Annotated in this window: 44 protein-coding genes and 1 rRNA gene (1 of these 45 running past the window's edge); 31 read left to right on the top strand and 14 right to left on the bottom strand. The window is 38.3% G+C overall.

Annotated elements, in window-relative coordinates:
• Positions 1 to 32: 32 nt before the first annotated feature.
• Positions 33 to 326 (bottom strand): antibiotic biosynthesis monooxygenase family protein, encoded by a 294-nt coding sequence (locus PYW34_RS11180; RefSeq protein WP_002285944.1) that lies wholly within the window; start codon positions 324 to 326, stop codon positions 33 to 35.
• A 167-nt stretch (positions 327 to 493) separates the two neighbouring features.
• Between PYW34_RS11180 and PYW34_RS11175 the strand changes: the two genes are divergently transcribed.
• The 5 genes from PYW34_RS11175 to celB are packed head-to-tail and all read left to right on the top strand — an operon-like array spanning position 494 to position 5,033.
• Positions 494 to 808: a PTS cellobiose transporter subunit IIB gene (locus PYW34_RS11175; RefSeq protein WP_002285948.1), complete on the top strand. Its 315-nt coding sequence runs from the start codon at positions 494 to 496 to the stop codon at positions 806 to 808.
• 20 nt (positions 809 to 828) lie between these two features.
• Complete coding sequence (locus PYW34_RS11170; protein WP_002334566.1) at positions 829 to 2,808, top strand: BglG family transcription antiterminator; 1,980 nt, start codon at positions 829 to 831, stop codon at positions 2,806 to 2,808.
• A gap of 12 nt (positions 2,809 to 2,820) precedes the next feature.
• Positions 2,821 to 3,147 (top strand): PTS cellobiose transporter subunit IIA, encoded by a 327-nt coding sequence (locus tag PYW34_RS11165; RefSeq protein ID WP_002285954.1) that lies wholly within the window; start codon positions 2,821 to 2,823, stop codon positions 3,145 to 3,147.
• Between the two features lie 15 nt (positions 3,148 to 3,162).
• Entirely contained in the window at positions 3,163 to 3,681 is a 519-nt protein-coding gene (locus PYW34_RS11160) for a hypothetical protein (protein WP_002285960.1), read from the top strand.
• Positions 3,681 to 5,033, top strand: a complete 1,353-nt coding sequence (gene celB, locus PYW34_RS11155; RefSeq protein WP_002285961.1) for a PTS cellobiose transporter subunit IIC — start codon at positions 3,681 to 3,683, stop codon at positions 5,031 to 5,033. Before PYW34_RS11160 ends, celB begins: the two co-directional genes overlap by 1 nt.
• Positions 5,034 to 5,116: 83 nt before the next feature.
• Here the strand turns inward: celB and PYW34_RS11150 are convergent, their stop codons facing one another.
• Positions 5,117 to 6,622, bottom strand: coding sequence for a UDP-N-acetylmuramoyl-L-alanyl-D-glutamate--L-lysine ligase (locus tag PYW34_RS11150; RefSeq protein WP_002294486.1), 1,506 nt, complete (start codon positions 6,620 to 6,622; stop codon positions 5,117 to 5,119).
• Between the two features lie 91 nt (positions 6,623 to 6,713).
• Positions 6,714 to 7,304 (bottom strand): YitT family protein, encoded by a 591-nt coding sequence (locus tag PYW34_RS11145; protein ID WP_002285964.1) that lies wholly within the window; start codon positions 7,302 to 7,304, stop codon positions 6,714 to 6,716.
• Positions 7,305 to 7,482: 178 nt separating this feature from the next.
• Here PYW34_RS11145 and PYW34_RS11140 point away from each other — a divergent pair, with 178 nt between their 5' ends.
• The 8 genes from PYW34_RS11140 to PYW34_RS11105 all read left to right on the top strand — a co-directional run bounded on the left by PYW34_RS11140 (position 7,483) and on the right by PYW34_RS11105 (position 17,877).
• Entirely contained in the window at positions 7,483 to 9,129 is a 1,647-nt protein-coding gene (locus tag PYW34_RS11140; protein WP_002285966.1) for a putative polysaccharide biosynthesis protein, read from the top strand.
• Between the two features lie 48 nt (positions 9,130 to 9,177).
• Positions 9,178 to 9,897 carry a pseudouridine synthase gene (locus PYW34_RS11135; RefSeq protein WP_002285969.1) on the top strand — a complete coding sequence of 240 codons (720 nt, stop codon included), beginning with the start codon at positions 9,178 to 9,180 and terminating at the stop codon, positions 9,895 to 9,897.
• Between the two features lie 478 nt (positions 9,898 to 10,375).
• Complete coding sequence (locus tag PYW34_RS11130) at positions 10,376 to 11,323, top strand: ABC transporter permease (RefSeq protein ID WP_002285971.1); 948 nt, start codon at positions 10,376 to 10,378, stop codon at positions 11,321 to 11,323.
• A gap of 11 nt (positions 11,324 to 11,334) precedes the next feature.
• On the top strand, positions 11,335 to 12,255 hold the full coding sequence (locus PYW34_RS11125; RefSeq protein ID WP_002285972.1) for a carbohydrate ABC transporter permease: 921 nt from the start codon (positions 11,335 to 11,337) through the stop codon (positions 12,253 to 12,255).
• Between the two features lie 40 nt (positions 12,256 to 12,295).
• Positions 12,296 to 13,753: an ABC transporter substrate-binding protein gene (locus tag PYW34_RS11120; RefSeq protein WP_002285974.1), complete on the top strand. Its 1,458-nt coding sequence runs from the start codon at positions 12,296 to 12,298 to the stop codon at positions 13,751 to 13,753.
• 344 nt (positions 13,754 to 14,097) lie between these two features.
• On the top strand, positions 14,098 to 14,712 hold the full coding sequence (locus PYW34_RS11115; protein ID WP_002285975.1) for a DUF624 domain-containing protein: 615 nt from the start codon (positions 14,098 to 14,100) through the stop codon (positions 14,710 to 14,712).
• A complete protein-coding gene (locus PYW34_RS11110) occupies positions 14,705 to 16,429 on the top strand; it encodes a sensor histidine kinase (protein WP_002285976.1) in 1,725 nt (574 codons plus the stop codon). The genes PYW34_RS11115 and PYW34_RS11110 overlap by 8 nt, the downstream gene beginning before the upstream one ends.
• Positions 16,426 to 17,877, top strand: a complete 1,452-nt coding sequence (locus tag PYW34_RS11105; RefSeq protein ID WP_002304851.1) for a response regulator transcription factor — start codon at positions 16,426 to 16,428, stop codon at positions 17,875 to 17,877. The genes PYW34_RS11110 and PYW34_RS11105 overlap by 4 nt, the downstream gene beginning before the upstream one ends.
• Before the next feature lie 472 nt (positions 17,878 to 18,349).
• Here PYW34_RS11105 and PYW34_RS11100 read toward each other — a convergent pair whose 3' ends face one another.
• A complete protein-coding gene (locus tag PYW34_RS11100) occupies positions 18,350 to 20,503 on the bottom strand; it encodes a GH92 family glycosyl hydrolase (protein WP_002285980.1) in 2,154 nt (717 codons plus the stop codon).
• A gap of 1 nt (position 20,504) precedes the next feature.
• Positions 20,505 to 21,551, bottom strand: coding sequence for a GntR family transcriptional regulator (locus PYW34_RS11095; protein ID WP_002302559.1), 1,047 nt, complete (start codon positions 21,549 to 21,551; stop codon positions 20,505 to 20,507).
• A gap of 149 nt (positions 21,552 to 21,700) precedes the next feature.
• Here PYW34_RS11095 and PYW34_RS11090 point away from each other — a divergent pair, with 149 nt between their 5' ends.
• Genes PYW34_RS11090 through PYW34_RS11080 form a run of 3 tightly spaced genes read left to right on the top strand, consistent with a single transcriptional unit; the run spans position 21,701 to position 26,547 of the window.
• Entirely contained in the window at positions 21,701 to 22,990 is a 1,290-nt protein-coding gene (locus PYW34_RS11090; protein ID WP_002294491.1) for a glycoside hydrolase family 125 protein, read from the top strand.
• Positions 22,991 to 23,002: 12 nt separating this feature from the next.
• Positions 23,003 to 25,705 carry an alpha-mannosidase gene (locus tag PYW34_RS11085; protein ID WP_002285985.1) on the top strand — a complete coding sequence of 901 codons (2,703 nt, stop codon included), beginning with the start codon at positions 23,003 to 23,005 and terminating at the stop codon, positions 25,703 to 25,705.
• Positions 25,690 to 26,547, top strand: coding sequence for an ROK family protein (locus PYW34_RS11080; protein WP_002285988.1), 858 nt, complete (start codon positions 25,690 to 25,692; stop codon positions 26,545 to 26,547). The genes PYW34_RS11085 and PYW34_RS11080 overlap by 16 nt, the downstream gene beginning before the upstream one ends.
• A gap of 70 nt (positions 26,548 to 26,617) precedes the next feature.
• Here PYW34_RS11080 and PYW34_RS11075 read toward each other — a convergent pair whose 3' ends face one another.
• A complete protein-coding gene (locus PYW34_RS11075) occupies positions 26,618 to 27,475 on the bottom strand; it encodes an RluA family pseudouridine synthase (protein WP_002285989.1) in 858 nt (285 codons plus the stop codon).
• A gap of 210 nt (positions 27,476 to 27,685) precedes the next feature.
• Between PYW34_RS11075 and PYW34_RS11070 the strand changes: the two genes are divergently transcribed.
• Positions 27,686 to 29,857 (top strand): PBP1A family penicillin-binding protein, encoded by a 2,172-nt coding sequence (locus tag PYW34_RS11070; RefSeq protein ID WP_002294492.1) that lies wholly within the window; start codon positions 27,686 to 27,688, stop codon positions 29,855 to 29,857.
• A 67-nt stretch (positions 29,858 to 29,924) separates the two neighbouring features.
• Entirely contained in the window at positions 29,925 to 30,266 is a 342-nt protein-coding gene (locus PYW34_RS11065) for a YlbF family regulator (protein ID WP_002285994.1), read from the top strand.
• Positions 30,267 to 30,541: 275 nt separating this feature from the next.
• Here PYW34_RS11065 and PYW34_RS11060 read toward each other — a convergent pair whose 3' ends face one another.
• The 7 genes from PYW34_RS11060 to PYW34_RS11030 form a co-directional block, all read right to left on the bottom strand.
• Entirely contained in the window at positions 30,542 to 32,296 is a 1,755-nt protein-coding gene (locus PYW34_RS11060; RefSeq protein WP_002285995.1) for an ABC transporter ATP-binding protein, read from the bottom strand.
• Positions 32,297 to 32,306: 10 nt separating this feature from the next.
• Entirely contained in the window at positions 32,307 to 33,143 is an 837-nt protein-coding gene (locus PYW34_RS11055) for a sugar phosphate isomerase/epimerase family protein (protein WP_002285996.1), read from the bottom strand.
• Position 33,144: 1 nt separating this feature from the next.
• Positions 33,145 to 33,828, bottom strand: a complete 684-nt coding sequence (locus tag PYW34_RS11050) for a rhamnogalacturonan acetylesterase (RefSeq protein WP_002294493.1) — start codon at positions 33,826 to 33,828, stop codon at positions 33,145 to 33,147.
• Positions 33,829 to 33,986: 158 nt separating this feature from the next.
• Complete coding sequence (uxaC, locus tag PYW34_RS11045; protein WP_002286000.1) at positions 33,987 to 35,381, bottom strand: glucuronate isomerase; 1,395 nt, start codon at positions 35,379 to 35,381, stop codon at positions 33,987 to 33,989.
• A 38-nt stretch (positions 35,382 to 35,419) separates the two neighbouring features.
• Positions 35,420 to 36,919, bottom strand: a complete 1,500-nt coding sequence (locus PYW34_RS11040; RefSeq protein ID WP_002286002.1) for a UxaA family hydrolase — start codon at positions 36,917 to 36,919, stop codon at positions 35,420 to 35,422.
• Positions 36,912 to 38,333 carry a tagaturonate reductase gene (locus PYW34_RS11035; RefSeq protein ID WP_002286004.1) on the bottom strand — a complete coding sequence of 474 codons (1,422 nt, stop codon included), beginning with the start codon at positions 38,331 to 38,333 and terminating at the stop codon, positions 36,912 to 36,914. The genes PYW34_RS11040 and PYW34_RS11035 overlap by 8 nt, the downstream gene beginning before the upstream one ends.
• Before the next feature lie 59 nt (positions 38,334 to 38,392).
• Positions 38,393 to 39,385: a LacI family DNA-binding transcriptional regulator gene (locus PYW34_RS11030; RefSeq protein WP_002303178.1), complete on the bottom strand. Its 993-nt coding sequence runs from the start codon at positions 39,383 to 39,385 to the stop codon at positions 38,393 to 38,395.
• A 231-nt stretch (positions 39,386 to 39,616) separates the two neighbouring features.
• Between PYW34_RS11030 and PYW34_RS11025 the strand changes: the two genes are divergently transcribed.
• Positions 39,617 to 41,815: a helix-turn-helix domain-containing protein gene (locus PYW34_RS11025; protein ID WP_002286007.1), complete on the top strand. Its 2,199-nt coding sequence runs from the start codon at positions 39,617 to 39,619 to the stop codon at positions 41,813 to 41,815.
• 581 nt (positions 41,816 to 42,396) lie between these two features.
• Here the strand turns inward: PYW34_RS11025 and PYW34_RS11020 are convergent.
• Positions 42,397 to 43,269, bottom strand: a complete 873-nt coding sequence (locus PYW34_RS11020; protein WP_002286008.1) for a carbohydrate ABC transporter permease — start codon at positions 43,267 to 43,269, stop codon at positions 42,397 to 42,399.
• 299 nt (positions 43,270 to 43,568) lie between these two features.
• Between PYW34_RS11020 and PYW34_RS11015 the strand changes: the two genes are divergently transcribed.
• From PYW34_RS11015 to PYW34_RS10960, 12 genes are all read left to right on the top strand, one after another.
• Positions 43,569 to 44,543 carry an ABC transporter permease gene (locus tag PYW34_RS11015; protein ID WP_002286009.1) on the top strand — a complete coding sequence of 325 codons (975 nt, stop codon included), beginning with the start codon at positions 43,569 to 43,571 and terminating at the stop codon, positions 44,541 to 44,543.
• A 21-nt stretch (positions 44,544 to 44,564) separates the two neighbouring features.
• Positions 44,565 to 45,257, top strand: a complete 693-nt coding sequence (locus tag PYW34_RS11010; RefSeq protein WP_002286012.1) for a YesL family protein — start codon at positions 44,565 to 44,567, stop codon at positions 45,255 to 45,257.
• Positions 45,223 to 46,731 carry an extracellular solute-binding protein gene (locus PYW34_RS11005; protein ID WP_002286015.1) on the top strand — a complete coding sequence of 503 codons (1,509 nt, stop codon included), beginning with the start codon at positions 45,223 to 45,225 and terminating at the stop codon, positions 46,729 to 46,731. The genes PYW34_RS11010 and PYW34_RS11005 overlap by 35 nt, the downstream gene beginning before the upstream one ends.
• Positions 46,732 to 46,804: 73 nt before the next feature.
• On the top strand, positions 46,805 to 47,908 hold the full coding sequence (locus PYW34_RS11000; protein ID WP_002286016.1) for a glycoside hydrolase family 88/105 protein: 1,104 nt from the start codon (positions 46,805 to 46,807) through the stop codon (positions 47,906 to 47,908).
• Positions 47,909 to 47,910: 2 nt separating this feature from the next.
• A complete protein-coding gene (locus PYW34_RS10995; RefSeq protein WP_002286021.1) occupies positions 47,911 to 49,248 on the top strand; it encodes a glycoside hydrolase family 28 protein in 1,338 nt (445 codons plus the stop codon).
• Positions 49,235 to 50,113, top strand: a complete 879-nt coding sequence (locus tag PYW34_RS10990; protein WP_002294494.1) for a dienelactone hydrolase family protein — start codon at positions 49,235 to 49,237, stop codon at positions 50,111 to 50,113. Before PYW34_RS10995 ends, PYW34_RS10990 begins: the two co-directional genes overlap by 14 nt.
• The gene (locus tag PYW34_RS10985; RefSeq protein ID WP_002286024.1) at positions 50,110 to 51,033 is read left to right on the top strand and encodes a pectinesterase family protein; all 924 of its coding nucleotides are present in this window, start codon (positions 50,110 to 50,112) and stop codon (positions 51,031 to 51,033) included. Before PYW34_RS10990 ends, PYW34_RS10985 begins: the two co-directional genes overlap by 4 nt.
• Positions 51,030 to 51,311, top strand: coding sequence for a DUF4064 domain-containing protein (locus PYW34_RS10980; protein ID WP_002303181.1), 282 nt, complete (start codon positions 51,030 to 51,032; stop codon positions 51,309 to 51,311). The genes PYW34_RS10985 and PYW34_RS10980 overlap by 4 nt, the downstream gene beginning before the upstream one ends.
• Positions 51,312 to 51,314: 3 nt before the next feature.
• Positions 51,315 to 52,883: a glycoside hydrolase family 43 protein gene (locus PYW34_RS10975; RefSeq protein WP_002286026.1), complete on the top strand. Its 1,569-nt coding sequence runs from the start codon at positions 51,315 to 51,317 to the stop codon at positions 52,881 to 52,883.
• Between the two features lie 239 nt (positions 52,884 to 53,122).
• Positions 53,123 to 54,541, top strand: coding sequence for an MFS transporter (locus PYW34_RS10970; protein ID WP_002303182.1), 1,419 nt, complete (start codon positions 53,123 to 53,125; stop codon positions 54,539 to 54,541).
• 11 nt (positions 54,542 to 54,552) lie between these two features.
• A complete protein-coding gene (locus PYW34_RS10965) occupies positions 54,553 to 55,863 on the top strand; it encodes a glycoside hydrolase family 28 protein (protein WP_002303183.1) in 1,311 nt (436 codons plus the stop codon).
• Between the two features lie 523 nt (positions 55,864 to 56,386).
• A 16S ribosomal RNA gene (locus PYW34_RS10960) occupies positions 56,387 to 57,671 on the top strand; it runs 275 nt beyond the window's last position.

Raw genomic sequence — 57,671 nt, 5'->3', positions numbered from 1 at the left:
TGATAAATTGCTATCATTCCATGTGTATCTTTTTACGGTAAATCAGTGAAACGTTCGACTTTCATTTTTAATTTATACTTTTTACGGAGTTCGTTTATTTGAGCCATCATTTCGGATTTGTGATGCTTTTCGATTGCTTCTTCATCTTTCCAACGGTCGATCAGTAAAAGAGATTCTGGATCTTCTAGTGGAAAGTAATAGTCATATTTCTCGTTTCCTTCTTCTGCACGAATCGCTTTGACAATGTTTCTTTCGACCATTTCTTCTGCAAATTTTCTGGCTTGTCCATTTGTACTTGTATACAAAATATTCACTGTGATACTCACTAAATCCCCTCCTGAAAAAATTCTATCACTAGTATATCACGGTGCCAGAAATTATTATTCAAGATATGATACACATTTTTTCCGCAATGCTACGGAAATATATATTTTGAATAGAAAACGCTTACAAGATATGCTTGGTTTATAAAAATAAAAGGAGTGATTGATTTATGAAAAAAGCATTGATTATTTGTGCGGCAGGAATGTCATCCTCGATGATGGCCTCAAAGACAACGGATTTCTTTAAGCAAAAAAGAGAAGAGGTACTCGTAGATGCAGTTTCAGCTACAGAAGGCGATAATATGATTAAGAATAGTGATTTTGATTTATTTCTGATCAGCCCGCAAACGACGATGTTTTTGGATAAATTCAAAAAATTAGGAGAATCTGTTGGAAAGCCTGTTGTTAGTATCCCTTTCCAAGCGTATGTCCCAATCCCTACAGGCATCCAGAAGTTAGCAGAGGTGATCGAAGAGAACATATGATGGAATAGGAGTGGATGATAATGAAACAGAAGGAAAAATTGCTGTTGAGATATTTGATTGATCACAAGAAGGAGTATGTCACCAGTCAACGTTTAGCTTCTGAATTGTTATTATCTGATCGGACAATCCGTAATTACTTGCAGCGGATCAAAGAGTTAGTAGAAAAAAACGGAGGTAAGATCATTGCTAAACCAGGTTATGGCTACCAACTGCATATTTTACAAAGACTGACATTTGACTTGTTTTTGAGTCGGCAAGAAATAGTACCTGGATATGCTAGAGAACCGCAAGGATTTTATGAGTCCGAAGATCGACAAAAGTATATATTGAACCAATTGCTTTTGGAAGATGCCATTCTTTTTATGGATGATTTGGCAGAAGAGCTTTATATCAGTCGTTCCAGTTTGACAAAGGACATGCAAGAAATCAAGGAGCGATTGATTCCATATTCACTAAAAATCGTTTCTAAGCATGGTCAAGGGACATGGATCGAAGGGGAAGAAAGAAATCGACGGCATTTTATCATGGATACTTTTTTTGGAAACCATTATGGAAATTCATTGAAAGAATATTTAGGGCAAAGCCGTTTTTTCCCAGACATCAGTTTTGAAGAGCTAGTCATTATCATTCTCGATGAAACAAGAGAAGCTAAGTTAAAAGTTTCGGATTTTATCATACAGAATCTGACTTTACACTTGGCTTTGGGGATCAAACGGCTCCGAGAAGGGTTTGAAATCAAGGAATTAGGCATCGAACAAGAAGTTTCTAAGCGAGTAGAGTATCAAGTGGCGCAGCGGATCGTTCAACGTATTGAGGTAATCGCAGGTGTATCGTTTCCCGAAGAAGAAATTGCTTATTTGACATTACATCTCATGGCTAAGTCGAATCACAAAGAAAATCAAAATGATCAGGAACTATCAAAGGAATTAGCGAAAGTTCTGAAAAGATTGTCTCAGGAATTTCATTTTTCATTAGTAGAGGATCTCCAGCTTTTCAATGGACTACTCGATCATTTGTCACCGATGATGATTCGATTGAGCCGAGGTATTCGCATTGAGAACCCATTGACTGAGGAGATAAAGAAAGAAAATCCCAAAGTCTTTGACGCAGTAAAAAGGCATTTCAGCAACATGCCGGCTTTGAAAAACTATACCATCAATGAAGATGAATGGGCCTATTTGGCTTTGCATCTCATGGCGGCATTGGAAAAAGAAAGAGCTGCGCATAAACTACATGCATTGATTATCTGTGCAACGGGTTACGGCAGTGCCCAACTATTAAAGAATCGCGTAGTCAGTGAATTCGGTAAAAATATTACAGTGGTAAGTGTAAAAGGCTATTATGAGATCAATGAAACAACTTTAAAAGGAATCGACCTGATTATTTCTTCTATTGATCTTTCGACAATGTTTTTCAAAATTCCAGTTTTACATGTCAGTATTTTTTTGAATGAAGATGATGTTCGTAAAATACGAAAGGTAGTTGGAGAATCTATACCCTATCATTCCTCAGATAGACCGATACCAGCATTTTCTCTACAGCAAAAAAAGCAGATTTACACCGAACAGTTGTCTGAAAAATTTTTCAAGACTTATACGTACGAACCGAAAAAGGAAGAAATTCTTCATGATTTGCTGCAAAAGCTGAGCATAAATGAAGAAGAAGGATATATAAGAGAAATGCGAAAGCAGATCCAGCAACGTGAAAATATGGGACAAATCATATTCAGTGATACAGTGGCAGTCCCACATCCCGCTGTTCCAGTTGGAATCGAAACAAAGGTAGCCGTTGCATTGATTCCTTCTGGGATGCAGTGGGATCAATATCAAGAAATTCATTTTGTTTTTTTAGTTTCGCCTTCTTATGTCGAAAATGAAGGAATTACGGTCGTGACTAAAGCAATCATTAGGTTAGTTGACCAGCTAAAAGTACAGCAGGAAATCTTAGCTGAACCTATTTTTGAGAATTTCAGCAGTAAATTTATCAAACTGATCGAATAAGGAGGAAAACAGATGGCTGAAAAAATAAACAGTGAAACACTACAAGTGACTTCTTTTGATATCATTTTCCATAGCGGAAATGCACGGACACTGATACATGAAGCATTTCGCTCGATGCGTAAAGAGATGTTTGAAGAAGTAGAAGAGAAGTTGCGACAAGCAAATGAAGAGATTCTTCATGCGCATCAGTCACAAACTCAACTTCTGAAAGAATATGCCAGCGGGACAAAAATAGAAATGGAAATTATCATGGTCCATGCACAAGATCATCTGATGACGACGATGACATTATTGGAAGTTGCACAGGAAATGAATTATTTGTATCAAAAAAATAAATAGAAAGGAAGGATCATTGTGCAGGATACAGTAAAAAGGAAAATCGAATTAGAAAAAAAGCAACTTAGTTTGAAAAACATGTATTTCAATCGTTATCTAATCGTACGTTACCTGACTGCCTTTTTCTTTTTCATGAACATGCAATGGATGATTCTGCTTCTATCAGCTAAAAGTTTAGGAAGTAGTTTACCGATGATTCTGATTTTAGCTATTTTGCCTGCAGTAGGAGAACAAGTAAAGCTTTATCGAAAACACCAAACGAACGTTCCATGGACAAAGTGGTATTTTTTGTTCCAGAGTGTCTTTAATTTATTAGTGATTCCAGTGTTGTTTACCTCAGGATTTACATTCTTGTATCCTTTTATGGCAAATAACAATGGAGGACAGTTATTTGTTTTCATTCTTGTTGTAAGCGGTATTTTTGCCAGTGCATTTATACAGTATCGTTTAAAGAAAATTTCACTCAACCAAGACCAACAGTATATCCGTATTAAACAATATGAAAAAGCGTTATATTTAGGAAAGGAGAATAACTAATGTTTGATTTTTTGCAGAAATACCTGATGGGACCTATGGGGAAAATTGCGCAACTTAAAATCGTTCGGGCTGTCATGGCAGCGGGGATGGCTTCTATTCCTTTCACGATTGTAGGCTCGATGTTTTTGGTTTTAAATATTTTGCCATTACCGTTCCCATTTTTAGAAGGATTTTTTAATGCAACTTTTTTCAAAGTTAGTGACTTGTACATGATCGTCAATACAATGACGATGGGGATTTTATCTATTTACTTTGCCATTGTGTTTGCTTATGAATTAACGTCAATTGAACGAGATGAACAAAAATTAAATGTTAATCCGCTCACGGGGGCATTACTATCTGTTTTTGCATTCTTTATGTGTATCCCTGAATTGATCATGACTGATGGTAAAATCAGCTTGATTGCTTCTATCAATGAGACAGAAACTGTAGTAAATGGTATTAGGATGGGCTCTTTTGTCGAACGTTTAGGAACTTCAGGAATCTTTACAGCTATTATTATGTCGATTATTGCGGTCGAATTGTATTGTATGTGTGTCAAGAGAAATTGGGTCATAAAAATGCCAGATGTTGTTCCGCCAGGAGTTTCTCGTTCTTTCACTGCTCTGATCCCAACATTTGTCATTGCGTTTGTGGTGATGATCATCAATGGATTATTAGTTGCACTAGGAACGGATATCTTCAAAATGATTGCTATCCCATTTGGGTTTGTTACGCAGTTGACGAATACATGGCTTGGTGTCATGGTGATTTATTTCTTGATCCATGCATTGTGGATCGTAGGGATCCATGGAGCGAATATCATCACTTCTTTCTTGACCCCGATCGTATTAGCTAATATGGCAGCTAACGCACAAGGCGCAAATTATCCGTTGGCAGGAGAATTCAACAATTCTTATGTAACCGTTGGTGGATCAGGTGCGACTTTAGGATTGATCATCTTTATTGCATTCCTCGCGAAATCTGATCAGCTGAAAGTGTTAGGAAAAGCCTCACTTGTACCAGGATTATTCAATATCAATGAACCAATCATTTTCGGGATGCCAATCGTCTACAATCCCTATTTAGCGGTTCCGTTTTTCTTAGCTCCGATGGCTTCTGCTACACTCGCTTATTTTGCCATTCGGCTGGAAATCGTCAAACCGATGCTTGCACAGATGCCGTGGCCTTCACCAGTCGGGATCGGAGCATTTGTTGGTAGTGGTGGTGATTGGAAAGCTGCTGTGTTAGCAGTCATTTGTGCAATCATCGCATTCATTATCTGGTTCCCATTTATCAAATTCTATGATAATAAATTATTAAATGAAGAAAGAGAAAAGGCAGCAGAATTAGCTAGTGAAAAGTTAAAATGATTTCTAAGAAAAAAGGAACTGTGACAAAAAATCACAGTCCCTTTTTTTCTTAGAAATGGGAAACCACTAGTATATAAATACCATTATTCTTCAATCAACCGCTTCACGATTGCATAATCCCCTTCATAAGGTTCATCTACACCATTGATTTTTTGATAGGGATCCACGCCTTTTCCCGCAATAACGACTGAATCTTGCGGAGCGCTTTCTGCTAAAGCGCGTCGAATCGCTTCAGGACGATCCATTTCATAATGAACGATCAAATCTGGATTAGTAATTGCTTCATTGATTTCTTCCGCGATTTTTTTCGGATCTTCAAATGCTGGGTCATCTGCCGTCAAAAAGGCGATGTCAGCTGTTTCTGATAGCACTTTTCCAAAATCATGTCGACGGGAGATTGCTTTGTTTCCTGGGCTGCCTAATACAACAATTACACGGCCATCTGGATGTTCATTTTTGGCAAATTCCAGCAATGTTTTCAAGCTTAGATAATTATGTGCATAGTCCACATAGACATGCGCTCCATTGGATTGGATCAATTGATCCATTCGGCCTGGTACACGAGCTTCTTTTAATCCGTCTTGTGCATCTTGACTGGAGGCACCTGTTAGTGCTGCGGCAATGATCGCACTGGCTGCATTTTCTTGGTTGAATCCTCCAGCCAGCAAAATATCATAAGCAGTATCGCAGATAGCTAAGCGATCTTCATGAGAAGATAAAGTAAAACCGTGAGTACCTTTATCTGAACGGATCACTTGATAATTGCTTTCTTCCGAACGACCATAAGTGATCGTTGGAATCTGGAATAGATCGGCTGTTTCCCTAAGTAAATCAAAATAGTCACTTTCATGATTTAAAACAACTGTTTTTGAATTCAAGATCAATTGTCGCTTGCAATAGAAATAGTCATCAAATGTCGGATGTTCGATCGGACTGATATGGTCAGGCGAGATATTCAAGAAGATTCCGACATCTAAAGTCAAGCCGTATACGCGTTGTGTTTTGTAAGCTTGTGAAGAAACTTCCATCACTAGATGAGTCATACCATTTTCAACTGCTTCTGACATCATACGATATAAATCTAATGACTCAGGCGTTGTCAAATGGGATTTGAAATATGTTTTGCCATCTAACGTTGTATTCATAGTAGAAAGCAATGCTGTTTTTTTATTTGTTGTGTGATCCAAGATTGCTTTTGTAAAGTACGCAGCAGTTGTTTTACCTTTTGTTCCAGTGAATCCGATCACTTTCAATTTATTTTGCGGATAGTCGTAAAAAGCCATAGCAAGAAGCGCCATTGCTTTACGGATATCCGTTACGATGATTCCTACTGCTGAATTTTCGTATGGTTGTTCTGATACATAATATTGAATACCCTGTTCGATTGCTGAATCCAAATATTCTTCTTTGAAATTCATTCCTTTACAGAAAAACAAAGTAGAAGCATCAGCTTTTCTTGAATCATAACTTAACTGAAGAAATTCAGCTTTTTCTGGTACATCAAGATGCCAGCCTCTTGTTGAAACAAATTCTTTTAATAGATTTTCTTTTAATAGTAAATGACGGATGTCTTCTAAAGAGAAGCTCATTGATTGATCCCTCGCTTTATTCAATTTCTTGGTTTATTATAGCACACTCTTTTTAATATATCGTTTGTTTCCGCTATGACAAAATCCAGCTTTATTCAAATTTTCTTGACACAGGGGACAAGCGGATGAGTATTTTCATAAACAATGAACTGACTGTAATAGATAGGAGAACGAATAGTGTCTCCAACAATCCAAAAACATAATAATTCAAAAAGACGATAAGACTATTGGTAAGTAAAAGTCCTTGCGGCATTGGAAGCCGAAAAAATTTGTGGAAAATAATCGGCGGTATCGTTATACCGCCATTTGAGGCCCCGACTGTGTACAATGTGTAAACCCCAAGACTGAACAAAAGACTTCCTGAAATCAGTGAAAAGAAATGTGAGGAGATCATTTCCACTTTTGGAACAATCTCTAAAACAACAGGAAAAAGCAGACTTCCCGCTACAGTCTTAAAAAATACTGATTTTCCTAATAGGACAGCGGCTAGAAGCAGCATCATAAGATTGATGCTCCAAACAGTAACTGAGCGTTGGATAGAAAAGGCCGTTTCAACTAAATGTCCGATGGCGCCCACTCCGGCGGAAGCTATATCGTGAGGGAGCAAGAACCAATTCAATCCAACTGTGATAAAGAAAAGACCTAAAAATATAACGGGTAGTTTTTTTATTTCTTGTGTCATTGATATCTCCTATAAATGTTAGCCATAAAAGGCTGTATATTTCTTTACTTTACCAAAAAAACGAAACCGAATTCAAAAAAACAATTGTTCTTATAAAAGTTATATAAAATCGATTGCCAGTTTCTGTTTTACCAATTAAAATGATAGTAATGTTTTGTAGAAAGTTGGAATCTGACCGATGGATAATCAAAGAAAACCAGCATTAGATCAATTAACACCGCAAGAAAAAATGGCACGAGGCTCTGCTTGGATGACCGCCAGTAATATCATTTCAAGATTGCTAGGCGCTGTCTATATCATTCCCTGGTATGCTTGGATGGGCGAAAATGCTAAGGCTGCCAATGGATTATTCAATATGGGATACAATATATATGCATTGTTTCTACTGATCTCTACAGCAGGAATACCTGCTGCGATTGCAAAACAAACTGCACGCTATAATTCATTGAATGAATATGGCACTTCACGACGATTATTTATCCGTGCATTACAGATGATGGGCGGGTTAGGCCTGTTGTTTGCTTTGTTCATGTACATCGCCTCTCCTTGGCTAGCTCATGCTTCTGGTGGCGGAGAAGAACTGATTCCAACGATGCGTTCTTTGAGTATCGCTGTATTGGTTTTTCCTTGTATGAGTGTGATACGAGGGTATTTTCAAGGCAATCAAGAAATGATGCCTTATGCGCTGTCGCAGATTGTAGAACAGGTGGCACGTATTTTTTATATGCTATTGGCTACATTCATCATCATGAAAGTCATGGATGGTGACTATGTGACGGCGGTCACGCAATCAACTTTCGCGGCATTTATCGGTATGCTAGCAAGTATTCTTGTCCTTTTGTATTTTTTGAAGAAACATCAAGCGTATACATCGGCGTTTATTCACTACAGCGAAAACAAAATAAATATTGCAACGAAGGAATTGTTGTTAGATACCGTTAAAGAAGCGATTCCGTTTATTATTGTGGGTTCAGGGGTAACGATCTTCAAATTAGTCGATCAGTTCACTTTTATGAAGATCATGTCTGCATCCACCGAGTATTCCAATGCACAGTTACTGGATCTTTTTTCGATTTTTAGTGCCAATCCAGATAAGTTGACGATGGTAGTTATTGCATTGGCAACATCGATCGCGTCTACTGGGTTACCGTTGATTACAGAAGCTGTTACGTTGAAAGATCGAGTAGGTCTGGCAAAATTGACAAGCGGAAATTTACAGTTGTTTTCATTTTTTATGTTTCCGGCGACATTTGGTGTTATGTTACTTGCCTATCCGCTAAATACATTATTTTATACACCGGATTCTCTAGGAAGTAATGTACTGATCCAAGCAAGTTTTGTAGGACTCTTCCTAGGACTATATATGCTAGTTTCCAACATGCTGCAAGGAATGTTTGAAAACAAGGCGGCAATTAATTATTTGGTTATTGGGTTTCTAGTGAAACTCCTTCTTCAATACCCAGCCATTCGTTTATTTGAAGTATACGGCCCTTTATTGGCGACAATGATCGGATTTGCTGTGTCTTGTACCTTGATCTTAAAGAGAATCCATGAAGTAGCCCGCTTTAAACCAAGTTTTGTCTGGCGCAGGACATTGCTGATCTTTATTCTTACCTTGATTATGCTTTTGGCTTCGTGGATCACAAAGATGATTTTTGGTGCTTTTTTAAACGAAGATAGCAAATTCCAGTCTCTATTGTTGATTCTTGTAGTAGCAGGTATAGGGGCTTTAGTGTATGGTTATTTAGCTTTGAAAATCCGCTTGGCAGAAAGACTACTAGGACCAGGAATAGCGCGTTTACGACATAAATTAAAAATAAAATAAGTGAATCAGAAGAGCTAGATTGATGCTCTTTTGAAATGGGGGAAACGCATGCGTTTAGATAAGTTTTTAGCAGATATGGGACTTGGCAGCCGCAAAGAAGTCAAAGGATTGATCAAAAAAGGAACGATCGAAGTCAATGGACAAGTGGTGAAAAGCGATAAAGCGCAAGTAAATGAATTCGAAGATGCGGTTACTTATTTAGGAGAAATCATTACGTATCAAAAAGATTTTTACTACATTTTGCATAAACCTGCAGGAGTCATTTCTGCTACTCAGGATAATCATGATCAAACCGTAATCGATTTATTGGAAGACCAGGATTATCGGGAAGATCTTTTTCCAGTCGGCCGATTAGATAAAGACACAGAGGGCCTCTTGATTTTAACGAATGACGGGGTGTTTGCCCATCAGTTACTATCACCTAAAAAACATGTGGAGAAAGAATATCTAGCTGAGGTTAGCGGTATAATGACAGAAGAAGATATCCGTTTATTTGCAGAAGGACTGATTATTGATGGCGATGAGCAGACATTGCCGGCAAAACTCCAAATTGATCAAGTAGATCAAGAGACAGAAACTTCAATTATCCGTCTGATTTTGCATGAAGGAAAGTTTCACCAAGTTAAGCGAATGGTCAAAGCAGTAGGAAAAGAAGTCTTATATTTAAAAAGAATCCGTATGGGAAAATTTTGGCTGCCTAAAGATTTGAATAAAGGGCAATATCGACCCATGACCAAAGAAGAGCTAGAACAAGTGAGAGAAAAATAATTGAATGGATAGCTAAAAGAATAAGCAGAGTAGTTGTAGCGCCATCTGAAAAGCAGACTTGTCCGTCTGACTTTCGGATGGCTTTTTTGTGAAATTTCGGCTTATTTCCGTAGAAGCTACTTCTGGAACACCGTTTGTTCGGAATAAGGGACTGTGACAAGACTTTTGTTACAGTCCCCATTGTTCCTTGTGACTCAGAGTTAGATAGTAAGGACACGATCTCCCTAATACTCAGGCCAAAACGCTGAATTCACAACCTCTGATAAACGGTGTTCAATCAGCTGACCCTCGGTATTAGCTCAAAAAACGGCAAAATATGAGGAACTATTTTCCCGTTTTTTTCTCTAATACTCAGGCCAAAACGCTGATTTCACAACCTCTCCTATACTTTGTTTCATTTTCCCTATACTTTGTTTATTTATTCTCATTATTGAAAGCGCTATAATTACGTTGCGAATGAATCGAAAGGGGTTTTTAGATGAAAAAACGAAAGGGGTTCAATCATTTTTTTATGAATCTATGGCGTTATAAAGCACTTGTCCTGATGGCTGTACCGGGTATGCTTTGGATGATTTTTTTCTTTTACATACCTGTAATGGCGAATGTCGTAGCATTCAAAAATTTTCATATTTCAGCAGATGGGTTCTTGGCTAGCTTGAGGGAAAGTCCTTGGGTGGGTTGGGAAAATTTCAAATTTTTATTTTCTTCGGATCAAGCATTTCTCATCACTAAAAATACAATTTTATATAATGTAGCATTTATCCTTTTGAATCTGCTGATCTCAGTCGTATTTGCAATCATTATGAGCGAGTTGAGAAATAAACGACTCGTTAAAGTTTATCAAACGATGTCCTTACTACCTTATTTTCTATCTTGGGTCATTATCAGTTACTTTGTTTACGCTTTTTTAAGTCCTGACAAAGGAATATTCAATCAGTGGATCACTGGACATGGAGGAGAAGCTGTCAATTGGTATAATGAACCGAAATATTGGCCGTTTATCTTGGTGTTCATTGGTACATGGAAAGGGATTGGTTATAACAGCATTATTTACTTTGCATCTGTTATGGGAATCGATCCGACTTATTATGAAGCTGCTATGGTTGATGGAGCTAGCAAATGGCAGCAGATCAAACATGTGACGATACCACAACTTATTCCACTAATGACGATTTTAACGATTTTAGCCGTAGGAAACATTTTCCGAGCTGATTTTGGCCTGTTTTATAACATTCCTAGGAATTCCGGTGCATTATATGATGTGACTCAAGTTTTGGATACGTATATCTACAATGGCCTGACATCCACAGGAGATTTTGGTATGACGGCTGCTGCAGGACTTTACCAATCAGTTGTCGGCTTTGTCTTGTTGATGATCACAAATACGATCGCCCGACGTTTTGATAGCGATTCTGCATTATTCTAAGGAGGAAAAAAATGAAAAAAAAGAAAGTGGAGAGAGTCCAAGTCCGCTCTTTCAATAAGACGGCTAATTTTTTCTCTAATATAATGATTGCACTCTTTGCTATTTCCTGTATTTTGCCATTTATATTTGTTATCGCCATCTCTTTTACCGATGAGTCCATATTGTCGACTCACGGGTACAGTTTTTGGCCAGAAAAGTTCAGTATATTTGGTTATACGTACTTGTTCGACCAGATGCAGGATAAAATTTTCCAAGCGCTTTTCGTCACTGTACTTGTTACTGTTTTAGGTACACTGATCAATAGCACGGCTACTTCTTTATATGCTTATGCGATTTCACGGTCAAACTTTCCATTCCGTCGTTTTTTTACCGTTTTTTGTTTGATTACGATGTTGTTCTCACCAGGGATGGTGGCCAATTATCTTGTTATGACAAATCTTCTTCAGTTAAAAGATACGATTTGGGCATTGATCTTGCCAATGGCTGTCAGTCCCTTCAATATTATTGTGATGCGCACATTCTTTAAACGTTCGGTCTCTGATTCGATTATTGAATCGGCACGGATCGATGGAGCTAGCGAACTGCGAATATTTGTTCAGATCGTTTTACCGTTAGCTGTTCCAGGTATTGCGACAATCAGTTTATTTGCCGCATTGGGTTACTGGAATGACTGGTTCAATGCTTTACTATACATCCAAGATGATAAGCTAGTTCCACTACAGTATCTTTTGATGAAAATCCAAAGTAATATTCAATATCTGACACAAAATTCAGGAGCAGGAAGCCAATTGACAGGCGGATTAGCCTCAGTTCCAGGAGAATCTGCCAGAATGGCGATCGTAGTCATCTCGACGTTGCCTATTGCGATCAGCTATCCATTTTTCCAGAAGCATTTTGTCAAAGGTCTAACAATCGGCGGAGTAAAAGAATAAAGAAACAAAAATATAAATCATAAAATTAGGAGGAAGAAAAATGAAGTTATGGAAGAAACTAGCCTTTACAGGTGTTTCAGCGTTGTTGTTGGGAACATTAGCAGCATGCGGAGGTTCTGGTTCTAAAGACCAGGCAGAAGCTAGCAATTCGGACACTTTGCAGATGTATCAAATCGGAGATAAACCAGATAATTTCGATCAATTGATGGAAGTAGCAAACAAACGAATCGAAAAAGAGATCGGTGTAAAAGTCAATATCAATTACATTGGCTGGGGCGATTACGAAAAGAAAATGAACGTCATCATTTCTTCCGGGGAAAATTATGATATCGCCTTTGCGAACAACTATGTTTCCAATGCCCAAAAAGGAGCCTTTGCTGATTTGACTGAATTAGCGCCTAAGTACGCTGAAAAAGCTTATAATGATTTAGATGAAGCATATATTAAAGGAAATCTGGTCAATGGAAAATTATATGCTTTCCCAGTCAATGGAAATGTCTTTGCTCAACAAGTACTTACTTTTAACAAAGCTTTACTAGATAAATACGATCTTTCAATTGATGGAATCCAATCTTACGCTGATGCAGAAAAAGTCTTGAAGGAATTCCATGAAAAAGAACCAAACACGGCAGCTTTTGCCATTGGACAAGGCTTCAAAGTCCAAGGGAACTTTGATTATCCTTTAGGGAATACGTTACCATTTGCTATTGATCTGGATGGAGATGATTCGAAAATCATCAACCAATACGATAATGAAACGTATATCGGACTGTTACGTACAATGCATAGCTGGTACAAACAAGGACTCATTCCAAGTGACGCTGCAACGAGCAATAAGGATTATCCACTAGAAGGAAATACTTGGCTAATGCGTGGAGAAACACAAGGACCGTATGATTATGGCGATACAATTTTGACAAATGCAGCAAAACAAGAACTTGTCTCAAAAGCAATTACTGTTCCACTAAAATCTACAGCTCAAGCACAAATGGCAAATTTTGTCGTATCAAATACTTCAAAAAATAAAGAAAAATCAGTAGAACTTCTAGGGCTGCTTAACAGTGATCCAGAATTATTGAATGGGCTTGTTTGGGGGATCGAGGGAGAAGCATGGGAAAAAGTCGATGGTTCAGATGATAAAATCAAATTGCTAGATGGTTATCAGCCAAATACACATATGTCTGCTTGGAATACAGGAAACAACAAGATTCTATATACACAAGAGTCTATTACGGATGACATGATTGCCAAACGTGATCAATCGATTGCTGATGCAGAAACTTCACCGATTTTAGGATTCAGCTTCAACACTGACAGTGTCAAAACAGAATTAAGTAATATTTCTAATGTCATGAATCAATATTTAGATGGATTGAATACAGGGACTGTTGATCCAGATGAAACATTACCGAAATTGAAAGACGCTTTGGACAAGGCTGGCTATGATAAGGTATTGAAAGAAATGCAAAAACAATATGATGAGTTCCGACAAGAATAATAATGAATAAAGACAAAGGGGTTGTGACAAAAGACGTGTCACAACCTCTTGTTCCGAATAAACGGTGTTCAAAAGCCAGTTTCTCGGTATTAAGCTAAATATATGTAAAAATGTGGAAAGCCATATTCACAAAATTTTTCTTACTACTCGAAACTAAGCGGCTATTTCACAAACTCTTGGTAAACGGTGTTCAATCAGCTGACCCTCGGTATTCGCTCACAAAACGACAAAATATGAGGAACTATTTTTCCGTTTGTTTCTCTAATAATCAGGTCAAGGTGCTGATTGCCCAACCTTTTTTTGTATAATGAGAAAGTATAAACTTAATGTTTGGAGGAGAAGATATGTTAGGGAAGGTTTTGGAAGAGTTATTTATCCGGATCTGGGTCATTATAAAACTAACCTTGTATTTCTGGATATATACATTTGCCGGCGGGATCATCTTTGGATTAGGTGCGGCATGGAAAACAGTCAATGAACTATTTTATTTGTACGGATTCGAGTATAAAGAAATCACAATAAAAAGAGGCTGGAATATATATAAAAGAAATTTTTTAAGAGGCAATCTGCTATTTAGTTTATTTTTATCTGGTACTGCTTTATTGAGTTACAATTTATATTTATCTGTTCAAATCAAAGGGCTCATTTTTTTAGCTATTGATTTTATTTTACTTTTTGCCTTGCTCTGCCTATTTGCTACTTATCAATACAGTATGATTTTAGATAGTGAATATACGATCTCTGTTCCTAATCTGCTAAAGCTAAGTTTTATTTCGGTTTTTTCCAGCTTTTCGTCTTTTCTAAAAATAATTATTGGTAGCGGTATAATTTTAGGCGTGACTTGGCAATTCAAAGGATTGATCCTGTTTGGTGTCATTGGTCTTTTGACGGTTTGGAATGGTACGATGACAACACATTGGCGTGAAGAATTAGATAAACAGTTGGAAAGTTATGAATAAGTTTCGGATTCTATTTTCAAAAGGAACCTTACTAAATCGTCTGTTGCGGAAATACGCGGTTATCATGATCGGTGTAACGATGACTGCTACCGTTATTTTTAGTATCCATACTTGGGAACAAAATCAAAAACAGGCAGAAAACATGACAAGTGATGCCGTTCAAAGCACAAGCAGAATGCTGAATGATAAAACAACCTTGAGTAGGATCATCAAAAACCAGCTTGTAGGGAATTCCGAAAAGATCGAAAATGTGACGACCTACTTAACAAAACCCATAGATCAGTATCTGATGTATGTATACGAACAGCAAAACAGTACCGATGAATTAGTTTCTTTCCCAAATCAAATCAAAGATCTCTACGCAAATTATGAAGAACTAAGTGCGATATATATCGTGTTGAATCAACTACCGGAGTATTATGAATCTTCTAGAGAAAACAAAGGTGGGGAAATAAAAAAGGGGACACCAAAATTACTAGACGCCTTTTATATCAAGTTGCCTATCACACAAGGAGGAGCTGAGTCAGGAAGTATTTTTATTGGTTTTCAAAAGAAAGAACTAGATATGATTTTAGAAAATCTAACGTCATTCAATGGACTCTCTTTATACATGATTTCTGGAACGACAAATCGACTATACACATTCCATGATAATAAAATAGCTAAAGAAACGTTTGAAAGACAAGAAATGATCATCACAGAGAGTCTGAAGAAAAATTCACAATTGCCGATTGACGATCTGGAAAAAAACAATTTTGTTCAACACCAAGAACTGTCTGATGATTATCGTATATTAGCTGTACTAGATAAAAAAAGTGTAAAAATCGAAACGGGAAAAAATCTTGCCCCGCTGATCATTGGTATCATTATTTTAGACAATATACTGCTTATCTTTCTTTATAAAACATTCAAACGATATTCACAGCAAGTATCTATCGTCATGCAGGCCATGGATCAAACAGCAGCAGGGAATTTAGAGACGCGGATCGACATAACAAACACGGAATATGAACTGAAGGAACTTTCAATCGGTATCAACGAAATGTTGGATAGCATCAATCAGTTTGTAGAAGACATCTACAAATTAGAAATCAAACAGCAAGACGCACATATGCGGGCGCTTCAAGCACAGATCAATCCACACTTTTTATATAATACATTAGAATATATCCGAATGTATGCAATCAGCGAAGGAAGTGAAGAATTAGCAGATGTTGTGTATGCGTTTTCCGCTTTGCTTCGAAACAATACGAATCAAGAGAAAACGATCACTTTAAAAGAAGAACTGGACTTTTGCGAAAAATATGTCTATTTGTATCAAATGCGTTATCCTAATCGAGTAGCCTATCATTTTATGATCGATCCTGATTTGGAAAAGATCGAAGTACCTAAATTTGTGATCCAGCCATTAGTTGAAAATTATTTTAAACACGGTATTGATTTTACTCGATTCGATAATGCGCTAAGTGTCAAAGTCTTGCAGGAAGGCAAACGGGTAAGGATCATCATCAAAGATAATGGAAAAGGGATGACTGAAAAACGGCTAAAACAGATTGAAGAAAAACTGTCTCATCCTAAAGTGGAACTTCACGGTTCTATCGGTCTGCAAAACGTGAATGAACGTTTACGTGCCAGCTTCGGCAGCAGTTATTATATGTCGCTTGAGAATAATGAGACAGGTGGACTGACCGTTTCTATTACATTCAAGGAGGGATGAGCGTGTATCAAGTGTTATTGGTAGATGATGAATACATGATTTTGAATGGGTTAAAAAAGATAATTGATTGGCAAAGTTTAGGCTTTCAAATAGTAGCAACAGCAGAGAATGCCAAAGAAGGACTAGCTGTACTTGAACAGCGACAGATTGATTTAGTAGTAACGGATGTGACAATGCCAGAAATAAATGGACTGGAATTTATTGAAGCGGCTCAAAAAGAACGTCATAATTTTGAATTTATGATTTTATCAGGATACCAAGAATTCGATTATTTGAAAGGAGGTATGCAATTAGGCGCCGTGAATTATTTGATGAAACCCGTGAATAAGTTCGAATTGGTTGAAAGCCTCAAGAAAATCAAAACACGGTTAGATCAGCAAAATGAACAAAAAAATCAACAAGAAATCTATCAAGAACTGTTATTCAGTCAATGGTTGAATGAAGAATTGGATGAAATAAGTGAAGAAGAAATAATAGGACAAATAAGTGAGAAGCAGCATAGGATAGTATTGATTCAACTGGCAAGAACTCATGATACTCTTATCAATAGATGGTTGCAAGAACGGCAACAAATCTTTTACTATCAACGAAATTACGGAGACCGTGTATTGATCACGTTGTTGTTGGAGGCAGATGAAGTTGATGGCTTCTGTTGTTTTGTTCAAGAAAACTTTCCTGATCAGGAATGGCTGATCAGTATCGGGGAAGAGACAGATTCTTTGGACAAAATCCCTGAAACATTCCAACAAGCGAAAGACAATCTACAGTTGCATCAATTTTATGGAGATAAAGACGAGCATGTTTTTTACGCAGTACAAGCAGAAACAAAAGATCAAACCATCGATTTTTCAAGTTTCAGACGCGTGCTGCAAAATAAACAATTGGAAGTCGCTCAAAAAATGATCACTGATTTTTTTGAACAGTTTCAGTTAGCAGCCATGATGCCGGAAGATATACGATATTCCAGTTTTTTACTGTTTATGGAGATTCAACGGGAATTGATTGATCTGGAAGATGAGGAATATTTACAAGGAATCGAAAAAATCCATCAGGCAAAAACGGTGCAAGAACTTCAGCAGCTACTTCTGTCATTCATCAAAAAGCATCAGAGACAGAAAAAGTACAGTGACAATGTGGAAAAAGTAATCGTAATCCTGCACCAGCATTATCAAGAACCACTTACACTCAAAGAAGTGTCAGAAAACCTGCATTTAAATGTCATGTATCTAGGACAGCTGTTCAAAAAAGAAACGAAAAAAAGTTTTTCAGCTTATTTGAACCATTTACGTATGGAAAAAGCGAAACAACTGCTTTTGCACAGTAATCAAAACATCAATGAGATAGCAAGTGAGATTGGCTACAACAACACCACGTATTTCTCTAAATTATTCAAGAAAATCGTCGGCAGATCCCCTAAAGAGTACCGAGAAAACAGTGGAGAATCATAAAAAAAAAAGCCAATGTAATGAAATAACTTATAAAAAATTGTCTAGAAATCTAATTTTGGGCTGTTCTTATTACTTGAGGCAAGGCAGCTTTTTCATGACCTCTCGATAAACGGAGTTCAAAAGCCAGTTTCTCGGTATTAAGCCAAATTTATGCAAAAATGTGGAAAGCCATTTTCACAAAATTTTTCTTAATACTCGAAACTAAACAGCTTTTTCACGACCTCTCCACTAAATGGTGTTCAATCAGCTGACCCTCGGTATTAGCTCAAAAAATGGCAAAATATGAGGAACTATTTTGCCATTTGTCTCTCTAATACTCAGGTCAGAACGCTGATTTCACAACCTCTCAATAAACGGTGTTCAAAAGCTTGCATCTGCGGTAATAAGACCAACCAAACGAAAAATATGAGGATCTATTTTTGCTTGGCTGTTCTTATTACTTGATGCAGGACAGCTTTTTCACAACCTCTTGTTAATTATAGTTTGATAAGGAAAAAGGCAAATCTTTTGCTTGATATTTCTTAGGGTGAGGGATGATCCCTAATTGGTAAGAGATCGTGCCGCCTTTCAGCAAATCTTGATGGGTAAAATATAATTTCGTATATTCTTTGTCCATCCGTTTGATTTTATGGATAAATTGTTGCTGCGGCCGATTAGGCGTTGCTTCAATCGTCAATTCCTTTCCATTTGACAAAAGCAAAACAGCCTTGTCAATTAATGGCATACCGATAACATATTCACCGGTTCCAGGCGTGACAGGATAAAATCCCAGACTATTGAAGATATACCAAGCGGCCATACTTCCATTGTCCTCATCTCCAGGGTAACCCATTGGAGAATCGTCGAAGGTCTGAGTCATCAACTGTTTAAGCAGTGGCTGTGCCATTTCAGGTTGTCCTATATAACTGAACAAGTAAGGATAGTGAAAACTTGGCTGGTTTGAAATAGCTAATTGTCCAAATTCTATCGCGGCCATCTCACTCATTTCGTGGATCTCAAAACCATATCCTCCTGGGTCAAACGTTGGGGGCTGATTGCACAGCTCAATGAGTTTTTCTTTATATCTCTCACTGCCACCATATTTTCCGATCAGTCCTGAAAAATCGTGATAAACAGCAAAGCTGCTTTGCCAAGCACTTCCTTCTGCATAATCTTGTCCCCAACGATTAGCTGAAAATGGTTCTCTGAACTTGCCATCTTTATCTTTTGAACGCATAAATCCTGACTCATAGTCAAAGATATTTTGATAGTTCAATGATTGCTGCTGATATTTCTTCGTCATTTCCTCTTCTTCTAGTACCTTGGCAACTTGGCTAATACAAAAATCGCTATAAGCATAGTCTAATGTGTGATTGACTGATTCGTGGTAGTGATTAGGAACATAGCCATATGTCAAGTAATCTTCTGTTCCTTGGCGTCCATAATTTGGATGTTTGCTTTGAACCGTAGCACCTTTTTCCATTGCCGTTAGAAATTCAGGCATCAAGTCTCGTCGGATATCTTTTACAGCAGCATCTGCAATGACCGCATCGATCAATGTCCCAGGCATAAGTCCACGTTCATCAGGAGACAGCCATTTTGGCAAATAGCCACTTTCTCTATAGCTGTTCAAAAAACCTTCCAGCATTTCTTCGTATTTTTCTACAGCAATCAAAGAATAAAGAGGATAAACCGTTTTATACGTATCCCAAAACCCATTATTTGTATAGAGAACACCAGGTTTTATAGATCGACTAGTCGTATCATAGTGGATTTTTTGCCCACTAGGATCAATTTCATAAAATGTTTGTGGAAATAAAAACACCCGATATAAATTATGATAAAACGTCCGCAATTGTTGTTGATCATGGTGTGTGAGCTGTATACGATCAAAATAGGACTGCCATTGTTCTTGACTGTGAGCAAGGTAAGTCTCTTTGCTTTGGTTTTGTTCTAGTTCCAGGTTATAAGCTGCTTGTTCCGAGCTGATAAAAGATGTCCCAAATCGGATAGTTTGTTTTTTTGTCTGTTCAAAATACAACGGGATCGAGTCGCTATTTTTGTTGGAAACAGCTAACTCATCAATTGTTAAAGGATATTCAAATCTCAATATAAAATAAAAAGAAAAATCAGGATCTTCTGAACCAGCAAAATGTGTGATTTTTCCTTCCACTGTGTAAGGATCTATAACAAAGAGCTGATGGCGTCCCGGAAAGGATAAAAGTAAACCGCTGTCATTTTTGCTGTAATCAATAGATAAGATTCCGCCATACATGCTAGGTATCAATGTAGAACAGATGCCATAACGTAATTGACAGATCGACAGATGAGTCGGGCAAAATATACTTTCTTCTGGGCGGTAAGAACTTTGAGCATGGAAAAGGGTGTTCTCCTGTAGTTTTCCATTGATCGGCGTAAACAGCATATGACTGAAATCACCCATCCAAGGACTTGGTTGATGGGTAAGACGGTAGCCTTGAAAAACGCGGTCATCAGGATGAAACCACCAGCTGCCGTTTTGATCCGTAGTTTGCGGTGCAAAATAATTCATCCCAAAAGGAACGCCAGTATAAGGCTGGCAGTTCCCATTAGAGAAATTTGGCTGATTCGCTGTTGCATGTCTAGTATCTATTTGACCGATATTCATTTTATTTCTCCTTTGTTGATTGTCTTTTGATGAATGAAACTGGAAATTTACTATCGGATGGTCGATCTTTTGTCTCTAACCAAGTGACCAAAGCATCTCCCGCAAGCTTACCTAACTGTTCAAAATCTTGTGCGATGGTTGTCAGTGGCGGGTCAACAAGAGCTGCTGCTTGGATATCATCAAATCCGATAATTGAAAAATCTTCAGGGATATGATAACCATGCTGTCTCAAGAGATTCATGGTCTGGATAGCGACAACATCGTTTTCACAAACAAAAGCAGTTACTTCATACTTAGTGATATAAGAAAGCAATTCATCTAATGTCGCGCTTTTGTCATCCAGTGAAGTGTGGAAAGTCAAACCAGCTTTGTCCAATGCTTCAAGGTAACCAAGGTAACGCTGTCGAACGGATTGTGGATGAGTCTGCGTACCAAACAAATAAGCGATTTTTGAATGTCCCTGTTCGATCAAATAAGAGGCAGCAAGCGCACCGCCTTGGAAATTATCGGAAAGAACGGTAGGAAAAGGTAACTCATAGATTTTTTTATCTAATATGACGACAGGGAATTCTTTCAATGAAAGCTCAAAAAGTAAGTCAAGATGTTGTTCTGTATCAAGAGCATAATAAATCAATCCGTCAAATTCATTGATTAGCTCTTTTGCTGTTTTATTTTGTAGAAAGTCAAGCGTCGTCATCATGACATCAATCTGTTTATCTTGCATCACAGGGTTCAATCCCTTGCTAAAATCACCAACAGACAAATCAGCGACATATGGAAGAAGAAACAGAATCCGTCGTGTTTTTGTAGGAGAAGCAAGAATCTGTTCCGGAGAAGCGGATTTAACGAAACTGCCTTTCCCGCGAACGCGATAAATAAGTCCTAATTGCTCTAATTCAGTCAATGCACGTTTGGAAGTGATTCTGCTTACTTTATAGGTACGTGAAAGTTCTTTTTCAGTTGGTAGTTGGCTGTCTACAGGTAATTCACCAGTTAAAATAGCCGTTTGCAAATCATTAAATATTGTCTGGTACAATGGTTGAGTCATATAAACACCTCTTAATGATATATCATATTCAAATAATACCATAATGGATGAAAAAGTAAATAAAAAGATATTTTTTGAAAGCGTAGACATAATTGGCTGTATGAAGTATAATCTTTAAAGATATATCAAATAGAAAGAAGGTTTTATTAGTGGTTTATAAAGATATACCAAAATCGGTGCAGAAATTTATGGAAGATATCACACAAAAATGTGGGGATATCCATGCGGACTGGGCAAAGAATTTTACAGCAGCATTTGCCAATACTCTGTTGACAACAGTCAAAAAGCAAAATGACGGAACCACCTTTTTATTGACGGGAGACATTCCAGCGATGTGGTTAAGAGACTCTACTGCACAAGTTCGTCCTTATTTAGTGATTGCAAAAGAAGATGAGGAATTAGCTGACATGATCAGCGGGTTAGTCAAAAAGCAATTTTTTTATATCAATATCGATCCATATGCGAATGCCTTCAACGAAGAAGCTAACGGTGCTGGCCACCAAACAGATCATACAAAAATGAACGATTGGATCTGGGAAAGAAAATATGAAATTGATTCTTTATGCTACCCAATACAGTTGGCCTATCTTCTTTACAAAAATACAGGAAAAACTGATCAATTCAATCAATCTTTTATTGAAGGTATCAAAAAAATCTTGGACGTGTTCAAAACAGAGCAAGATCATGAACACTCTCCTTATACATTTGTACGAGACACGACAAGAAAAGAAGATACGCTGATCAATGACGGGCGAGGTGCAAAAACAGCTTTTACAGGAATGACATGGTCTGGTTTCCGTCCTAGCGATGATGCTTGCCGTTATGGATATCTGGTACCATCCAATATGTTTGCGGTGGTCGTGTTAGGTTATGTGGAAGAAATTTTTCAAACGATACTCGATGATAAAGAAATTGTACAGCAAACACAGAAATTGAAGAAAGAGATCCAAGAGGGGATTCAGAATCACGGACGAACGGTTAATCAAAAAGGGCAAACGATTTATGCATATGAAGTAGATGGAATGGGAAACGCCACAGTCATGGATGACAGTAATGTGCCCAATCTGATCGCCGCACCTTACTTGGGATATTGTTCTGAACAAGAGGAAGATTATCTGCAAACAAGAAGAACATTGTTGAGTAAAGAAAATCCATATTTCTATGAAGGAAAGTACGCAAAAGGAATTGGATCCTCCCATACGCCAGAAAAATACGTTTGGCCGATTGCATTAGCTATGGAAGGAATGACAACGTCAGACAAATCTGAAAAAGAGCGGATATTGAATTTACTTGTAGCAACTGACGCAGGAACACACCTTATGCACGAAGGATTCGATGTGAACAATCCTGAAAATTATACGAGAGAATGGTTTTCTTGGGCAAATATGATGTTTTGCGAATTAGTCATGGATTACTTTGATATTAGAGTAGAAAAGTAGGAGGTATCGTAAATGAAAAAGAAAGTATATATCATTTCTCATAGCCACTGGGATCGTGAATGGTACATGGCTTACGAACAGCATCACATGCGACTGATTGAATTGATAGACGATCTACTAGAGCTATTTGAAGTTGATCCGTCCTTCAACAGTTTTCATTTGGATGGGCAAACGATTATTTTAGATGACTATCTTCAAGTAAGGCCAGAAAAAAGACAGGCAATCCAACAAGCAATCAATGAAGGAAAATTGAGAATTGGACCATTTTATATCTTGCAAGATGATTTTCTTATCAGCTCGGAATCGAACGTGAGAAATATGCTGATTGGCATGGAAGAAAGCCGTAAATGGGGAACCCCTGTCATGTTAGGCTATTTTCCCGATACATTTGGAAATATGGGACAGACGCCTCAATTAATGAAACAAGCTGGTATTTCAGCAGCAGCGTTTGGCCGTGGTGTAAAACCAATTGGCTTTGATAATCAAGTTTTGGAAGCAGAAAACTATTCTTCCCAATACTCAGAGATGTGGTGGAAAGGACCTGATCAAACAGCAATCTTTGGTCTGCTATTTGCCAATTGGTATAGCAACGGGAATGAGATTCCAGTAGAAAAAGAAGCAGCTCTTGCCTTTTGGAAGCAAAAATTAGCGGATGCAGAACAATATGCCTCTACGAACCACTTATTGATGATGAATGGTGTTGATCATCAACCGGTACAAAAAGATATATCAAAAGCAATCCATCTCGCAAATGAACTGTTTCCAGATTACGAGTTTATTCATTCTAATTTTACTGACTATCTGGAAGCAGTTCAAAAAGATGTGCCAGAAGACTTAGGCTCAGTAGAAGGAGAATTGACAAGTCAAGAAACGGATGGCTGGTATACTTTAGCCAATACAGCATCTGCTCGGGTTTACTTAAAACAATGGAATACCAAGGTCCAGCGACAGCTAGAAAATATTACAGAACCACTTGCGACGATGGCTTATGAAGTTAGTGGAAACTATCCCCATGATCAATTAGATTATGCTTGGAAGACATTAATGCAAAATCATCCTCACGACAGTATTTGCGGTTGTTCAGTCGATTCTGTCCATCGGGAAATGATACCTCGTTTTGAAAAAGCAGATGAAGTTGGAAAGTATCTTGCACAAGATTCCTTAGAACAGCTGACCGCAGCAATCGATACGACCGGATTCCCAAAAGACAGCTTTCCATTTGTCATTGTAAATACTGCAGGAATGGATAAAACTGGTGAAGCAGAAATAACCATCGAATTAGAAAGAAAAAGATTCGCTGAAGGAATACCTGAACAACTATATCAAGAGTTAGAAAATTTGCCTAAACGTAAGTATCATGTAGAAACAAAAAGTGGGGCCACTATACCAGCTATTTTATCTGAAGAAACTGTCCAATTTGGTTATGATTTGCCGAAAGACCGTTTCCGTGTGCCATATATGGCAAGAATGATCAAAGTGACTTTACCATTAGAAAACATGCCAGCATTTTCTTGGGAAACATTCGCGCTTGTAGAAGGGGAAGCGAAAGCAGAAGAAAAGGAAACAATGATTCATCAGAGTGGACGAATCATCGAAAACGGCCCTCTACATTTGACGATTGAAAAAAATGGTACCATTACAATGGAAGATCGCAAAAACAAACGAAAGTTGAATAATCTGCATATTTTTGAAGATATCGGCGATATAGGAAATGAGTATATCTTTAAACAACCTTTCTGTGATCAGCCAATCCTATCCAGTAACAAAGAAAACTCTGAAGTAAAAGTATTAGTAGATACACCGGAAATAGCAAAAATAAGTATTCTACAGGAAATGGAAATCCCTGTTTCTGCAGACGAGCGTTTAGAAAAAGAACAGCAGATGGTTGTGGAATTTCGTTATCGAAAAGCAGAACGATCCAAAGAAAAACGAATCCTTCAAATAAAAACAATCATGACAATCAGAAAAGATAGTAAAAAAATCGACTTTGAAACGACTCTCGACAATCAGATGAAAGATCATCGCTTACGTGTCTTGTTTCCTACAAAGTTACATGTGGAACATCACGAAGCAGATAGTATTTTTGAAGTGGTGAAGCGCCCAAACCATGTGTCTAAAAGTTGGGAAAACCCCACGAATCCGCAACATCAGCAAGCATTTGTCAATATTCATGATGAAGAGTACGGTGTAACAGTCGGAAACTTTGGTTTGAATGAATATGAAGTAACAGAAGACGGACAAATCGCAGTGACGCTACTTCGCAGTGTGGGAGAACTAGGCGATTGGGGATATTTTCCAACACCAGAAGCACAGTGTCTAGGTGAGCATCGGTTCAATTACAGCATTGAACTACATGGACCAGAAGAAAAATTCTCTACTTATTTGCATGCATACGCAGCACAGATTCCTTTTTCCACTCAACAAATCAAACATCATGAAGGAACATTGATTTCAAAACAACAATATTTAACGATAAAAAGTGAAACGTTTGCAATTACAGCTTTGAAACGCAGCAAGTTTAGTGATAAAGTAGTAGTAAGAGGTTTCAATATGTCTAGTCATTTAGAAAAATTGGAAATAACTAAAGACAATGGAAAAACTGTCATATTGAATCTGCTTGAAGAACCAACGAAGCAAGCGGTTGTCCCAATAATCCAACCTTATGAGATTCGGACAATCGGATTCGAGGAGGAAAACGAATGTATGGCGGAATAGAAGCAGGCGGAACAAAATTTGTGTGTGCGGTTTCAGATGGTGGAGAAATTTTAGAAAAATTAAGTATCCCTACCACAACACCAGAAGAAACATTGGATCAGGTATTTGAATTTTTTGATCGTTATGAATTGAAGGGAATCGGGATTGGCTCATTCGGCCCGATTGGTATCGACAAAACAAAAGATAATTACGGATACGTTTTGGCAACTCCCAAAAAAGGGTGGGCACAATTCGATTTTCTTGGCACAATCAAGGAACGCTACAATATTCCTGCTGCTTGGACAACGGATGTCAATGCTGCTGCATATGGGGAATTGAAGCAAGGAGCAGCACAAGGAAAAAATAGTTGTATTTACCTTACCGTGGGAACAGGAATCGGTGCAGGTGTCGTGATCAATGAAGAAATTTTTTCAGGGATCGCACATCCTGAAATGGGACATATTTGGGTGAAACGCCATCCAGATGACCATTATGAAGGTACTTGTCCTTATCATAAAGATTGTTTAGAAGGATTAGCAGCAGGACCGTCTATTGAGGCACGCACAGGGATCAAAGGGCAAGATCTGCCGCAAGATCATCCTGTTTGGGCTATTCAGGCTTATTATATTGCTCAAGCACTGATCAACTATACGTTGACGTTAGCACCTGAAAAGATTATTTTAGGCGGTGGGGTAATGAATCAGGATCATCTCCTTCAAAAAATCCGTCAGCAATTTGTTGAATTGATGGGTGGTTATATGGAAACACCTCAAGTAAGTGAATATATCGTTCGTTGGGGACTGCCGAATGAAAGTGGGATTATCGGTAGTTTGCTGTTAGCAGAACACGAACATCAAAAGTAAGCAGACAAATTACACAAAAAGAACAGAGTCTTATCATTATCTGCTGATAAGACTCTGTTCTTTTTTATTTCTATTCCCATAATCCAGGTAAAGCTTTACCGACTATTTTTTCTTGAGTAAATGGATGGATCATGTGCAGTTCTAATGCATGGAGCATCAGTCGTTCAGCTGTTCTATTTTGGTAGAGAGGGTCTCCAACGATCGGATGTCCCTTATGAGCTAAATGAACTCTGATCTGGTGTGTACGTCCGGTTTCCAAAACACAATAGACTTGTGTTTGTTCAGAAAGTACTTTGTTGACAGTGACATGTGTCAAGGCGCTCTGACCATTTTTATCATCTACGACCCTTTTTCTCCGATCATGGCGATCTCGTCCAATTTTATTGGTGATGGTCATATCTTTGGCAATTTCTCCCCATACGATGGCTTGATATCTCCGATAGATCATTTTTTGTTCCAACATTCTTCCAAGTATCGGCAAGACAAATGGATTTTTTGCAAATAAAACGGCACCGCTTGTTTCTTTGTCCAAGCGGTGGACAACGTAAGGTCGTTGCTGTTTAGTGTCGAGATAAGCAGCTAAATGATTGAGTAAGGTACTGTTTTCTGTCGGTTCATTTGGATGAGTCTTCATTCCTGCAGGCTTATCCACTATAATCAAATGCTCATCTTCATATAAAACACGGATGTGCTTCGCATCTCCTAATTGAACTTCTTGATAATTATAATCTGTTTCTTCGAATAACAATGTGATCTGGTCATTGCCCTTTACTTCATGATGGAACAAAGCAGGTTGTTGATTGATCCAAACGTTTTTACGTATACGCAAAAAGTGTCGAACCTTTCTAGGAACTAACCATTCCTTTTCAAGCAAGTCGCGAATTGTTGTTTCAGGATGGTTCATAGGTAAAGTGATCGTGATTTTCACAAGTGTACTCCTTTCAGTGCAATTGCAGACTAATTGTACCATTTTTAAAACATATTTAAGAAAAAACTTACATTTTTCTGTTCATTCTTATGTTACTCTACTTGCACTAACGTAAAAAAACATATTGAACTACAACTTAAGCAGGAAGAAAACACTCTTTCACTATGGTAAAATAAGACGATTGAATCAAATAGACAGGAGAAGAAGCAAATGGATTTTCAAAGCATTTTAGAAAAGATAAAAGCTGCTTTGATCAGTTTTTGGCGTTGGATCAGACCATATCTCGGACAATTCCATCGATGGCGAAAGCGCATCTGGAAAAAATATCATGTGAACAAATTGATTTTGCTGATTGGTTTGATCTGTGTCTTAGTGACAAGTATCTACCTCTTTATTTTAGCAAAACAAGCAAATGTCGAAACGTTAAAATCAGGATTAAGCCAATCGACAGTCATTTATGATAAGAAAAACGAAGAAGCTGGCACACTGTACGCCCAAAAAGGAACATATGTAGAATTAAACGCGATTTCTCCCTATATCCAAGATGCAGTAATCTCGACAGAAGATAGGAATTTTTACGAGCATCACGGGTTTGATATCAAAGGGATTGCCCGTGCAGCAGTCCGAATGGTCTTGTCTGGCGGAACATCAGGGGGCGGAGGAAGTACGATCACTCAGCAGCTTGCCAAAAATGCGTATCTGACATTAGACCAAACGTTTGATCGAAAAGCGAAGGAATTATTTTTGGCAATCGAGATCGAAAAGAAGTACAGCAAAGAAGAAATCTTGACCATGTATCTTAACAATGCCTATTTTGGCAACGGGGTATGGGGTGTCCAAGACGCTTCCAGAAAGTATTTTGGAGTAGATGCAACGAATGTTACGCTGTCTGAGGCTGCTACTTTGGCAGGAATGCTGAAAGGTCCTGGTATTTATAATCCGATCGATCACCCAAAAAATGCGAATGATCGGAAAAACACAGTACTAAGTGTAATGGAAGAAAACGGAAAAATCACAAAAGAACAAGAACAAGCAGAAAGCCAGACAGATATCAGCGCGTATCTTAATGACACATACGATAATTCAGATTCTGGTTATCGTTATCCTTATTATTTTGATGCAGTGATCGATGAAGCAGTTAACGAGTATGGTCTTGATGAAGAAGATGTCATGAATAAAGGCTATAAAATCTATACAGCTTTAGATCAGGATTATCAAAAGCAATTAGAAGCTACTTATCAAAACAGTGCATTATTCCCAGCAAATGCTTCAGATGGTGCCATGGTCCAATCTGCTTCAGTAGCTTTAGATCCGAATACAGGTGGTGTACAAGCACTAGTAGGACGAAGAGGAGATCATGTCTTTAGAGGATTCAGCTTTGCTACACAGATGCGTCGTTCACCAGGATCAACGATCAAACCATTAAGCGTATATACACCAGCACTGGAAGCTGGATACAAGCCTTCCAGTATCTTGAAAGACGAACCGCAAAGTTATTACGATGCGCATAATTTTGACGGGACATACCAAGGAGAAGTACCGATGTATCAAGCTGTTGCACAAAGTTTGAATTTGCCTGCTGTATGGCTTTTGCATGAGATCGGTTTACAAAAAGGATATGATAAAGCAGAAGAATTCGGCCTGCCTTTAGCAAAATCTGATAAGTATTATGGCTTAGCCCTTGGTGGACTGGAAAAAGGAGTATCTCCATTGATCATGGCGGGTGCTTACAGTGCATTTGCCAATGATGGTCAGATGTATACGCCGCATCTTATCACGAAAATCGTTGATTCGACTGGAGCGGTGATCGTCGATAACACAAACAAAAAACCAAAACAGGTCATATCAAAGGAAACAGCCGATGAAATGACCAGCATGCTTCTTGGTACATTTTCAAATGGAACAGCGGCTGCTGCGAATCCTGCAGGTTATACGATAGCAGGGAAAACAGGAACCACAGAAACTAATTTCGATGCCACAAAAGCAAATGACCAATGGATGATCGGTTACACGCCAGACGTAGTGATTTCGACATGGATGGGTTACGAAGAATCCAGCAAGCTGCACTATTTGGAAGGGACAAGTGGAAATGTTGTCGGGAAAGTCTTCAAATCAGCGGCAGAAGGCATCCTTCCGTATACTTCAAAAACAGGATTTAGTGTAGCAGATGCCTATGCCACAGGAGGACAAGTGGTAGCTGCAGATCAAGTTGGAAACACAGGAAATTCTAATGGAGAGTCTGGAAATTGGCAAGATAACTTGAATCAATATGGTGAACAAGCAAAAGAAGGGCTGAAAAACTTCGGCGATATGGTGAAAGAAGGCGTTCAGGGAATTGGTGAAGCGGCTAAAGACCTCTGGCGGAAATATCAAGGAGAGTAGCCCCTTTGAAAACGAATAACCCCATGTTACAATAGAGAGTAACTACTAAAAGAAAAGAGGGCATAACATGTCAAACATCTACGATAGCGCGAATCAAATCGAACGTGAGATCCGTGAATTACCAGAATTCAAAGCGTTGAAAGAAGCGTACGAGAAAGTACAAGCAAACGAAGAAGCACACAAACTGTTCAAAGACTTCCAAGCGATGCAAATCGAATTACAAGAAAAACAAATGAGTGGACAAGAGTTCAGCGACGAAGATGCAATGAAAGCACAAGAAATGGCTGTGAAAATCCAATCAGAAGAAGTAATCAATGACTTGATGCAAAAAGAGCAAGGCTTCAGTACAATCATCAATGACTTGAACCGTATCATCATGACACCAGTTCGCGACCTTTACAGCGAATAAAACTATTTTATGAAACAACAGAGGGTGTGAAAGAGACGTTCGGCCTTGAGCGATGACAAAATTGCTTCTTATTGCCGATAGGCTGTCTCTTGAACACCATTTACCAAGAGGTCGTGAGCCTACCGTTTAACTCTGAGTTACAAGGAACAATTTCAAAAAACAGCTTCTCATGTTTGATGACTATTGTGACTTGTGACCGAGGAGTTGGCAGGAGAACACCGTTTATTCAGAAATAGGAGCTACGACAAAAGTCTTGTCATAGCTCCTATTTTTTGTCATTCATTTTTCAAGCGGTAGAAATAGCCTTTTTGAGCTAACAGTTTTTCGTAAGTACCTATTTCAACGATTTTTCCTTCATCGATCACAACGATTTTATCTGCCTCTTTGATCGTTGAAAGCCGATGAGCCACAATAAAAGTAGTGGGTGTTTCTGTCAGGTAATTCAGGGCTTGCTGGATTTTTTTCTCTGACTGGTTATCTAAAGCTGAGGTTGCTTCATCTAGCAAAATGATTTTTGGCTGACGTATCAACGCTCGTGCAATGGAGATACGTTGCTTTTGGCCACCAGACAGCTTGTTGCCATGTTCGCCTACTAAGGTATCCAGACCATCAGGAAGCTGGTCAATCAGTGAAGAAAGTTGCGCAGCTTCGATGACTTCATCTAAACGTTCTTTTGATACGTTTTTCAAGCCATAAGTGATGTTCTCTTTGATCGAAGCGGAGAACAACAAAGTGGTTTGAGGAACAACGGCTAAATAATTTCGCACACTTCGCATATCCAGTTCATCCAAAGGCTGATCATCTAGAAAAATTTTTCCTGAAGTCGGCTGGATAAATCCAATCAATAAGTTAAGGAGTGTAGATTTTCCAGAGCCAGATGGCCCAACAAAAGCAATTGTTTCTCCAGCTTTCACCTCTAGAGAAAAATGATCGATAATCGGTTTGAGTGAGTCCGGATAAAGAAAAGAAACATCCTCAAAACGAAAATTTCCATCCAAATGTTGGATTTTTTTCTTACCGTGATAAGTTTCTACATCGCCAGCAATCAACAGTTCGCCAATAGAAGTGATAGATTCCATGCCTTTTGAAATCGTAGGAATCAGCGTGATCATTCCAGAAACGGAATTGACGATCGTCGTGAAATACGTCTGATACATCACGACATCGCCGGGTTGGATGCGCCCTTGTAAAGCTAATATCCCAGTGAAAATCAAACAAATCAGCTGAAATATCTGAAAACTAGCCCAGCTGACTGATCCGAAAACAGATTGCAGGATATCTAAGTGGAATCCTTTTTCATAGATTTGAGTAAAATGCTTATTTAAGCGAGTTGTTTCGTGTTTTTCTAACCCATGAGCTCGAGCAATCGGTGCTAATTCGATCACTTCGATCACTTTTGCAGAAGTCTCTTCCATTTCTTGCCTGAAGTCTGAGTTGGACTGTCTGATCCTTTTACGGAAAAAGAGAGTAACGAATGCGGCGAGAGGAACAGTCAATAAGAAAAACATGAAAACAACAGGACTTTTATAAAGCGTGATACCTAAAGCTACGAATAAATTGACAGCGATATTTAATCCGCTGACAAATACTTGAGAGGACAACGTTTGGATAGCTTCTACATCACGGATGATCTTTGACTGGATTCGTCCAGATTGCAATTCTTTTTGATAAGGAATAGATAGTTCTTGGATTTTCTTGATAAGGGTCGCTCTTAGTCCAGCTTCTACTTGACGGATCGAAGTGCTATGGTATTTTACATGAAAATAATTCGTCAATATATTTTGACCAATCAGACAAGCCATCAAAAAAGCGTTGAAATAAATGGCCTGCAACTGAGAAGAATCTTTCGATGAAGCTGCATTGATTACATTGGCAATAGCGATCGGCATTAACCAAGATGGAAGATGTTTGATAATAAAAAAGAGTCCTGACATGGCAAAACGCCAATAATTTCCCTGATAAAGATGCAGCAATGTCTGAAAAGCATTTGCATGATATTTTTGATAACTTTTCTGTATTCGTTCCTCCATAATCTTCTCCTTAACAATCTTGGTAAATAAACTGCAAGTGTTCTATTGCTTCAGGAACATAAATCTCAGGAGTAGCTTCAAGAGTGGCGTACATTAGAGGACGCTCATATTTGATATAATGCAGTACCGGGCGGAAATCTAAACAGCCCTTGCCAACAGGTACCATGCGGATCTTTCCATTTTCCATGATATAGTCTTTGAGATGAAGCGCTGTAATATAACCATGTAAATTGTCCAAGGCACCTCGGATCACTTTTTCCTGATCAGCATGATTTTCTTTATGCATCAAATTCGCACAATCTAAAATGATTTTTAAATTTGGTGAAGCTACTTCATCGATTAAACGTTTAGCTAACTGATAGTTATAGATTGGATGATTGATCCCTGCTTCAACAGCAACAGTTACGCCAAAATTTTCTGCATGAGCGACTAATTCAATGATAGAATTTCTGGCGATCTGATAAGCTTCTTCAGTAAAATTTTCTTTTGTGTAACCGACAGAGACACTACCGGTTTCCGTAGCAATCATCTTGGCTTGATAGGCAGAGCACAGAGCAATTTGCTGTTTGAAAGTTGCCAATGCTTGTGCACGAACTTCTTGATTTTTGCTGGATAGGTTGATATAGCATCCTAAAATGGAAAGTTCGATATTGTTTTTTTGGAAGTATTCACCAAAATAGGCAGCACTCCCAAGTGTCATGTCAGTTAATTTAAGTTGTTCAGGAAATGCTTTTTGTGGTGCAAATTGGATATGGGACAAGTGAAGCTGTGATACTTTTTGAACGATTTCTTCACGATTTCGAACATCTAAATCGTGGGCACGGATGCCTAAATTTAATGGAAACATCTCAAACTCCTTTTTGTAAATAATTAGCAAGAGGCAGACGGGATTCTTTTATCAATTCAACAATTATTCGGGCAACTTTATCAGCGCCTTCTGGACTAAAGTGGGTATTGTCTTTTAGTCCTTCTGGGTAATTTTTACAAGTATCAGGCATAAGATGCAGGTAGAATTTTTTTGTCTCTTCTTTTGAGAAGGTCTGGAACAATTCTTGTGATCTTGAGAACACATCTAAAAGAGGAATATGGTGTTTCTCAGCAAATGCACGCATCGCTTTTGGATAGTCTCCAAGTATATCTGGATTCAATGTTCCGTTTTCTAAGTAATCTCGTCGCGTCACAGATGTCAGTAAGACCATTTGGACGTTCGCTTTTTTTGCGCATTCAAAAAATATCTGCAGATTTTTTAAATAGCTACCGAAGGGAAGCGTACCTCTTTCTTCTTGGATTTTCTGGTCGTTATGTCCAAATTGTACAAATAAGAAATCATTCGGCTGAAACTGTGAAGCTAGACGGGCTAACCTTCCTTCCTGGATAAATGATTTGGTGCTGCGTCCATTCTTTGCTTGGTTATTGATCTGGATCTCGGGTGAAAAATAAGCAGAGATTTTTTCTCCCCAACCTGTCTCGGGACGCTTGTTTTCATCTTTTTCTGCCGCAGTAGAATCACCGGCAATATGGATAGTAGGCATGTTATCTCTTCTTTCATAAAGGTTTATAGGCAATGAAGCAGAACAGCAAGAGAAGAAGACGGAGCAAATTTGGTCCGTCTTCTTCTCTAAAACGTGGATAAACGGATTCCGTTATTTCACTATCCTGTTTTTGATTCGTTACTGTTACTATTAATCAATTAGGCAAAAAAGCCAAAGTAATTTTTAGCATTTGTATAACTAATCGCTTGAACTAGACTTCCTAAAAGTTGTTCATCTTCAGGTGCTTCTCCTCGCATGACCATTTCGCCTAAAAATTCACAAAGAACACGACGGAAATATTCATGTCTAGTGTAGGACAGGAAACTTCTTGAATCTGTCAGCATGCCGACAAAATTCCCCAAAGCACTACCATCAGCAAATTGTGTCAATTGATCGCGCATACCAGCTCGAGTATCGTTGTACCACCATCCAGAACCTAACTGCAGTTTTCCATTCTGTTCTTTTTGGAAACAGCCCATCAAAGCTAAAATCGCAGGATAGTCATTCGGATTCAATGAATAAAGGATCGTCTTTGGCAACTGATCCGTTTCTTCTGCACGGTTCAATAATTTTTGCAGAGGAATAGTCAAAGAAAGATCATTCATTCCATCATAGCCGGTATCGGGCCCTAATTTTTCCAACATTTGTGTATTACAGTTACGATAAGCATGGATGTGCAGCTGCATCGTCCAATTATGAGAATGATAGAAGTGGGTCAAATGTATCAGTGTTTCTGTACGATAAGCATCGATTTCATCTGAAGATAATAGTTTGTTAGCTCGTGCTTTTTGAAAAATCTCTTCTAATACTGTTTCATCCGCTTCTTTATAGCGTAAGATGTCTAAAGCGTGGTCGGAAACACGACATCCATGTTGATGGAAGTATTCTATCCGCTGCCCTAAGACTTCTATCAGTTCTTGATAGGTGGTGATCGTTTGGTCAGCTGCTTCTTCCAGTAGTGTGACCCATGCATTAAATCCTTCTTTTTCAATATTGAGTGCTTTATCTGGACGGAATGAAGGTAGAACCTTCAAATCTGGTTCTTCATGAGCAAGCAACTGATGATAGTGCAAGTCGTCTGCGGGATCATCTGTTGTACAAATCACTTCTACATTCGATTTTTTTGCGATTTCCCGACGGCGAAAATCAGGAGCTGCCAAAATTTCATTTGCTTGTGTCCAAATTTTCTCTGCATTTTCTTCATTTATCAACAAGTCAATACCGAAGAAACGCTTCAATTCAAGATGTGACCAACTGTAAAGCGGATTTCCGATAATTTTTGGTACGGTTTGACACCAAGCTAAAAATTTTTCAAAATCAGAAGCATTTCCTGTGATTTTTTCTTCAGGCACGCCGCAAGCTCGCATCAAGCGCCATTTGTAATGATCGCCTCCTAACCAAGCTTCTGTCAGATTGCTGAAATTGTTGTTTTCGTAAATTTCTTTTGGATCTAAGTGACAGTGATAATCAATAATGGGCATGTTTTTTGCGTAGGAATGGTAAAGCTTTTTCGCCCAATCGTCTTTTAATAAAAAATCATCAGATAAAAACATAAATCTTCCTTCTTTCTTTTTATACTGTTTTATGAAAATCAAAGTGTTACTCCGTTTTTAAAAATGGCAATTTCTCGAACGTCATTTTGTTCATTTTTCGTTTCTTCTCCACTAGCTACAGCGATGATTTTTTGAACAAACGATTCTAAGATTACTTCCATTGGTTGTTCTAATAAGACGCCTGCATTAAAATCCATCCAATGACCTTTGCGTTCAAAAAGAGTTGTATTCGTAGATACCTTGACCGTTGGGACATATGAGCCAAACGGAGTCCCTCTTCCTGTGGTAAACAAGACCAACTGGCAATCGGATGAAGCAAGAGCAGAGGCAGCTACAAGATCATTCCCGGGAGCTTGCAATAAACTAAGCCCTGGTTTTCTGATTTTTTCGCCATATTGTAGCACATCAACGACAGGAGAGCTTCCTGATTTTTGCGTGCAGCCTAAAGACTTATCTTCTAATGTAGTGATCCCACCTGCTTTATTACCAGGAGATGGGTTTTCGTAAACTGGTTCCCCGTAAGACAAGAAATACTGTTTGAAGTCATTGATCAAGTCAACGATTGAGTCAAAAACTTCTTCATTTTCCGCTCGTGCCATCAATACTTGTTCTGCGCCAAACATTTCTGGCACTTCTGTTAAGATCGTGCTGCCTCCTTGAGCAATCAAGTAGTCAGAAAATGCACCAAGTAAAGGATTAGCAGTTATTCCCGATAGACCATCAGAACCGCCGCATTTCAAACCGACATTCAACTTAGAGAGCGGGACTGATATGCGCTGGTCATTTTCCGCCGCTGTTAAAAGCTCTTCTAATAGAGCCACACCTTGTTCGATCTCATCGTAAACATCTTGAGCCACTAGAAATTTCACTCGTTCTTCATCATATTCACCTAAAATTTTTTTGAATTCAGGAACTGTATTGTTCTCACAACCTAATCCAAATACTAAAACTCCTCCGGCATTGGGATGATTTACTGCGTCCGCTAAAATTTCTCGAGTATTTTGATGATCTTTTCCAAGCTGCGAACAGCCATAAGGATGCTTTAAAATCGTAATATGGTCAAACTGTCCCAGATCTGGATGTTTTTCCTTGAACTGTTTGACGATCAGTTCAGCAATGCCATTCACACACCCAACGGTAGGTACTAAAAACAAATCATTACGAATCCCTACTTTTCCATTTTTTCGCAAGTAACCTTGAAATGTTCGGTTCTCAAAAAGGTAATGACTTGGATGGACATCTTTTTCATATCGATAATCCAATTCACCAGAAAGATTGGTTTTTACATTATGAGTGTGCAGCCATTGACCGGCAGTTACGTCTGTCGTCACATGACCGATTGGATAGCCATATTTGATCACGTTGTCTCCAGCTTTCAAATCACCCAATGCAATCTTATGACCTTGCGGGATATCTTCAAGAGTGGTGATCGTTTGCTGATCAATCGTCAGTTGTGTTTGTTTTGGAATAGGGGTTAATGCGACGACCACACTGTCTCGTCGATTTAATTTCATTGTTGGTTGCAGGGTTTCAAGCATGGACCATCGTTCCTTTCATTTCTTGTAATACTGACCGGACACCTTTTTGATCGATCTTTGCAGCTATTTCTTGAACTGTATCTGTCACATTCGGTATTTGAGACAAATCTTCTCCCCAAAGCGCAGCGTTTTGCAATAATCGAGGAATAGCTGTTCCATTATCAGACCAAGCATCAGTAAATTCGCTTATCGTCTTTTCATCATCATGTGGCTTTACTTGATCGCCTCGATACATAAGAAGTAGCGCAGCTAGTGAAACAGTGATTAACGGTGGTACCTGATTTTGTTCTTCGATATACTTCTTGAACACTGGAAGCAGACGGGTGCTGAACTTTGAAACACTATTTAATGAAATCGCTTCTAATTTGTGATGGGCAAAAGGATTCAAGAAACGTTCTTTGATTTGGTCAGCATAAATGGCTAATTCATCTTTAGGTAAAGAAAGCATAGGAATCAATTCTAGATTGAATAACTGATCAACATATGCGGAGAATAAAGGATCTTTCATTACTTCTTCTACAGTTTCCAATTCCGCCAACAAAGCAAGAGGGACCATCGCTGTATGCGGTCCATTAAGCAAATGCACCTTACGTTCACGATAAGGAGTCATATCATCTGTGATGATGACATTCAAGCCAGCCTGTTTGAATGGTAGTTGATTCTCCAATTCTTTAGGCCCTTCGATCACCCAAAGCATGAATGGTTCTGCTTTGACCATCAATTGATCTTCATAGTTATGCCGTTGATTGAAAACACCTGCATCTTCGCGAGGATAACCTGGGACGATGCGATCAACTAAACTACAACAGAAAACATTTTCTTTTTCTAACCACTCAACAAAAGCAGGTTCTAAATCCCATTTTTCTGCGTAGCGTAAAATGATTTCTTTTAGACGTTCGCCGTTTCTGTCAATCAGTTCGCAAGGAATGATGGTAAAGCCAGCTTTGTTTAATTTGAAACGTCGGTATAAAAAGGCTGTCAGTTTGCCCGGGAAGCTCTGTGGGGGAGTATCTGTTAAATTATCAGTCTCCACGAATTGGATTCCTGCCTCTGTTGTATTGGAGACGATATAGGCCAAGTCGTCATTTTCTGCTAGAGATAGATAAGCATCCCATTCATCATAAGGATTGATCATTTGTTCTACTACGGTGATAATCTCGGAAGTATCAACGATTTCGCCATTGCTGAGTCCTTGTAAAATGACCGTATATAAATTATCTTGCTGGTTCATCATATTTCCAAGACCTTGTTCTAAAGGTTGAATGATTGCAACATTACCTTTAAACAATTGTTGGTTATTCAGCTGCTGAATCTGCCAATCAATAAATCCACGCATAAAATTGCCTTCACCAAACTGAAGAACTTTTACAGGTGCTTCGTTTTTTTTCACTAATTCTTTTGTCAGTTTTTTCATATAAACTTCCTTTCTGTGTTATGCACACGTTAACATTTTTATATAAAATTACTTGTAGTTTACAAGTAATTGATCGACTCACGAAGGATCAACAAGGTGGAGAGCTCAATTTTAGATTGTTCGATCGTCCTGCCTTCGATCAAATCTAGTAAAAGCTTTGTTCCTTCTTGACACATTTCTTTCAAAGGCTTACGTACGGTGGTAAGCGGCGGATTGAGATAGGAGACGACTGGAGAATCATCGAACCCGATCAGAGAAATGTTCTGGGGAACACGGAGGCCAGCTAAATGTACAGCTCTCAATGCACCAATCGCTATGTCGTCGTTGCCGCAAAAAACCAGAGTAGGCAGGTCAGAAAGTGATAATAGGTATTCCATGTTTTGGAGGCCGCTTTCTAAGCTGTAATCTCCTGTTAAAAAATAGGCTAGATTGACAGGGATGCTCGCTTTTTTTAGACTTTTCAATACCCCTTTTTCCCGTTCTTTTGTCGAACGAAAATTTTTCTTTCCGCCAATATAAGCGATCTTCGTATGTCCGCATCCAATACCGTAATCTACTGCCTGCATAACACCGGCCGCATCATCGGCAGTGACGTTGATAACCGCTGGATCATTGATGTGACGATTGACAACAACGAAAGGAAATTCTTTTTCTTTGAGATAGTCGATGAAAGGCTGATCATCATCACTTTGACTCATAACGATCAGTCCATCGTAGCGTTGCAGGTTGATTTCTGTTAAATCAACAACATCGATACTTTCAACAGATAAACTGTAATTTGTGTCTAATACTGAATGGATGCCTGCAATGGAATCTGCTAGGAAATTTGATGAAGTTCCTTTATGCAAACTTGAGAAAAATAGTCCGATTAGATATTTTTTTTGATTCACTAAACCTTTTGCACTATAGTTTGGCGAATAATTCATTTCCTTAGCTAGTTGTCGTATTTTTTGTTTTGTTTCATTTTTTATTAAACTGCTGTTATTCAAAGCACGAGAAACTGTCGTATGAGAAACGCCAGCTGCTTTAGCGATATCTTTGATCGTTACCATTCCATCATTTTCCTTACTTTTTCACTTTTTGTTAACGCATTCATCATATTACGATAACTACGATAAGTCAATAGATCTTTGATATGAAAAGATTGCACACGTTAAAAATTACTTGGATTTTTATTTTTAATTATGCTATTCTTGAAAGCGGGGAATGCTCATTTAATTAGATGAGTATCAATTTTACAGAAAAATGAAAGCCTTTTATTTTAAAAGGAGGAGAGGAAGAAAATGAAGAAAAGTACAGTATTTTATAAAATATTTTTACCGATGTTTTTATTAGGAGCCGTACTTGTCATAGGATTTAGTTTATTCATTTACCAGAATACCTATGAATCGATCGAATCGAGTTATTTAACAGACAAAAAGAATTTGCTCAGGCAAGTTAAAACTAACGTTGAATGGAAAATTAGAACGATTGAATATTCGTTTTCTACGTATGGTTCGACCAAAAATTTCTCGGACATATTCAAGCATCCGCTGACATATACAGATTACTCCACTTATTCTGAAATCAGGAAAGAACTAAATTTTATAGAAACGATTGTTATGGATGATAATAATTATGATTTAGTCAGTTTGGCTGGTAAATGGGGAGTAATCAATGGATCGTTGAGTCAACTGACCGAAGAGGAAGTTGAAAAGTATCAACAGAAGTACATAAATAACAAAAATAATTTATTTTGGCAAAAGAAAAACAAAGGAATCGAAATGGTGATTTCTTTGCCAATGTTTGAAAAAGAAAAATATGCATTGGGAATTGCTACGATAGAGAAACATACAATAGAACAAGTTGTTGGTGAAAGTGGAGAAGACATACTTTCTATTGAAAACGAAGTTGGCAACCTTTTTACTACTCAGACAGTAAAAAATAAAGAGCAACCAACTGTATTAACGGACGTGGATCTAGATTACAATCAGCTGAAAGTGATAAGAGAAAAAGATAAAACGTATATAGTACTGAAATCAGATTATAATAATTGGATTTACAGATTAGAAGTTGACTCTAGTGCAATTGGCGCAATGATCCGCAATCTGAGAATCGGGCTAGTTGCAGTGTCTTTAACACTGGTAGGACTCATTGGTCTTCTTTCCTACTTATTTTCGGACAGATTTGCCCGTCCGATTTCTCAAATACAGGAACGTCTGAATCTTAAATCAAAAGGATTCAGTGGGAAAGAACTAGATTTGGTCGCTCAATCAGTCAGTCGGATCATAGGAGAAAAAGAAGCGTTAAGTGCACACTTAGTTACCCAAAAGCCACAGCTGGAAACGCTATTTGTACTTAGTTTATTTAGAAATCGAGTAGAAAGGCGAGAACTAGATCAGCGGTTGCAGCAATTTGGTTATAGTTCTCAAAATGACTGCTATTATACAGCTTTGGTTCAAATCGATCTGTTAGAAGATAGTCACGGTGGGGAGCGTGATTTGCTACTTTTAGCGATCAACAACATGATCACGGAAATTGTGCCAAAGGAAAATCGAATGCTGCCGATCGTTTTGAATGAAGAAATGCAAGCCACTATTTATCGAATGGATAAAGATGATGCAGAAGCAAGCAAAAAAGTCATGGAGTATTGCCGACTCATTCAAAAACGTGTAAAAGAATACTTGAATTTAACTATCAGTATAGGCATCAGTAACCGGTTCGAAACGCTGAATGAAAGCAAGCAATCGGTTGATCGGGCAAAAGAAGCCCTGTATTATCGTGTAAATACTGGTCCAAGTTCAATTATTTTTTATCAGGAAATCGTTCCTGCTGCTCATGAAAAAACACTTATTAGATATCCGATAGAAGAACAAAATCGATTGTTTGAAGCCATTCGTTCTGGAAATCAGGAAGTGAAGAATTTAGTACATGAATTGATTGATGCATTGTTTGCACAAAATAAAAATCCTTTGAGTCGGGAAGTAGTTTCGGTCCGCTTGATCAATGAACTCGTTCAATTAGGACAGTTATTGGGAGTAGATTCAAAAAACTTTGATAACATGAAACAAATTTATGTAAAAGCACTGAACAATTATCATCCCAAAGAACTAGAAAAACTTGTTTTAGAACAATTAGTTCTGCCAATCACAGAATGCTCTCAAGCAATCACTGATCATGAATTTAAAAATTTGTCGGAGAATATTATGCATATCGTCTACACAGAATATGATCGTGATCTGTCTTTAGATGTGATCGCTGATAGGTTGCATTATAACCCTAACTATTTAAGTAATGTATTTAAAAAGGAAACAGGAGAAAAATTTGGTGATTTTGTTCAAAATCATCGTTTAGAGGTAGCAAAAAAATGGTTGAAAGAGACTAACCTCTCCGTAAAAGAGATTGCAGAAAGATTGCAATATCGAAATCCGCAAAATTTTATTCGTTTCTTTAAAAAGAAGGAATCGATTACGCCGGGAGAATATCGAAAAAAATATTTGTGAATCAAGAGGCTGTTTTTCTTGTGATCTGATTCAAGCAATAAAAGAGGACAGCAAAAAACAGCACTTCATGTTTTGCTGCTGGCTGATTTTATTGCCGCAGAATCAACAAGATAAACGCCGTTTAATCAAGAGGCTGTTTTTCTTGTGGACTGATTCAAGCAATAAAAGAAGTTAGAATAACCCTAGTATTTGTATTTATGGATAGTTAAATTTCAAGGCTAAGCACGCAAAAAGAACTGTGACAAAAGTCTTGTCACAGTTCTTTTTTACGAATAAATGGCGTTCAAGAGACAGGCTATCGACAATAAGGCATAATTTTGTGAAATATGGGAAGCTATTTTTCAAAATCGCTTCTTATTGCTCCTGTGGGTTACTCGTCGCAATGTTTGTGAGAGTTTTTATCATCGCTCAAGGCTGAACGTCTCTTTCACAACCTCTGATACACGGTGTTCCAGGAGTAGATTCTTCGAAAAATAAGCCGAAATTTCACAAAAATTTAAGAAGCAATTTTCGTAAATGCCTTCTTATTTCTTGAAGCTGACCACTTCTGACACAACTACCATTTTGCGTTCAGTACATAATCACCCTTTGACAGAACCTACGAGTGCTCCTTTGACAAAATATTTCTGAACAAAAGGATAAACAATCAGCATAGGCACTGTTGCAATAACGATAACAGCCATTTTAACTGTTTGTGCTGGTGGAATCACATCAACGGCACTACTTTCTGCTTGCATCCCACTTGATACAATGACGATTTGGCGTAAAAGAATCTGTATCGGCCATTTAGATGAATCGTTGATATACAAAATAGCAGTCATATAAGTGTTCCAGTAAGTAACAGCATAAAAAAGCGAGATAGTAGCAATAGACGGTAAAGCTAATGGCAGCATAATTTTGAAAAATACACCAAAATCTGTGCAACCATCCATTTTTGCTGATTCTTCCAAACTATCCGGCAAGGCTTGGAAAAAGTTTCTCATAATGATCATATTCATTGCATTAACAGCCACAGGCAGGATCATGGCCCAGTAAGAATTGACCAGCCCTAGAGAACGAACAACTAAGAACGTTGGAATCATCCCCCCGCTGAACAACATAGAAAATACAACAAGAAAGTTGACGAAACCTCGACCAAACAAATACTTTCTGGAAAGACCGTAGGCCATCAGTGAAGTTGCACACATACTGACGATCGTTCCGACACCTGTAACACCAATCGAAACAGCAAGTGCTCTAAAAATGGTCGGCGTAGAAAGAATGTAGCGATACGCGTCTAAAGAAAAGGTAGTAGGAAAAAGGATAAACTTTTTCGCGACGACTTCTTGTGTAGAAGCAAAAGATGTAGCGATGATATTTAAAAAAGGAACGATACAGATCAAAGCTAGCAAAATTAGAAACGTATTGTTGAAAAGTGTAAAACTTCTTTCTCCTATAGAGACTTTCTTTTTCATATAGATAGGCTCCTCCTCAAAATAAATTAAATGTTTCTGTTTCTATATGTTCAATTTATCATCGGTGAAAGATTACGTATATAATCATTTCCTATGCTAAGTGTCAGATAGAAAAAAATAGAAGGTTTGCTATGCGTAGTTTATTTGTGAAAAAATACACTTTATCGTTTTGTATAGCACAAAAATCATTGCTATGTAAGCGTTTTTACTTACGATAAAAATGATTATATACGTAATTCAGATAGTTATCTATCATGAAGTCATAAGCAGCAAACATTCACAAAACTAAGGAGGGGCTTATGGAAAGTGTAAAGAAACAAGAACCATTTCAACTGACGCTATCGAAAAAAGAAGAAAAGCTCAGAAGACGAAAAAAAATAATTGCAGGAATCAAAACGAATAAATTTTTATATGTGATGATTCTGCCGGGAGTCCTTTATTTCTTGATTTTTAGGTATCTTCCTATGGGGGGACTCGTTATTGCTTTTCAAGATTATCAACCATTTTTAGGAATAATGGGAAGTCCTTGGGTCGGTTTCAAACATTTCATTCGTTTGTTTACAGAACCGACATTCTTTACATTATTAAGAAATACGTTGATCTTGTTCGGATTAAATATCTTCGTGTTTTTTCCGATGCCAATCATTTTGTCTTTACTATTAAATGAAGTAACGAACAAACGATTGAAAAACGGGATTCAAACGATCATTTACATCCCTCACTTCATGTCTTGGGTAATCATTGTTTCGATTACTTATGTATTTTTGAATGTTGACGGAGGGGTATTGAATGAATTCCTTGCAACAATGGGATTTGAAAAAATCAGTTTTCTAACATCCCCTGAATGGACACGCACAGTATATATCGGACAAGTGATCTGGAAAGAGTTGGGCTGGTCTACGATCATCTACCTTTCAGCGATAACTGCAGTCGATACACAGTTGTATGAAGCTGCAGAAATGGATGGAGCAGGACGCTTACGCAAAACATGGCATGTTACATTGCCGGCAATTCGTCCAGTAATCATTACCTTGCTGATTCTAAAAATCGGTCAGACATTAGACTTAGGGTTCGAGCATATGTACTTGTTATTGAATTCATTGAATCGAAGCGTTGCAGAAATTTTCGACACCTATATTTATACAGCTGGATTGAAGAATGGACAGTTAAGTTTCAGTACAGCAATGGGATTGTTTAAAGGGGTCGTAGGATTGTTTATGGTAATTTTAGCTAATAAGATTGCCAAAAAGCTAGGAGAAGACGGCGTTTACTAAGATAGAAAGAGAGGGAAAGATATGCTGCAGTCATTAGATAAAATAAACGGAAGGCTAAATCGTATTTTACAGTTGGTTTATTTGAATTTTCTGTGGGGCGGTTTAGTCATCGCAGGTTTGGGAGTTTTTACTTTCGGTCCTGCATCGTATGCGATGGTTGCAGTGATTAGAAAATGGCTGCGCTCAAAAGAAACGTTTCCTTTGACGAAAACGTACTTCACATATTTTAAAGAAAACTATCGTGAAACCTTGCTGATGAGCTGGATATATGGCGCCATCGGGATTGTTTTACTTGTGGATCTTTCTTTCATACACAATTGGTATCTTAGGATCGCTTTGTATATTGCTGCGTTCATATATGTGCTCTCAGCACTCTATATTTTCCCAATCATGGCTCATTATGATTGGAAAGGATATTTTTTCAAAATGAAAATGGCATTTTTATTCGGATTCTCACATCTTCATTACTCATTAGTGTTGATATTAAGTATGGTAGGGATTTATCTGATGATCATCCAAACAATGCCAGGTGTTTTAACCTTTATCGGTGGCAGTCTCTTCTTTTCCGCAGTCACGTGGACAGCAAATTCTATATTTTGCCATTTGGAATGGAAGAACTCATATACAGAAAAAACAGAAGAAAACAAAAATATTATTAAAACAGTGAAGGAGAAAATTTATGAAAAAAGCAACGCTCGTAAAATTAGGTCTTAGTTTTGCAGGAATTCTAGCACTTGCCGCATGCGGCAGCAGTTCAAGTAACAGTTCTTCAGAGACAGAAGATGGAAAAGCTAAAATCACTTGGTTAAATATTTTGCATCATGCTTCACCGCCTACAGACACGATTGTGAACTTGATCGAAGAAAAAACCGATACGGAACTGACATTCAACTGGATTCCTGATGCTTCAAAAGAAGAAAGATTAACAACTGCATTGGCTTCTGATGAACTAGGAGATATCGTTACACTTCAAATTGCGATGTTGAAAAACTCTTCTGTCCGCAATGCGTTAAAATCAGGCGTATTCTGGGATGTATCAGAATATTTAAAAGACTATAAAAATTTAAGTCAAATTTCTGAAGATAGAATCGAAGCTGCGAGTATCGACGGTGCCTTGTACGGCGTACCGATACAAAAAGACTACGCTCGTGCTGGCTTAGTCATTCGAAAAGACTGGTTGGATAATCTAGGACTAGATGTTCCAACTACCATGGATGAGCTTTATGAAGTAGCTAAACAATTTACAGAAAACGATCCTGATGGAAATGGTGTGGACGACACAGTTGGTTTTGGCGATCGTGCGCCTAGTGATATTCGTTATACCAGCTTTAAACTTTTCACTTCTTATTTTGGAGCACCAAATGGCTGGGCTGTAGACGATAATGGCAAATTCACTCCAGAATTTGATACAGAAGAGTATATGAAAGCTTTGAATTTTTCAAGAGATCTATTTGAGAATGGCTATTTGGCACAAGACTTTGCAGTTACCCAAAAGACTGATCAGCAAGAACAATTTGCACAAGGAAGAACTGGAATCTACACTGGAATGGTGGATATCAAGAATCTGAAGACGATGGGTCAAGGTATTCAAGATGATATGGAATTAGTGCCTGTAAACAAGATCTCAGATGGTGAAGGCGGCGGTTATCATGTTTGGTCAGAAGGAAATGGTATTGGCGGCTTGCTAGCATTTCCCAAATCTCAAGTAAAAGACGAAGCACAATTGAAGAAATTACTTCAATTTGTTGATGATCTTTTAGAAGAAGATGTGTATAAATTGATGACTGGCGGTATCGAAGGAACGCATTATGAATTGAATGATGATGGTTCTATCGAATTTATCGATATGGATCTTTGGCAACAAGAGGTGCAACCGTTATCAAGCTCTCGTCCTAGTGAAGTGACGTTCTCTTTCAAAGATACAGACCCTGAAAAAGAATTCTCTAATCAATTGATCAAAGAAAATGAAGAATTTGCTGTAATGGATCCTTCTGTGCCATTGGATTCACCGACGAACAATGAAGTAGGATCAGAAATTGAAAAAATCGTCATTGATGCTACGGTGCAATACATCATGGGACAGCTTGACGAAGATGGATTCAAAAAAGCTGTAGAAGACTGGAAAGCACAAGGAGGCGATCGAATCACACAAGAGTACGAGGAAGCATACAAAGCAGCGGCACAGTAATATAGACGATTGGGACAAATACTTCTTGGTATTTGTCCCAAATCCTATTTTAATTTTTAAAGGAGAGCAAATAATGGAAAACTGGTCAAAGAAATTAGCAAAAAGTATCATGGAAAGAACACCTCGCTTATATGAAGAAAAGTGGTATAAAGGAAAATGGTCTTATGACTATGGCGTCGTACTTAAAGGGTTCCAATTACTTTGGGAACGAACCCAAGAAAAAATTTATTTTGATTTCATAAAAGACAATATCGACTATTTCGTGCAAGAAGATGGAACGATCCGTGGCTACAGCGTTGAAGAATACAATATCGACCATGTAAATACAGGAAAGCTTTTCTTTTTATTGTACAAAGAAACAGGCGAAGAAAAATATAAAAAAGCAGCAGAACTCCTTTCCCAGCAGTTGGCAAACCATCCACGCACATCCGAAGGAGCTTTTTGGCATAAAGAAATTTATCCTTATCAAATTTGGTTGGATGGCTTATATATGGGTTCTCCTTTTTATGCTGAATTTATCCAGAATTTTAGTGAAGAAAAAGATTACCAAGATGTTTTGAGACAGTTTGAAATCAGTTATAAACATCTATTCGATCCAAAAACAAATTTGCTGATTCATGCATGGGATGAAAAGAAGGTCCAACCATGGGCTGATCCAAAAACAGGTCTATCCCATCATTTTTGGAGCCGATCGATTGGCTGGTATTTGATGGCTGCAGCAGATACCTATGAATTACTTCATGAAGAAACAGATTGTTCTTTGCTGAAAGAAATTCTAGAAAAGACACTGGCTGCATTACTTCCATATCAAGAAGAAAACAGCGGGACATGGTATCAAGTAACAACAGAAACAAAACGGAAAGGAAATTATCTGGAAGCTTCCGGCAGTAGTATGTTTGTTTACGCAATGGCTAAAGGAATACGTTTGGGACTGCTGAACAAAGAAGAATGGCTTCCACAAGTGAAGAAATCACATCAAGGATTACTTGATGAATTTGTTCTGGAAACAAAAGAAGGCTGGCTGAACTTGAATAAAAACTGTCAAGTAGCAGGGTTAGGCGGAGCAGATCAGCGAGATGGTTCATATGCTTACTACATCAGTGAACCAATTATTTGTAATGATCAAAAAGGCGTTGGTGCATTCTTGCAAGCATTGATTGAAGTGGAGGCATTATAAATATGTATGATATTTTGACATTTGGCGCATCAATTGATGAATTGAATACTGAAGCAATACAACAAGCCATTGATGCTGCAGCAAGTGACGGAGGCGGGACCGTAGTTGTTCCAGCAGGTGAATTTCTAACAGGAGCTTTATTTTTAAAAAGCAATGTCGAACTTCATTTAAGCGCAGGAGCGGTTCTGAAATTCTCTGACGATCCAAAAGATTATCCTGTTGTTCATTCACGTTGGGAAGGAGTCCATCGAAAAGTTTATGCTTCCTGTATCTATGCTCAAAATGTAGAGAACATCTCTGTCACTGGTTTCGGTACATTAGATGGAAATGGAAAAAAATGGTGGCATACTTTTAGAAATGAACCAGATAATCTCGCTTATCCTCGTCCTAAATTGATGAGTTTCCATAACTGTCATCGAATTACTGTGAAAGATATTAAATTGATCCAGTCACCAAGTTGGACGATCAACCCGATTCTTTGCAGTAATGCAACGTTTGATAACTTGACGATCTTGAACCCAGCGGATTCACCAAATACAGACGGAATTGATCCAGAATCATGCAAAAATGTGCGTATTAGTAATTGCCATATTGACGTGGGAGATGACTGTATTGCAATCAAGGCAGGGACTGAAGATACGTACGAAAGGATCGCTTGCGAAAATATCACGATCACAAATTGCACGATGGTCCATGGACATGGCGGTGTCGTATTAGGAAGTGAAATGAGTGGTAGTATTCGTAATATTACCATTTCAAATTGTATCTTCCAAGAAACTGATCGAGGAATACGATTGAAATCTAGACGAGGTCGAGGCGGGATCGTTGAAGATATTCGAGTATCCAATATAGTCATGGATAATGTGATGTGTCCATTTATACTGAATCTTTATTATTTCTGTGGTCCGCGAGGGAAAGAACCGTATGTATGGGAAAAAAAGGCTTATCCGATAGATGAACGGACACCAGCATTCAGAAGGATCCATTTTTCGAATATCACGGCAAGGAATGTCCATGCTTCTGCAGGTTTTATTTATGGATTAGCGGAACAATTCATACAAGAAATCACATTTGACAATATCGATGTCTCGATGGCCCAAGATGCAGTTCCCGGTGTTCCTGCTATGATGACAGGAATAGAGGAAATGAGCAGACAAGGATTTTATATTGGCTTTGCGGGTAAGGTTTCCTTTAACCAGATGTCGATTGAAAATCACGAGGGACCAGCATTTCTATTAGAAAATACTAAAGAAATCAGTATTGAGAAATTCCAATCAAATCAATCAGAAAATATGGATGAACTGGTTGTTCGTAAAAACTTTGCTTATGCAGTTGAATGATTTTTTAGGTGCTCCATCTAGCAGACATACCCCTAGTGGAAAACGATTATACCGAGAAAAACAAAACGGTTTTATGCTTGAATACTATCAATTGTACTTAAATGAATTGGAAACAGTACCAGCCCTCTATGCTTATCCAGAAAAAGAAGGACCGTTTCCGACGGTCCTTTACCTGCATTCTCACGGCGGAGATTTTTCAGTCGGGAAAAGTGAATTGATCCATGGTGCTCCTTACTTAGCTTCTCCATCTTTTGCAGAAGTACTGACAGGAATGGGATATGCTGTTTGGTCGATTGATGCTTGGGGATTTGAAGAACGCGGAGGTATTTCTGAAAGCGAGTTGTTCAAACAATTTTTATTAACAGGAAAAACGTTATGGGGAATGCGTATTTATGATGTGATCAGCTTGATCGATTATTTGGAGACAAGGGAAGACACAGATACTCAACGGCTCGCAACGATTGGTCTTTCTATGGGAGGCTTATTAAGCTGGTGGGTGACAGCATTGGATTCTCGTGTCAAAGTTTGTATTGATCTAGCGGCACAGGTGGACATCGAAACACTTTTGCTACATCGCCGCCTAGATCATCATGGGTTTTATTACTATGTGCCAAATCTATTGACAGCTTATACAACGTTAGCAATCCAAGAAAAAATCGCTCCGCGCCCTCGTCTTAGCTTAGTTGGAAAAAACGATACGATGTGCTTGGACGAAGGCGTACTGAAGCTGAGAAAAGGGCTGGACAAAAAGTATCAATCAATGGGTAGTCCAGAAAACTTTTCTTCTTTTTCTTTAACAGGCGGTCATATGGAAACACAAGAAATGAGAAATATTTGGAAACAATTCATAAGGGAGCATTTATGAGGATGAAAGACAAACTGATAATTGGAAAGAATGCTATAGATACCCCGACGGATTTTGAAACTATCCAAGAAGGAATCGATTATTTGGCAGGCCTGCCGGATAGCCATCCAAAGGTCTTGATAGTAAAAGAAGGAAGATATGATGAATATATAGAAAGCAGATTATCCAATTTTAAACTTGTGGGAGCAGGAACAGTAGTTATCTCCGGTAATCGTTTTGCAAAACAGGAGTATCTTGACGGTAGCCAGTTAGGGACTTTCCGAAGTGCTACTTTTTTCTTAGAAGGATCGAATGTCGTATTAGAAAATCTTCACATCGAAAATACAGCAGGTCCAGGAGAAAAGGTAGGACAGGCTGTTGCTTTATTCAATTCAGGAGATCGCGTATCTTTAAAAAACTGTCGACTATCTGGTTATCAGGATACCTTATGCACGGGTCCGTTGCCTGATTTGCAAAAAGATGGTACTCCTTTTTGTACACCGGCTTCTGCCAATCCTGAGTATTGTCGTCAGACCTATGAATATTGCTGGATTGAAGGAACGGTGGATTTCATATTTGGTGGGGCAGATGCCGTTTTTCATCAGTGTCATATCCATAGCTTAGCCAGTAAAAATCCTGGATACATCACAGCAGCATCTACGCCGAAAAATCAAAAAACAGGGTATCGTTTTGAAAGCTGTACCTTGACTGCAGAACCTGATACTAGAAACGTCTATTTAGGAAGACCGTGGCGTCCGTATGCAAATGTCTTATTTGAAGCGTGTAAGATAGGTGGGCATGTTCACCCAACTGGTTGGGATAATTGGGATGACAAGAAAAATGAACAGACTGTCAAATTCTCTGAACGTAATAACAATTATGAAACATCGATCAAAAGACCTGAATGGATACATTTAGAAAAGCAGGGGGTTCAGAAATGAAAAGAAAATGGGAACTATTGCTAGGAATGGTCGGTGGCAGTCTATCTTTGATTTTCTTTGGCGGGTTAGCAGTTACTTTAAGTAATATGTCTGCGTCAGAGTTTAAAAAAAGTTATCAGTCGCTTGCTGTAGATCATTCAACTTTGTCTTTAGAAAATACATTTGGATTATTACAGGACATGACTGGTCTGTTTGCCGTTGTGTTGTTTATTTCACTTGCTTTTTTAGCAGCTGGGGCATTCAGTTTATATCGAGTAAGAATGAGAAAAGGAGCCTGAATCATGCAGACTATCAAAGTGAAAAATCCTATTTTAAGAGGATTCAATCCAGATCCTAATATATTAAGAGTGAAAGAGCGGTATTACATTATTGTCTCCTCTTTTGAATGGCTTCCAGGAATCCGAGTATATGAGTCGAAAAATTTAGTCAACTGGTCACATACAACGGATATTTTGACCACTCAAGTATCTTTGCAAGGAAATCCTACAAATGGAAGTATATGGGCGCCACAGATCAGTTATGCTGATGGATTGTTTTATCTTGTTTACACAGATGTCAAAAGTGCAGGCCGTCCGTTTAAAGATGTCCACAATTATTTGATCACTGCATCTGAGATCACAGGTCCTTGGTCCGAACCAATTTATTTAAATAGTAACGGCTTTGATCCTTCTTTGTTCCATGATCTTGAAACGGGAAAAAAATGGCTTGTCAATGAACTATGGGATTATCGTCTGGACACACCGAATAAATCCAGCGGTATCGTATTACAAGAATATGATGCAGAGAAGAAGAAGCTTGATGGTCCCATCTATAAAATATTTGCAGGTACAGAATTAGCGAAAACGGAGGCACCACATTTGTATTTTCGTAACGGGTATTATTATTTGATGACGGCAGAAGGCGGTACAGGAAGAGGACATTCAGTTACAGTTTGCCGAGCAAAGAATATTACTGGTCCTTACGAGCTTGATCCTGGTTTTCCTATGCTGACAGCTAGTGACAAACCTGCTTCTACATTGCAATGTACAGGACATGGGAGCTTAGTACAAACCCCGTCAGGAAGATGGTACATGACATATCTTTGTACCAGACCATTAAACGGTGCGGCTATTTTGGGAAGAGAAACCGCTATTCAAGAAGTGTATTGGACGTCCGACGATTGGTTAAGACTTAAAGATAGCCAGACAACTCCGATGGAAGAAATAATGATTGAGACAAATGAAGAGGTACAACAAGAAAAAGATCATCAGTTTATGGATACATTTGAAGGAGAGCTAAAGAAGAACTGGAATGCCAGACGCATTTTGCCAAATGCTGATTGGTGTGATACAAAATGTAGACCAGGTTTTTTACGTCTGATTTCCGGTGAATCTCTTCAATCTACCTTCGAACATCATTTGTTAGCTATTCGGCAAACGGATTTTACTTTTGATGCGGAGACAGCATTTGAATACATGCCTAATAATTTTAATCAGATGGCTGGACTGGTACTGTACTTAAATGAATCCAATTATATTTATTGTTATGTTACTTGGAATGAGGACAAGGGAAAATGCCTACGTATGATAGAATCAGAAAACGGAGTAGCACAAATAGAAGATTGGACGATTCCACTCACAGAAAAGAAGACTTTTTTGAAAGTCACTGTAAAGAAAGAGACAGCACAGTTTCATTTGAAAGACGTATCAACTGAAGAATGGAAGAAAGTAGGTCCGCAAAAAAACATGTGTATACTCTCAGGAGGGTTTACTGGAAATTTTATCGGGATAGCAGTGCATGATCTAAATAAAAAAAGAGGAAGTTATGCTGATTTTGAGTTTTTCAAGTATGATGGAAAAGATCATCTGTAATTTAATTCTTTAATAAATGAGGTTCACTAACTTATTTTCACTAGTTAGTGAATTTTTTTGTTTGTATATATTGTTATGTAAAAAAAGTTATCAATCTTATGCATCAATGTTTTTAGATTATTTTTTGTTTTTTATCTGTCAAGATAATGCAATAAAAAGCCAACATTGTGAATATAAAAACAAGAAAAAAAGAGTTATAATTTTGAAAACGTTTACTAGAAGAGGTAGGAGGAATTCAAATGCTTTCACAAAATGCTGTTACAGCAAATACAGTAAAAAAAGAAAAAAAGGAATTTGGGATTTCCGATAAGATAGGCTACATGTTCGGTGATCTAGGTAACTGTTTTATTTTAGGTTTAGTCAATAGTTTCTTGATGATTTATTATACGAATGTTCTTGGCGTTTCAGGGGCAATCGTAGGTACGTTATTCTTGATTTCGAGAATTTTGGATGCGTTTGCTGATGTGATGGTTGGAAGATTATGTGATGTCTCAGAGTTAACAGAAACTGGCCGATTTATTCCTTGGATCAGAAAAATGAAGTATCCATTTTGCTTAGTGACTGTCATTTTGTTTTTGCCATTCGTCCAACATCTTCCAATGACGGTGAAGATTGCTTATATTTTTGTTTCATACATTGTTTATGGGATTTTTCTCTCAACAATCAATATCCCGTATGGAGCAATGGCAGCAGCAATTAGCTCAAATCCTAATGACCGCACCTCGTTGTCCACGTTCCGAAGCATTGGTTCTGCGATTGGCGGATCAACTACAGGATTCTTCATTCCGATTTTAATGTATACCCATAACAAGAGTGGACAACAAGTCGTTTCAGGGAATCATTTCTTTTGGATTTCAATCGGATGTGCTGCAATAGCATTTGTCGCATATATGTTAACTTGTAAATTGACTACTGAAAGAGTAAGAGTTGTCAAAAACGAAAAAGTATCTGCTTCTCAGTTGGTAAAAGGTTTGTTAGCTAATCGAGCACTGATTATTTTAGTCATTGTTGACATTTTCATTGTGATCAATCAGATTTTAGCTGGGACGAATATGACTTATTTATTCAATGATTACTTCCATAATAAACAAGCAATGTCTGTTGCTCTTTTATTTACTTACGGAACAGTAGTAGTTTTAGCACCATTTGCTACAAAGCTGACAAAATTATTTGGTAAAAAGGAAGCAAGCGTATTTGCGTTACTTGCTTCTTCATGTATGTACTTGCTGATGTATTTCCTTCATATAACAAATGCATGGGTATATCTGATTCTTTTATTTATCGCTACTTTAGGATCTGGTTTATTCAATTTGATGGTCTGGGCATTCATTACTGACGTGATTGATTATCATCAATATAAGACAGGCTTAAGAGAAGATGGAACAGTATATGGAGTAAATTCTTTTGCGAGAAAAGTAGGACAAGCATGTGCAGGAGCGGTAGGCGGATTTATGCTGGCACTCATTGGTTACCAATCGTCTACAACAGGTGGAGCCATCCAATCAGTTTTAGTACAAGAAAGGATTTATACGATGGCAAACTTGTTACCAGCATTCTGCTTATTTGTATCCGCAATCATTTTGCTAGTAGGTTACCCACTGAATCGTTCAAAAACTGTATTTATTGGTGAAGAATTGAAAAAAATCAATGAAAGATAGGGAGAAACGTATTGCGGACAAAAAAAGGGATTATCAATGCTTTGAACTTTAAAACAAACGACACTCAACAAGATGATACAATAATACTGCAAAAAGCAATCGATCAAGGTGCGAAAGAACACTTACCTGTATTTATTCCAAAAGGCATTTATTTAGTCGGAGCCCTTTTTTTAAAAGATAAGAGTCATCTTATCTTTGAAGAAGGTGCAGTCCTCAAGGGGAGAACAGATATCGAAGCATTTCCAGAAATCGATACACGAGTAGCCGGCGTAGAAATGAAATGGCCAGCAGCGATTTTGAATGTTCTCTCGGCGAAAGATATTCTTATAGAAGGAAAAGGAATAATCGACGGTCAAGGAGACCATTGGTGGGAGCTGTATTGGGGAAAAGATCAAAAAAGCGGGACAAGAGCTGAATACGATCAAAAGGGACTTCGTTGGATTGCGGATTATGCTATTAAACGTCCACGCGCTTGTTTACTGTATCATGCAGAACATGTTGTTGTTCGTGATTTGATTTTTCAGAAATCAGGTTTTTGGAACTTGCAAATCACTTATTCTAACGATGTATTAGTAGAAAAAGTAATCATCCGCAACAATGATGGACCAAGTACAGATGGGATTGATATTGATTCTTCAACAAATGTGCGTGTCTATGAATGTGATTTGGCCTGTGGTGATGATTGTATTGCTATTAAGTCTGGCAGAGATGGCAATGGTGCAAGAGTCAATCGAAAATCATCAAGAATCGAGGTTGCTAGATGTAAAATCCGTTCAGGATACGGTGTAACTATTGGTAGCGAAGTTAGTGCTGGAGTTAGTGACGTATATATTCACGATATCAATTTTTTTCAGTCAGACTGTGGTATTCGAATGAAATCTTCAAAAGAAAGAGGGGGAGTGATCGAAAATATCAGGGTAGAAAATCTGAATATGATTGATGTACAATTTCCTTTTTCTTGGATAATGGACTGGCATAATGAATACAATAGAAAAAATAGCAATGACCTTGCTCAAATGCCAGAAAGTTGGCAAGCAGTGGCTGAAGAAATACCTGAATCAAAGCAAATGACGAAAGTCAAAGACATACACATCAAAAACGTACAGGCATGCCTTTCTCCAGGTTACTCACTTCCTTCCCGAGCTTTTGATTTAGTAGCATTTCCTGAAAAGCCTATAGAAGATGTCTGCTTTTCTCATTGCCAAATAACTGCAAAAGAATTCGGGCGAATCGAAGCAGTACAAAACTTATGTTTCAAAAGCTGTGATTTATCTATAGAAACTGGCAACACAGCTGCAAACAATACTTTTGACAATCGTTGAAATTATAATAAGGTCAAGCTTAAATAATATTTTAGCTTGACCTTTATTTTTTTTAATGATATATTAAACAACGTTGTCGCGCTTCATTGAAACATTTTATGAAAATTCCAAAAAAGAGTTGACACATGTTTTTAGACGTGATAAGATAACTAAGTCGTTAAAAAGAACCACTTGCGAAGCTTGATTCTATCGAAAAAAAACTTCAAAAAAGTTCTTGACAAATAACAAACGATAAGTTATGATAAATGAGTTGCTGAAAGATTTCGAAAAACGAAATCGAAAAAAACTTTTAAAAAAGAGTTGACAATCGCTTGTCTCTCTGATATGATATAAAAGTTGCTACGGCAGCCAAAAACGAATCGGGAAACACTCCCGATGAAGTAGACCTTTGAAAACTGAACAAAGTAAGACAAACCAAATGTGTAGGGCGTCTTGATTCAATTCAAGACAATAAACATTTTTAACAAGCAAGCAATATGCTAGCAAACAAATTGAGCTTAACAATCGCAAGATTGTTCGAACTTTTTATGAGAGTTTGATCCTGGCTCAGGACGAACGCTGGCGGCGTGCCTAATACATGCAAGTCGAACGCTTCTTTTTCCACCGGAGCTTGCTCCACCGGAAAAAGAGGAGTGGCGAACGGGTGAGTAACACGTGGGTAACCTGCCCATCAGAAGGGGATAACACTTGGAAACAGGTGCTAATACCGTATAACAATCGAAACCGCATGGTTTTGATTTGAAAGGCGCTTTCGGGTGTCGCTGATGGATGGACCCGCGGTGCATTAGCTAGTTGGTGAGGTAACGGCTCACCAAGGCCACGATGCATAGCCGACCTGAGAGGGTGATCGGCCACATTGGGACTGAGACACGGCCCAAACTCCTACGGGAGGCAGCAGTAGGGAATCTTCGGCAATGGACGAAAGTCTGACCGAGCAACGCCGCGTGAGTGAAGAAGGTTTTCGGATCGTAAAACTCTGTTGTTAGAGAAGAACAAGGATGAGAGTAACTGTTCATCCCTTGACGGTATCTAACCAGAAAGCCACGGCTAACTACGTGCCAGCAGCCGCGGTAATACGTAGGTGGCAAGCGTTGTCCGGATTTATTGGGCGTAAAGCGAGCGCAGGCGGTTTCTTAAGTCTGATGTGAAAGCCCCCGGCTCAACCGGGGAGGGTCATTGGAAACTGGGAGACTTGAGTGCAGAAGAGGAGAGTGGAATTCCATGTGTAGCGGTGAAATGCGTAGATATATGGAGGAACACCAGTGGCGAAGGCGGCTCTCTGGTCTGTAACTGACGCTGAGGCTCGAAAGCGTGGGGAGCAAACAGGATTAGATACCCTGGTAGTCCACGCCGTAAACGATGAGTGCTAAGTGTTGGAGGGTTTCCGCCCTTCAGTGCTGCAGCTAACGCATTAAGCACTCCGCCTGGGGAGTACGACCGCAAGGTTGAAACTCAAAGGAATTGACGGGGGCCCGCACAAGCGGTGGAGCATGTGGTTTAATTCGAAGCAACGCGAAGAACCTTACCAGGTCTTGACATCCTTTGACCACTCTAGAGATAGAGCTTCCCCTTCGGGGGCAAAGTGACAGGTGGTGCATGGTTGTCGTCAGCTCGTGTCGTGAGATGTTGGGTTAAGTCCCGCAACGAGCGCAACCCTTATTGTTAGTTGCCATCATTCAGTTGGGCACTCTAGCAAGACTGCCGGTGACAAACCGGAGGAAGGTGGGGATGACGTCAAATCATCATGCCCCTTATGACCTGGGCTACACACGTGCTACAATGGGAAGTACAACGAGTCGCGAAGTCGC

The sequence above is a fragment of the Enterococcus faecium genome, assembly GCF_029023785.1.
GTDB classification, from domain to species: domain Bacteria; phylum Bacillota; class Bacilli; order Lactobacillales; family Enterococcaceae; genus Enterococcus_B; species Enterococcus_B faecium.
This window is presented reverse-complemented; position numbering and strand designations above follow the sequence as displayed.

Bases quoted from the DNA above. Each gene is read 5' to 3' on its own strand.
- PYW34_RS11175 (WP_002285948.1), top strand. From the start codon at position 494: ATGAAAAAAGCATTGATTATTTGTGCGGCAGGAATGTCATCCTCGATG.
- PYW34_RS11170 (WP_002334566.1), top strand. From the start codon at position 829: ATGAAACAGAAGGAAAAATTGCTGTTGAGATATTTGATTGATCACAAG.
- PYW34_RS11165 (WP_002285954.1), top strand. From the start codon at position 2,821: ATGGCTGAAAAAATAAACAGTGAAACACTACAAGTGACTTCTTTTGAT.
- celB (WP_002285961.1), top strand. From the start codon at position 3,681: ATGTTTGATTTTTTGCAGAAATACCTGATGGGACCTATGGGGAAAATT.
- PYW34_RS11150 (WP_002294486.1), bottom strand. From the start codon at position 6,622: ATGAGCTTCTCTTTAGAAGACATCCGTCATTTACTATTAAAAGAAAAT.
- PYW34_RS11145 (WP_002285964.1), bottom strand. From the start codon at position 7,304: ATGACACAAGAAATAAAAAAACTACCCGTTATATTTTTAGGTCTTTTC.
- PYW34_RS11140 (WP_002285966.1), top strand. From the start codon at position 7,483: ATGGATAATCAAAGAAAACCAGCATTAGATCAATTAACACCGCAAGAA.
- PYW34_RS11135 (WP_002285969.1), top strand. From the start codon at position 9,178: ATGCGTTTAGATAAGTTTTTAGCAGATATGGGACTTGGCAGCCGCAAA.
- PYW34_RS11130 (WP_002285971.1), top strand. From the start codon at position 10,376: ATGAAAAAACGAAAGGGGTTCAATCATTTTTTTATGAATCTATGGCGT.
- PYW34_RS11125 (WP_002285972.1), top strand. From the start codon at position 11,335: ATGAAAAAAAAGAAAGTGGAGAGAGTCCAAGTCCGCTCTTTCAATAAG.
- PYW34_RS11120 (WP_002285974.1), top strand. From the start codon at position 12,296: ATGAAGTTATGGAAGAAACTAGCCTTTACAGGTGTTTCAGCGTTGTTG.
- PYW34_RS11115 (WP_002285975.1), top strand. From the start codon at position 14,098: ATGTTAGGGAAGGTTTTGGAAGAGTTATTTATCCGGATCTGGGTCATT.
- PYW34_RS11110 (WP_002285976.1), top strand. From the start codon at position 14,705: ATGAATAAGTTTCGGATTCTATTTTCAAAAGGAACCTTACTAAATCGT.
- PYW34_RS11105 (WP_002304851.1), top strand. From the start codon at position 16,426: ATGAGCGTGTATCAAGTGTTATTGGTAGATGATGAATACATGATTTTG.
- PYW34_RS11100 (WP_002285980.1), bottom strand. From the start codon at position 20,503: ATGAATATCGGTCAAATAGATACTAGACATGCAACAGCGAATCAGCCA.
- PYW34_RS11095 (WP_002302559.1), bottom strand. From the start codon at position 21,551: ATGACTCAACCATTGTACCAGACAATATTTAATGATTTGCAAACGGCT.
- PYW34_RS11085 (WP_002285985.1), top strand. From the start codon at position 23,003: ATGAAAAAGAAAGTATATATCATTTCTCATAGCCACTGGGATCGTGAA.
- PYW34_RS11080 (WP_002285988.1), top strand. From the start codon at position 25,690: ATGTATGGCGGAATAGAAGCAGGCGGAACAAAATTTGTGTGTGCGGTT.
- PYW34_RS11070 (WP_002294492.1), top strand. From the start codon at position 27,686: ATGGATTTTCAAAGCATTTTAGAAAAGATAAAAGCTGCTTTGATCAGT.
- PYW34_RS11065 (WP_002285994.1), top strand. From the start codon at position 29,925: ATGTCAAACATCTACGATAGCGCGAATCAAATCGAACGTGAGATCCGT.
- PYW34_RS11060 (WP_002285995.1), bottom strand. From the start codon at position 32,296: ATGGAGGAACGAATACAGAAAAGTTATCAAAAATATCATGCAAATGCT.
- PYW34_RS11055 (WP_002285996.1), bottom strand. From the start codon at position 33,143: ATGTTTCCATTAAATTTAGGCATCCGTGCCCACGATTTAGATGTTCGA.
- PYW34_RS11050 (WP_002294493.1), bottom strand. From the start codon at position 33,828: ATGCCTACTATCCATATTGCCGGTGATTCTACTGCGGCAGAAAAAGAT.
- uxaC (WP_002286000.1), bottom strand. From the start codon at position 35,381: ATGTTTTTATCTGATGATTTTTTATTAAAAGACGATTGGGCGAAAAAG.
- PYW34_RS11040 (WP_002286002.1), bottom strand. From the start codon at position 36,919: ATGCTTGAAACCCTGCAACCAACAATGAAATTAAATCGACGAGACAGT.
- PYW34_RS11035 (WP_002286004.1), bottom strand. From the start codon at position 38,333: ATGAAAAAACTGACAAAAGAATTAGTGAAAAAAAACGAAGCACCTGTA.
- PYW34_RS11030 (WP_002303178.1), bottom strand. From the start codon at position 39,385: ATGGTAACGATCAAAGATATCGCTAAAGCAGCTGGCGTTTCTCATACG.
- PYW34_RS11025 (WP_002286007.1), top strand. From the start codon at position 39,617: ATGAAGAAAAGTACAGTATTTTATAAAATATTTTTACCGATGTTTTTA.
- PYW34_RS11020 (WP_002286008.1), bottom strand. From the start codon at position 43,269: ATGAAAAAGAAAGTCTCTATAGGAGAAAGAAGTTTTACACTTTTCAAC.
- PYW34_RS11015 (WP_002286009.1), top strand. From the start codon at position 43,569: ATGGAAAGTGTAAAGAAACAAGAACCATTTCAACTGACGCTATCGAAA.
- PYW34_RS11010 (WP_002286012.1), top strand. From the start codon at position 44,565: ATGCTGCAGTCATTAGATAAAATAAACGGAAGGCTAAATCGTATTTTA.
- PYW34_RS11005 (WP_002286015.1), top strand. From the start codon at position 45,223: ATGAAAAAAGCAACGCTCGTAAAATTAGGTCTTAGTTTTGCAGGAATT.
- PYW34_RS11000 (WP_002286016.1), top strand. From the start codon at position 46,805: ATGGAAAACTGGTCAAAGAAATTAGCAAAAAGTATCATGGAAAGAACA.
- PYW34_RS10995 (WP_002286021.1), top strand. From the start codon at position 47,911: ATGTATGATATTTTGACATTTGGCGCATCAATTGATGAATTGAATACT.
- PYW34_RS10990 (WP_002294494.1), top strand. From the start codon at position 49,235: ATGCAGTTGAATGATTTTTTAGGTGCTCCATCTAGCAGACATACCCCT.
- PYW34_RS10985 (WP_002286024.1), top strand. From the start codon at position 50,110: ATGAGGATGAAAGACAAACTGATAATTGGAAAGAATGCTATAGATACC.
- PYW34_RS10980 (WP_002303181.1), top strand. From the start codon at position 51,030: ATGAAAAGAAAATGGGAACTATTGCTAGGAATGGTCGGTGGCAGTCTA.
- PYW34_RS10975 (WP_002286026.1), top strand. From the start codon at position 51,315: ATGCAGACTATCAAAGTGAAAAATCCTATTTTAAGAGGATTCAATCCA.
- PYW34_RS10970 (WP_002303182.1), top strand. From the start codon at position 53,123: ATGCTTTCACAAAATGCTGTTACAGCAAATACAGTAAAAAAAGAAAAA.